The sequence below is a fragment of the Pseudomonas sp. B14-6 genome (assembly GCF_013260315.1).
Classification (GTDB): Bacteria; Pseudomonadota; Gammaproteobacteria; order Pseudomonadales; family Pseudomonadaceae; genus Aquipseudomonas; species Aquipseudomonas mandelii.
On sequence record NZ_CP053929.1, the window covers coordinates 4,663,585 to 4,721,255 of the forward strand.

The following is a 57,671-nucleotide window of genomic DNA, read 5'->3' on the forward strand; positions in this document are numbered from 1 at the left end:
CGTGTCGGCTCCGGCGGCGTGATGCTGCCCAACCACGCGCCGCTGGTGATCGCGGAGCAATTCGGCACACTCGAAAGCCTGTATCCAGGCCGGATAGATCTGGGTTTGGGGCGCGCCCCTGGTTCCGATCAAATGACTGCACGCGCCCTGCGTCGCGAACGTTCCGGCAGCGCCGACGAGTTTCCGGAAGATGTTACGGAGCTGATGCGATATCTCGGCCCACGCACGCCTGACCAGCGAATCATCGCCATGCCGGGCACCGGCACCAATGTCCCTGTCTGGTTGCTGGGCTCCAGCCTGTTCAGTGCACAACTGGCCGGTGAGCGCGGTTTGCCCTACGCCTTCGCCTCGCATTTCGCACCGCGTTTCATGCACGAGGCGATTCGCGTCTACCGTAATCACTTCAAGCCTTCGGCGGTGCTGGATAAGCCGTATGTGATGCTCGGTGTGCCGCTGGTCGCCGCTGACACTGACGAGCAGGCGGATTACCTGGCGACATCGGTCTATCAGCGCATCCTGGCGTTGATGCGTGGCCAAAGCCTGGTGCAGCGTCCGCCGGTGAAAACCATGGATGGCCTGTGGCTGCCACATGAGAAAGAAGCCGTCGGCGATTTCCTCGGGCTGGCGATGGTGGGCAGCCCGCAGAAGATCCGCGCCAAGCTTGAAGTGCTGATCGAGCAGACTCAGGCGGACGAGCTGATTTTCACCTGCGACCTTTACGAACATGCGGATCGGGTGCATTCCTATGAGCTGCTGGCGCAGGTCATGAAGGGCTGAGGCGCCGACGCCGCCACACAAAAAAGCCGACGCATTGCGTCGGCTTTTTGATTTGTAAGGGACATCAGTCTTTCTTGTAGACGATTGCCTTGGTGCCCTTTTCACAGGTACCGACGACTGTTCCGCCGGCCTCAGCGCCTTTATCGACGATTTCCAGTGAATAGCCGGCAACGCCCTTGACATCCAGTTTTGCTGCGATTTCGGCTTTCAGCTCTTCGCACGATTTGCCGTCAGCAAAGGCTGTTCCTGCAAGGCTCAACAAACCTACCGCTAAAATAAAATACTTCATCTGTCGCATTCCCTGGTCGGATCAAAGGGAGCATCCAGCCATCAGCCGGAGGCACTCATGTAGCGCTTTGCCATTTCCCTATGGCATTCGGCCAGCGCGCAAGTTCAGGAGACTAGCTCAAACTCAGCTGCTGGCAATCCGGAACCCGACTTTGAGCGTCACCTGAAAGTGAGCGGCCTTGCCATCCTTGATGTGCCCGCGGGTTTCGGTCACTTCAAACCATTCCAGGTGCTTGATGCTCTTATTGGCTTCGGCCAGCGCGTTATTGATGGCGTCCTCAATGCTGCTGGTGGACGAGCCAACCAATTCGACTTTCTTGTAGGTGTGATGGTCAGTCATGGCGTTCTCCTTGGGTGTGAAATACAGCCTAGCAGTGATTTTTCGTATTACTTCTGTCGGCTAATACCATGCAGAAGTTCAGATTTACTGCACTTTCTCGAACCCTTGAAGTCCCAACCAACACACGCTACTCATCATCAATGAAGGAGAGCCACCATGGCCAACACCTCTTTACGTAAAGCCTCATTGCAAAGCATGGAAGCCGAGATCGAGAGTCTGCTGAAATCTTTGGAAAATCTGAAAGACGACGCCTCGGACGAGTCGCGTAAAACCCTCAAAGCGCTGAAAGGCAACGCCGAGAACGCGCTGAAACATTCGCGCCATCTGCTCAGCGATGCGTATGAAGAAGTCAAAGTCAAAACCCGCGAAACCGGGATTGCCACTCGGGACTACGCCCAGGAACACCCTTGGACTACTGCGGGCGTCGCTGTCGGCGCACTGGGTCTGCTTGCGGCTTATCTGCTGTTCAAGCGCGGCGACTGATCGGTTTGGTGCAGCTCGGCCTTGAGCCACTGCGCCAACTGTCGAGCGCGCCCGTCCGCGGCGCGCTTGGGTAGCCACAAGGCCAGTTGCGCCGGGGTTTCACTGAATCCCCAGGGCGCAACCAGGCGACCGGCCTTCAAGTCCTCAGCCACCAGCGGCTCAGGCGCAATCGCCACCCCCAGCCCCGCTACGGCTGCTTCCAGCAAATAATACAAATGCTCGAAACTTTGACCGTACTTCAACGCCTTGGCGTCGAGGCCACTTTGCTGTGCCCAGCTCGGCCAAGCCTGTGGGCGCGAGGTGGTGTGCAGCAAGGGTTCGTTCAATAACGCTGTGGCCTGCGCAGCTTGCAGCCTTTCATAACCCGCGAAACGCGGACTCATTACCGGGCCAATTCGTTCGCTGGCCAACTCATAGACTTGCATGTCCGCCGGCCATGGCGGCTCGGCAAACACCAGCAGGGCATCGAGCCCCGGCCGTCGCGGATCGAGATCGCCTTCCCCGGCCGACAGGTGCAGGCGCAGGTCGGGCAAGTCCGCATTCAGTCGTCCCAGGCGTGGAATAAACCAGCGCGCCAACAAACTGCCCGAGCAACCCAAAACAAATGGAGCGTCAGCGGTGCTTTGGGTCAGCTCTGCGCAAACCGTGCGTAGACGTTCAAAGGCCTCACCGCTGGCATCGCGCAAACGCACGCCGGCATCTGTGAGTTTCAGGCCGCGTCCATCCTTGATGAACAGGCTCACACCGAGGTGTTCTTCGAGCACCTTGAGTTGTCGGCTGACCGCGCCATGAGTGACGTGCAGCTGTTCGGCAGCCTGACTGACGCTGTTCAGCCGTGCCGTGGCTTCAAAGGCGCGAAGGGCGTTGAGCGGGGGAAGGTCGTGGCTCATGGGATCTGTGAGTTTTCCTGACAGGTTGTGGCGATCTTATCGGTTTTCAGGCTGGGACGTCAGGGGTAGAGTGACCGTCATTGTCATCTCACGAATCCCACTGGAGCGACCCATGACCCAGACTAATCTGCGCAACGGCCCCGACGCCAACGGCCTGTTTGGCTCGTTCGGCGGCCGTTACGTCGCTGAAACCTTGATGCCGTTGGTGCTCGACCTGGCCCGTGAATACGAATTGGCCAAGGAAGATCCAGCATTCAAAGAAGAATTGGCCTACTTCCAACGGGACTACGTCGGACGTCCAAGCCCGCTGTACTACGCCGAACGCCTGACCGAATTCTGCGGCGGCGCAAAGATTTATCTGAAACGCGAAGAGCTGAACCACACCGGCGCGCACAAGATCAACAACTGCATCGGCCAGATCCTGCTGGCGCGGCGCATGGGCAAGAAACGCATCATTGCCGAGACCGGCGCCGGCATGCACGGCGTGGCGACGGCGACCGTGGCTGCACGTTTCGGCCTGGATTGCGTGATCTACATGGGCACCACCGACATCGAACGTCAGCAGGCCAACGTGTTCCGCATGAAGCTGCTGGGCGCCGAAGTGATCCCGGTGGTCGCCGGGACTGGCACCCTGAAAGACGCGATGAACGAAGCGTTGCGTGACTGGGTGACCAATGTCGACAGCACCTTCTACCTCATCGGCACCGTGGCCGGTCCGCACCCTTATCCAGCGATGGTTCGCGACTTCCAGTCTGTTATCGGCAAAGAAACCCGTACTCAACTGCAAGCCCAGGAAGGTCGTCTGCCGGACAGCCTGGTGGCGTGCATCGGTGGCGGTTCCAACGCCATGGGCCTGTTTCACCCGTTCCTCGATGACAAAAGCGTCGAAATCATTGGCGTGGAAGCCGCCGGTTACGGCATTGAAACCGGTAAGCATGCCGCCAGCCTGAACGGCGGTGTTCCGGGTGTGCTGCACGGCAACCGTACTTTCCTGTTGCAGGACGACGATGGCCAGATCATCGACGCCCACTCGATCTCGGCCGGCCTCGACTATCCAGGCATCGGCCCGGAACACGCTTGGTTGCATGACATCGGCCGCGTTCAGTACACCTCGGTGACCGACGACGAAGCCCTCGATGCGTTCCACAAATGCTGCCGCCTGGAAGGGATTATTCCTGCACTGGAAAGCGCCCACGCCTTGGCCGAAGTGTTCAAGCGCGCACCGACCCTGCCCAAAGATCACCTGATGGTGGTCAACCTGTCCGGTCGTGGCGACAAAGACATGCAAACCGTGATGCACCACATGGAACAATCGAAGCAGGAGAAACACTGATGAGCCGCCTGCAAACGCGCTTTGCCGAACTCAAGGAACAGAATCGCGCCGCCCTGGTGACCTTCGTCACCGCTGGCGACCCGAGCTATGACACGTCCCTGGCGATCCTCAAAGGCTTGCCCGGTGCGGGTGCCGATGTGATCGAGTTGGGCATGCCTTTCACCGATCCAATGGCCGATGGCCCGGCCATCCAGTTGGCCAACATCCGCGCCCTTGGCGCCAAGCAGAACCTGGCGAAAACCCTGCAAATGGTTCGCGAGTTCCGTGAAGGCAATACCGAGACGCCGCTGGTGCTGATGGGGTATTTCAACCCGATCCACATGTACGGCGTGCCGCGCTTCATCGCCGACGCCAAGGAGGCCGGTGTTGATGGTTTGATCGTGGTCGACCTGCCGCCGGAGCATAACGGTGAGCTGTGCGAGCCGGCGCAGGCCGCCGGACTGGATTTCATCCGCCTGACCACGCCGACAACCGACGATGTGCGCCTGCCGACCGTTCTGAACGGCAGCTCTGGCTTCGTCTACTACGTGTCGGTTGCCGGTGTGACCGGGGCGGGCGCGGCGACGCTGGAACACGTTGAAGAAGCGGTTGCTCGTCTGCGTCGCCACACCGACCTGCCGATCAGTATCGGTTTCGGCATTCGCACACCGGAGCAAGCGGCATCCATCGCGCGTCTGGCCGATGGTGTGGTGGTAGGGTCGGCATTGATCGACCACATCGCCAATGCCTCAACGCCGGCGCAGGCGGTTGATGGCGTGCTGAGCCTTTGCTCGGCGTTGGCTGAAGGCGTGCGTAAGGCCCGCGTCAGCTGAAGGTAAAGTTCCTGATACAGAGGAATTAGAGCCTCGCGGCACAGACTAAACAGCAAGACCGAGGGCTTCAGGACTACGTTCTGAAGCCCTTTTTGCTGTGTGTGCAGTGAGGAAAGACCTGATGAAAATGCCGAAACGTCTGATTGCCAGCCTGGGCGTGCTGATGCTCAGTGCCACGCCGCTGCTGCATGCGAGCGCCGATCAGCGCGACGATCACGACCGCGGCGGCCCGCCGCAGGGCCATTACGATAACCGTGGTGACAACCATGGCGATGACCACCGTGGCCCGCAGGACAATCATCGCGGCGGCCCTCCGCCACGGGACTTCGGCCCGGTGCGCCAGACTATTCACGATAACCACGGCTATTTTGTACGCGGGGCACCACCTCCTCCAGGTGTTCATCTGGTGCGTGGTCGACCATTGCCTCACGGCTATTACGGTGAGCGTCTGGATAATCGTGCCTTGGGGCGGCTGCCGCATTACCCGGGCTACGAATGGCGCCGTGCAGGGGGCGACATTGTGCTGATCGCCGTGGGCACCGGGATCGTCTATGAAATTCTGGAAGGGGTGCTTTGATTTAACGTGCAGGCAAAAAGAAGGCGTCATGGATCATCCACGACGCCTTCTTGCTTATGGCAACTCCAGCCCGCCTGCTGCTTTATGCAATTTGCGCAAATGTTCGCCAACCAGTTTCAGGTTGGCTTCATTGGCGGCCATCTCCGCTGCCCGGCCTGGTTCGAGCAGCGCTCTGACTTCCTTGTCCAGATCGCCGGTCAGCAGCTGAAGCTGCTTCTGCCGCAGGTTGCTTTCCGATTCCAGGCGCTGCCATTCATTCGGTTGAGGCAATCCGTAACCGCCGGTGCCGAGCAGCTCTGCGGGACGACTGAGGAAGCCGCTATTAGCGAGAATTTGCTGCAAGGTCTCGTTTGCCTTGTCCATACCGCCGTTCTTCAATTCCCGTGCGCCCAGATAACGCTGTTTAACTTCATCCTGGGCCAGCACCAGTTGTTGACGGAAGCTTGCCTGCTCCAGCAACAGCAATGCCGCGCTGGTGCGCAAGTCAGCCTGCTCAAACCATTGCCGGCGCTCGTCAGCTTTTAATGCCAGCCAGTCTTCGACTTTTTCCTGCTTGATCGGCAAGTGCTTTTTCAGCACTTCGAACATCGCTTGGTAACGATCACGGAAGGAGTCGAAGCGGTAACCCAGGCGCAACGCTTCGCGTGGGTCATCCAGCACGCTGGTATTCGCCAGTCCGCGGCCCTTCATCACTTCCAGCAAGCCGTTGGGCATGATGCTGTCGAGCCCGACCAGTTTCGCGTTGTTGCTGCCGCTGCGCAGCAACTTCAAGCCTTCCACCGCGCAGTTGTTGGAGAGGAAATAATAATTGCCGTCGTAACTCCAATGCATCTCGGCGGCGTGTTCCACCACGTCTTCAATTTCGTTGCGCGTCAGGTTCAGCGGTACCGAGGCCAGGCTGCGCAGTTCAGTCTTGGTGTATTCGTCGATCACTTGGGCCAACGGCAGTACAAACAGGCGCGAGGGGTATTTACCCACCAGCCCATCCCAGCTCGAGAGCTGCACGTCGCCGACGAAGGCGCGGTAGGACAAGACCAGGTGCTGGTCGAGATCCAGTCGGCAATCTGGCCCGCGAGGCCGACCCGGCGCGCAGATCACCAGGCGCAACATGCTGTGCCCCCAGCGACTGACCCAGTTCTGGTTGGCTTCGGCCAGCAGATAGTCGACGGCGTACACCCGTTCCGGATCGACTTGGCCCAGCGGTTGTTTAGCAAAGTCGTTGCCGGCATTGAGGAAGGCAAAGGATTTGCTGCACGGGTCCTTGGCGGCGGGAGCCCAGCCGAAATGTTCTTTGTAGTAGCGATACAGCGCGGGGCGACGGCAGGCATAGCTCGGGTCGATTAGGAAATACTCCATGTTGACCGCGACAAACTCTTTGGGACTGCTCGTTTCGTAGATGTCCGGGCTGCGGGCGATCTGCCGGTTGTGCTGCTCGCGCTCGCCACGGCGACCGACGTATTGCGGCCAGCCGGCCAGGTCGAGCAAGCGCGGATCATCGCTCAGGGTAAAGCGGCGGTCGGATTGACCACGGCATTCATCCGGGATGCCGATCAGGCCGGAACTGTTGTTGCGCCGGGTACAGCGCTGGATCAGCGTACGTCCCGCGTCCGGCCACAGGCGCGAACGGTCGTAAATATGGGTGAGTTCATGCAACACCGTTGCGAGCATTTCGCGGCGGACGGTGCCGTGGGGGCGATAGGTTTTTTTGGTGGCAGCGCTGCCGTCCGTGAGGCTGGCGAGCAGGTTGCGGTTCAGGTCGAGTTCGGACACCAGCGAAGCCTGGCCATAGGCATTGCTCGGCATGTCGTCGGTCCAGCCAACATCAATGCGCCGGTCCAGTTTTTCGATAAAACGTGGCGGCAAGGCCTGCATGGCTTCATCGAGCAACGCCTGACTGGCTTGCTGTTGTTCAGGGCTCAGACCCTCGGTCTTGAGTCGTAATTGCAAGCCAGCCTGGGCCGTGTTGCACAGCAGCAACATCAGCCCGGCCAGCAGCCAGGCGTTTGGCGACCTCACAGCGCGAGGATGGCTTCGGCGAGCACCTGATCACTGGCGTCCCGGGCTTCCGGCACACGGGTGCGCAATGTACTGAAGGCGGCCTCCAGATGCGCACCACGAATATCCCCATCGCTGGCGACGAAACTCGCGGCATCATCGTGGGCTTCGCGAATAATTTTCGAGTCGCGAATGGACGTCGTGGTATCGGAAGTGAAATCAAGTGTGCGTTGGGTGGCATTGATGAGGATGTTGCTGGTGGCAACCAAGGTGTGCGCCTGGGTCACATCGGCCAATAAAAGCAGGCCAAGGGCAACAGCAATCAGAGGGCTACGCATGGAACGACTCCGCAAGGACAAAGGATAACTATTGGACGAGAATTGCCTGCGCCAGTTCAAGGTCGCTTGCATGAAGTTTTGGCTGGCTGCGGCGCAAGTAAATCAACGCGGATTCCAGTTGCGCTCCGCGTAGTTGGCCGTCACTGGCAATGAACGCCGCAGCGTCATCGTGTGCGGCGATCAGCAGCTTACGGTCGAAGGGGGCGGCGGTCACCATGCTGGTGGCGTAACCCGTGACGACGATGCCTTGGGTCGACAAGTTGAACGCGTCGAAGGCATAGGTCGGGGCCGACCAGCAGGCCGCGAGAAATACTGAAATGAAAAGCTGCTTTGAAAGAAGACGCATGAGACTCGTTTGTCGAAAGCGAGTCCAAAGGCTAGCGCAATCCCCGGGCTAGAGCCAGTGCCGAAACATTGGGACACGACAGGCGTGTCCCATGTGACAGCGTTGCTTAGATCGTCAGGATGGCCTGTGCCAGCTGTGCATCAGTGGCGTTTAGCTGAGGAGCCTGGTGGCGGATGTGGTCAAGTGCGCTTTCCAGTTTCACGCCACGAATGGCGCCTTCGCTGGCGACGAAGCTGGCGGCGTCGTCACGGGCAGCGCGCACGATCTTGTCATCGCGAAAGGAGGAAGTGACATCGGAGGTTGCATCGGAACTGGACTTAAGTGCGCCTACGACGGCATCCGTGGTCACGATAAAGCTGGTCGCGTGGGAATTGGCAGCCACGGCAAGCAGGGCTGCAGCGCTGAGCAGACGAAGACGGGACATGGTGTAACTCCTTTGGATAACCGATTGAGAGGTGTTGAGGTAGCTGTTGAGTCAGACGCCTGTCGAACAGCGCTCGCCACGTTCTGGCTTGATATTAGGCCTGCTTTTATCGGTTCGAACAGTCCCTTCTGTTAAAGCAGCGGCCTAGCGCCAGAACGGTTTATCCAATTCATTAATCCGATCCGCGTGGCTGATGCCTAGGTCCGAGAGTTGCTGATCATTGAGCTGGCCCAGCAAACGCCGGGTTCTGGCTCTCTCAAGGGCGGCGGCGAGCGACTGCAGCAATCGTTTAAGTCTGTGGAGTCGAGGCTTCTTTAGAAGTGCGGGGGCAGAAACATTCAGTAAGTTATCCATGGCGCGAAGTCCTTTTGCCGGAGAGTCAGGACTTCATGTTGAGCGCAGCGACACTGGGCCTACAGATACACTGTCGTAAAATTGTACTGGTGCAATATGATAAATATTAAAACTGTACTCATTGTCGGCTAACCCTTTTGTACGGCCGCCGACTAGGGCCGAAAACGACAAAGCCCGTCGTGGTTTCCCACGACGGGCTTTGTTTTTTCAATTTGGAGTGCTGGCGGTGGACCCGGTGGGTCAGAGCCAGCGACGCTAACTTAGCGCCAGAACGGCTTGCTCAGCTCTTCGTAGCGTTGTGCTTCGCTAATCCCGGCATCAGCCAGCAGACGCGAATCCAGACGAGCCAGTTGATGGCGGCTGGAGATGCGGCGCTGCCACAGCATCAGGTTGGCAATAACGCGAAGAGGCATGGAAGCCTGGGTTTTTGCAGCGGTATCTTCGAAGAACAGTTCGGAACTGAGTGTACGTTCCATGGTTGACATCCTTCCGCTTGTGGCGGGATTAGGTAGTGGTTTAACTGATGCCAATGATCCTCTCGTTTGGCTAGTCTCTGTAGATACAGTTCACCTGTATTGTGAGGGACCAGTTAACTGTTAATAGGGGGTGTACTGGTCGAAATTGAGGCAACTGTACCTGTCGGCACTATATTGGTGCGATTTTGATGTTTTCGCTTGAATGGGTAGGCAAATACGGTAGGAAATGACCAGTACAGCAGTACAGTTTTAAACAGAATCTAGTGTGGCCAAAGCCAGCTGACGCAACTGTGTTTGCGTCAGCTGTTTTTTTGCTGAATCAGACCGCCAGCATTCGTCCGGTTTCTTCCAGGTTGATGTGCCAGCGCAGGGCATCGCGCAGGATATGCGGGGTGTGCCCGCCCAATGCGCAGGCCGACGTAAAGTAGTCATCCAGCGCCTGGCGATAGTCCGGGTGCACACAGTTGTCGATGATCACCCGTGCTCGCTCCCGTGGTGCCAGGCCACGCAGGTCGGCCAGGCCAATCTCCGTCACCAGGATGTCGACGTCATGCTCGGTATGGTCGACGTGGCTGACCATCGGCACCACGCTGGAGATCGCGCCACCCTTGGCGATGGATTTGGTCACGAAGATTGCCAGGTGCGCGTTGCGCGCAAAGTCCCCGGAGCCGCCGATGCCATTCATCATGCGTGTGCCGCAGACATGGGTAGAGTTGACGTTGCCGTACAGGTCGAACTCCAGAGCGGTGTTGATGCCGATGATGCCCAGGCGCCGCACGACTTCCGGGTGGTTCGAGATTTCCTGTGGCCGCAGGACCAGTTTGTCCTTATAGCGCTCGAGGTTGCCGAAGACGTCGGCGTTGCGCCGGCTCGACAGGGTGATCGAGCTACCTGACGCAAAACTCAGCTTGCCGGCGTCGATCAGGTCGAAGGTCGAGTCCTGCAGCACCTCGGAATACATGGTCAGGTCTTCGAATGGCGAGTCGATCAGGCCGCACATTACCGAGTTGGCGATGTTGCCGATACCGGCCTGCAATGGGCCGAGCTTGTTGGTCATGCGCCCGGCAGCCACTTCTTGCTTGAAGAAGTCGATCAGGTGATCGGCAATGGCTTGGGTGTCGACGTCCGGCGGCAGGACAGTGGAGGGCGAGTCGGACTGGTTGGTGATCACGATCGCGACAATCTTTTCCGGCGGGATGGGGATGGCGGTGCTGCCAATGCGATCGTCAACCTTTACCAGCGGAATCGGCGTGCGAGTCGGGCGATAGGTCGGGATATAGATGTCGTGTAGACCTTCGAGATTCGGGTTGTGCGCGAGGTTGATCTCGACGATCACCTGTTTGGCGAAAATCGCGAAGCTGGCCGAGTTGCCAACCGAGGTGGTCGGCACGATATGGCCCTGCTCGGTGATCGCCACGGCCTCAATCACGGCGATGTCCGGCAGCGTGAGTTGCTGGTTGCGCAATTGCTCCACGGTTTCCGAGAGATGCTGGTCAATGAACATCACTTCGCCGGCGTTAATCGCCTTGCGCAAAGTGCTATCAACCTGGAATGGCATGCGTCGCGACAGTACGCCGGCTTCGGTGAGCTGTTTATCGAGGTCATTGCCCAGACTGGCGCCGGTCATCAACGTGATTTTCAGCGGGGTGATTTTGGCGCGCTCGGCCAATGCGTGGGGGACGGCTTTGGCTTCGCCAGCGCGAGTGAAACCACTCATGCCGACGGTCATGCCGTCCTGAATCAGAGCGGCAGCGTCAGCGGCGCTCATCACCTTTTCCAACAACGAAGGCAAGCGAATACGATCACGGTACATGGATGGTTATCTCGGGCAACGGAAGCAAGGTGTGCAGTCTAGTGATTTGAAAAAAATCCGTCCCGCTACCATGGTCGAATGCAGAGGCCTGATTTAGAGCCTTTGGTCGGGTTTCACGGGGAATAAAAAAACCCCAGCCTACTAAAGGCTGAGGTTTTGGGTATTGCGTTGGAGCAGGTTTTACTCGACAGCTTTGACCATGTCTTCGATGACTTTCTTGGCGTCGCCGAAGACCATCATGGTTTTGTCGAGGTAGAACAGTTCGTTGTCCAGGCCGGCATAACCGCTGGCCATCGAGCGTTTGTTGACGATGATGGTCTTGGCCTTGAACGCCTCGAGAATCGGCATACCGGCAATCGGCGATTTCGGGTCGTTCTTCGCGGCCGGGTTGACCACGTCGTTGGCGCCGAGCACCAGCACTACGTCGGCCTGACCGAACTCGGAGTTGATGTCTTCCATCTCGAACACCTGGTCGTAAGGCACTTCGGCCTCGGCCAGCAGCACGTTCATGTGGCCAGGCATGCGACCGGCAACCGGGTGGATCGCGTACTTCACGGTCACACCGCGATGGGTCAGCTTCTCGGTCAACTCTTTAAGCGCATGTTGCGCCCGAGCGACCGCCAGGCCGTAACCCGGAACGATGATCACGGTGTCGGCGTTGGTCAGCAGGAAGGTCGCGTCGTCAGCCGAACCGGATTTAACCGGGCGGGCTTCTTTCGAACCGGCCGGGCCAGCCGCGTCTGCCGTATTGCCGAAACCACCGAGCAGTACATTAAAGAAGGAGCGGTTCATCGCCTTGCACATGATGTACGAGAGGATCGCACCGGACGAACCCACCAGCGAACCGGCGATGATCAGCATCGAGTTGTTCAGCGAGAAGCCGATCCCCGCGGCTGCCCAGCCGGAGTAGCTGTTAAGCATCGACACCACCACCGGCATGTCGGCCCCGCCGATCGGGATGATGATCAGCACACCCAGGACGAAGGCCAGGGCCAGCATCAACGCGAAGGCACTGAGGTTGCCGGTCAGCATGAAGGTGATGCCCAGCGCCAGAGTGGCCAGGCCCAGCAACAGGTTCAGCTTGTGCTGGCCACCAAACTGTACCGGTGCGCCCTGAAACAGGCGAAACTTGTACTTGCCCGACAGCTTGCCGAAAGCGATCACAGAGCCGGAGAAGGTGATTGCACCGATGGCCGCACCCAGGAACAGTTCCAGACGGTTGCCCGCCGGAATCGCATCACCGAGCTGTTTGACGATGCCCAACGATTGCGGCTCAACGACCGCCGCGATCGCAATAAACACCGCAGCCATACCGATCATGCTGTGCATGAAAGCGACCAGTTCCGGCATCTTGGTCATTTCAACGCGCTTGGCCATGATCGAGCCGGCAGTGCCGCCGACCAGCAATCCGACGATGACGTAACCGATACCGGCGGTGGCCAGCTCAGCGCCCAGCTTATAGATGAGGCCTACGGTAGTGAGAATCGCCAGGCCCATGCCGAGCATGCCGAACAGGTTGCCACGGCGCGACGTGGTCGGGTGCGACAGGCCTTTGAGCGCCTGGATGAAGCAGATGGACGCAATCAAGTACAGCGTCGTTACGAGGTTCATGCTCATTACTTGGGCGCCTCTTCTTTTACTTTCGGGGCTTTTTTCTTGAACATCTCAAGCATTCTGCGGGTGACCAGGAAACCACCGAACACGTTTACCGCGGCCAGCGCCACGGCGAGGGTGCCCATGGTTTTGCCCAGTGGCGTCACGGTCAACGCGGCGGCCAGCATGGCGCCGACGATGACAATCGCCGAGATGGCGTTGGTGACTGCCATCAGGGGGTGTGCAATGCGGGCGTTACGTTCCAGACCACGTGATAACCGACATAAATCGCCAGCACGAAGATGATCAGGTTGTAGATACCGGGGGAGATAAGCTCTTCCATCGTCTGAATCCCTGCTTAGGCGTTTTTGCGGATGACTTGGCCGTCGCGGCACATCAGGCACGCGGCGACGATGTCGTCTTCGAGGTTGATCTCGAACTGGCCTTCTTTGTTGAAGACCAGCTTCAGGAAGTCCAGCAGGTTGCGTGCGTACAGGGCCGAAGCGTCTGCCGCGACCGCGCCCGCCAGATTGGTCGGGCCGCAAATGGTCACGCCATTCTCGACCACGACCTGGTCGGCCACGGTGAGCGGGCAGTTGCCGCCCTGGGCTGCGGCGAGGTCGATGACCACCGAGCCTGGCTTCATCTGCGCCACGGTTTCCGCGCTCAACAGCGTCGGCGCCTTGCGGCCCGGGATCAGTGCGGTGGTGATGACGATGTCAGCCTGCTTGGCGCGTTCGTGCACGGCCAGGGCCTGACGCTGCATCCAGCTGGCGGGCATTGGCCGGGCGTAACCGCCGACACCGACAGCGCATTCGCGCTCTTCATCGGTTTCATACGGTACGTCGACGAACTTGGCGCCGAGGGATTCGATCTGCTCTTTAACTGCAGGGCGCACGTCGGACGCTTCGATCACTGCCCCCAGGCGTTTCGCCGTGGCGATCGCCTGCAAACCTGCAACGCCGGCGCCCAGAATCAGCACGCGCGCCGCTTTCACGGTGCCCGCAGCCGTCATCAGCATCGGCATGAAGCGCGGGTAGTGGTGAGCGGCCAGCAACACGGCTTTATAGCCGGCGATGTTCGCTTGGGAGGACAGCACATCCAGGCTTTGAGCGCGGGAGGTGCGCGGAGCCGCTTCCAGCGCGAACGCGGTAATGCCGCACTCGGCCAGCTTGGCAATGGTTTCATTGCTGAACGGGTTGAGCATGCCGACCACAACGGTGCCGCTTTTAATCAGCGTCAGCTCGCTGTCGCTGGGGGCGACCACCTTGAGAATCAGCTCGGCACCAAACGCGTCGTTGGCGCTGCCAATGGTTGCGCCTGCCGCTTCATAAGCACTGTCGACAACGCTGGCGTTAATGCCGGCGCCGCTTTGCACAGTGACCTTATGACCTTGGCCGATCAGCTTCTTGATGGTTTCCGGGGTTGCAGCAACCCGCGTTTCACCCGTCTGGGTTTCGAGAGGAACACCAATGTGCACGTCAAATCTCCTGCGTGATCTTATTGAGTAAACCCAGGCACTTCGGATGGTGCGGCTGGGGCGGCCGATCAGCACGATCCCGCCAAATCTGGGCGGGGCGCGGCATTTTGCAGGCGAACTTTGTGCCCTTCAAGGGATTATGACGGGTGACGGAAAATTAACTACAAGTCACCCCGTGACCGAATGTCGCAACCGACCTCCTCAATCCCTTGCAGGCCGTGCCTTGTAAGGATTTTGGCCGAATTTCAAGAATTTACACATCGGCACGGTGAATGAGGCGTCATTGCTGGTGAATGGAGGCTCAAAGCCACGTCGGCAGGCACTTGTGGGACGTTTGTACTGCTTGTCGGTACAGTCTGCGAATATGCGACAAAAACGTATATCTGTAGGGCTTTGGTTTTGTTGACTACGGGGTCAGCTAACGCCGGTAGGCCTTTACCCTTCTAGGCTGTAGCTTTGTGCTTGGGTGACCAGCCAATCGCGAAATGCCCGTAGAGACGCCGATTCGACCTTTCGCTCCGGAATCATCAGATAATAGGCCTTGATGCTCGACAGCGCCTGAGTGTTGGCTATCACCAGGCGCTTCTCCGTCAGTTCGCGTTGAATCAGGAATGGCGGAATCAGCGCGATCCCCATGTCGTGCATCGCCGCTTGGGCAAGCATGGAGAATAGCTCGTAGCGCGGTCCTGTCATGTCCCGTGGCACATTCAGGTGCTGAGAGTTGAACCACTGGCGCCAGGCATAAGGGCGCGTGGTCTGTTGCAGCAGGGGCATTTCGGCGATTTCATCGGGTGTCAGATTGGCTTTTTTGCCCAGTAGCGTAGGGCTGCACACAGGCATCGGATTTTCGCCCATTAGCCTGTGGGATTCGGTACCCGACCAATCCGCATCACCAAAGTAAATCGCGGCATCGAAGTCGGTATCGGCGAACAGGAAGGGGCGTGTGCGGTTGGTGAGGTTGACCGTCACTTCCGGGTGTTTGTGCTGGAAGTCTTTGAGCCGTGGCAGCAGCCATTGGGTGCCAAAAGTCGGTACGACGGCCAGCTCGATCACATTGGCGCCTTGTTGCCCCATCACGGACAAGGTGTCCCGCTCGACCGCGTCAAGCTGGGTTGCTACGCGGCGGCTGTAGGAAAGTCCGGCTTCCGTCAGCTTCACTCCGCGCCGCGAGCGTCGGAAAAGTTCTACGCTGAGGAACTCCTCGAGGCTGGCGATCTGTCGGCAAATGGCGCCTTGAGTGAGCGAAAGCTCCTGCGCCGCTTTGGTAAAGCTCTCGTGGCGCGCTGCCGCTTCAAAGCTGATCAGGGCGGTGGTGCTAGGGATTTTCCGGCGCATGTACTCCAACCTCACTAATACATCGCATAAAGGCTATTTCGCGAAGTTACGGAGTGAGAAATTAGCACAACAGTATGCAAAATCCTCGTTTGCCGTAATGCCGGACCAGGCCTAGGATCAGTCCACGTTATTTGACCCGATTCGAGAGGACACACTCATGGGCGGTAAAGCTAGCTTCAACTGGATCGATCCCCTGCTGCTGGATCAACAGCTCACCGAAGAAGAGCGCATGATCCGCGACACTGCTGAGCAATTCGCTCAGCAGAAGCTCGCACCGCGCGTGCTTGAAGCTTTCCGTCATGAAAAGACCGATCCGGCGATCTTCCGCGAGATGGGCGAAGTGGGCCTGTTGGGTGCGACCATTCCCGAGCAGTACGGCGGCAGCGGTCTGAACTACGTCAGCTACGGGCTGATTGCTCGTGAAGTTGAGCGTGTCGACTCCGGCTACCGCTCGATGATGAGTGTGCAGTCCTCGCTGGTCATGGTGCCGATCAATGAGTTCGGCACTGAAGCCCAAAAGCAGAAGTACCTGCCGAAACTGGCCTCGGGCGAGTGGATTGGCTGCTTCGGTCTGACAGAGCCTAACCATGGTTCCGACCCGGGTGCGATGATTACTCGTGCACGCAAAGTGGAAGGCGGCTACAGCCTGACCGGCAGCAAGATGTGGATCACCAACAGTCCGATTGCCGATGTGTTCGTGGTTTGGGGTAAGGATGATGCGGGCGACATCCGTGGCTTTGTTCTGGAAAAAGGCTGGAAAGGCCTGAGTGCTCCGGCGATCCATGGCAAGGTTGGCTTGCGTGCATCAATCACCGGCGAGATCGTCATGGACAACGTGTTTGTTCCTGAAGAGAACATTTTTCCTGACGTCCGCGGTTTGAAAGGCCCTTTTACTTGCCTCAACTCCGCGCGCTACGGCATTTCCTGGGGCGCTTTGGGCGCTGCCGAGTTCTGCTGGCACACCGCTCGCCAGTACACCCTGGATCGTCAGCAGTTCGGTCGCCCGTTGGCCGCCACTCAGCTGATCCAGAAGAAGCTTGCCGACATGCAGACCGAGATCACCCTGGCACTGCAAGGCTGCCTGCGTCTGGGTCGTATGAAGGATGAAGGCACGGCGGCAGTCGAGATCACCTCGATGATGAAGCGCAACTCCTGCGGCAAGTCCCTGGACATCGCGCGTATGGCGCGTGACATGTTGGGCGGTAACGGCATTTCCGATGAATTCGGTGTTGCTCGCCACCTGGTCAACCTGGAAGTGGTGAATACCTATGAAGGTACGCACGACGTCCACGCACTGATCCTCGGTCGCGCGCAAACCGGCATCCAGGCGTTCTATTAATAGGAGAACGTCCATGGGCGCGCTTTCGCATCTACGGGTACTGGATTTATCGCGGGTGCTGGCCGGGCCTTGGGCCGGGCAGATCCTTGCCGACCTTGGCGCCGAAGTGATTAAGGTTGAGCGTCCGGGCAATGGCGACGATACGCGTGCCTGGGGACCGCCCTTCCTGAAAGACGCCTATGGCGAGAACACCAGCGAGGCCGCCTATTACTTGTCGGCCAATCGCAACAAGCAATCGGTGACCATCGATTTCACGCGTCCAGAAGGGCAAAAGCTGGTGCGTGAGCTGGCAGCCAAGTCGGACATCCTGATCGAGAACTTCAAGGTCGGTGGCCTGGCGGCTTATGGGTTGGACTATGAGTCGCTTAAAGCCATCAATCCGAATCTGATTTATTGCTCGATTACCGGGTTTGGTCAAACCGGGCCTTACGCCAAGCGCGCGGGTTATGACTTCATGATCCAGGGTCTGGGCGGGCTGATGAGCCTGACCGGTCGACCTGAGGGAGATGAGGGCGCAGGGCCGGTGAAAGTCGGTGTGGCGCTGACAGACATCCTGACGGGGCTCTATTCGACGGTAGCGATCCTTGCCGCGTTGGCCCATAGGGAACATGACGGTGGTGGTCAGCATATCGATATGGCGTTGCTGGATGTTCAGGTTGCGTGCCTGGCCAACCAGGCGATGAACTATCTGACTACGGGTAATGCGCCCAAGCGCCTGGGTAATGCACATCCGAACATCGTGCCCTATCAGGATTTTCCTACGGCGGATGGAGACTTCATTCTCACTGTGGGTAATGACGGGCAGTTCCGCAAGTTTGCGGAGGTGGCTGGGCAGCCTCAGTGGGCGGATGACCCACGCTTCGCGACCAACAAGCTGCGGGTGGCGAATCGCGCGGTGTTGATCCCGCTGATCCGTCAGGCGACTGTCTTCAAGACCACCGCTGAGTGGGTGTTACAGCTGGAGCAGGCGGGTGTGCCATGCGGACCTATTAATGACTTGGCTCAGATGTTTGCTGATCCTCAGGTCAAGGCGCGTGGTTTGGCGATCGAGCTACCCCATGTGCTAGCAGGCATGGTGCCGCAGGTGGCGAGCCCCATTCGCCTGTCGGAAACGCCGGTGGAGTATCGTAATGCGCCTCCGTTATTGGGCGAGCACACGCTGGAGGTTCTGCAGCGGGTGTTGGGTCTGGATGCAGAAACGGTCGCCGCTTTCAAAGTGGCGGGGGTCCTCTGAAGATTCCTTCTATATAGAGGAGGTGGTTTTGCTCTCCTATATAGAAGGAAGCGGTCTGTTTTCCGGCTTTCTGCAAGTTATTGATAGAAAAGCCAAATCAGGGGTTGACGGCAGATTCTGGAAGTCTATAATTCGCCCCACTTCCGGCGCAGTCGAAACGGAAAACTCCTTGGTAAACAAAGAGTTACGCAGTTTTCGACAGCGAGTTGCTTCAGGTCATCGAAGCCCAGAAGGAGTTGATCAAGCGGGGTTGTTTGGCTTGATTGACGGTTCGATCTTCTCGGTCGAAAGCGGAGAAAAAGAGGTGTTGACAGCAGCGAGTAACGCTGTAGAATTCGCCTCCCGCTAACGAGAGATCGGAAGCGCAAGTGGTTGAAGTTGCAAAGGAAACTTTGAAAACTTCTGAAAATAACCGCTTGACAGCAACAGAGGCTGCTGTAGAATGCGCGCCTCGGTTGAGACGAAAGATCTTAACCAACCGCTCTTTAACAACTGAATCAAGCAATTCGTGTGGGTGCTTGTGGAGTCAGACTGATAGTCAACAAGATTATCAGCATCACAAGTTACTCCGCGAGAAATCAAAGATGTAACCAACGATTGCTGAGCCAAGTTTAGGGTTTCTTAAAAACCCAAAGATGTTTGAACTGAAGAGTTTGATCATGGCTCAGATTGAACGCTGGCGGCAGGCCTAACACATGCAAGTCGAGCGGCAGCACGGGTACTTGTACCTGGTGGCGAGCGGCGGACGGGTGAGTAATGCCTAGGAATCTGCCTGGTAGTGGGGGATAACGCTCGGAAACGGACGCTAATACCGCATACGTCCTACGGGAGAAAGCAGGGGACCTTCGGGCCTTGCGCTATCAGATGAGCCTAGGTCGGATTAGCTAGTTGGTGAGGTAATGGCTCACCAAGGCGACGATCCGTAACTGGTCTGAGAGGATGATCAGTCACACTGGAACTGAGACACGGTCCAGACTCCTACGGGAGGCAGCAGTGGGGAATATTGGACAATGGGCGAAAGCCTGATCCAGCCATGCCGCGTGTGTGAAGAAGGTCTTCGGATTGTAAAGCACTTTAAGTTGGGAGGAAGGGCAGTTACCTAATACGTATCTGTTTTGACGTTACCGACAGAATAAGCACCGGCTAACTCTGTGCCAGCAGCCGCGGTAATACAGAGGGTGCAAGCGTTAATCGGAATTACTGGGCGTAAAGCGCGCGTAGGTGGTTTGTTAAGTTGGATGTGAAATCCCCGGGCTCAACCTGGGAACTGCATTCAAAACTGACAAGCTAGAGTATGGTAGAGGGTGGTGGAATTTCCTGTGTAGCGGTGAAATGCGTAGATATAGGAAGGAACACCAGTGGCGAAGGCGACCACCTGGACTGATACTGACACTGAGGTGCGAAAGCGTGGGGAGCAAACAGGATTAGATACCCTGGTAGTCCACGCCGTAAACGATGTCAACTAGCCGTTGGGAGCCTTGAGCTCTTAGTGGCGCAGCTAACGCATTAAGTTGACCGCCTGGGGAGTACGGCCGCAAGGTTAAAACTCAAATGAATTGACGGGGGCCCGCACAAGCGGTGGAGCATGTGGTTTAATTCGAAGCAACGCGAAGAACCTTACCAGGCCTTGACATCCAATGAACTTTCCAGAGATGGATTGGTGCCTTCGGGAACATTGAGACAGGTGCTGCATGGCTGTCGTCAGCTCGTGTCGTGAGATGTTGGGTTAAGTCCCGTAACGAGCGCAACCCTTGTCCTTAGTTACCAGCACGTAATGGTGGGCACTCTAAGGAGACTGCCGGTGACAAACCGGAGGAAGGTGGGGATGACGTCAAGTCATCATGGCCCTTACGGCCTGGGCTACACACGTGCTACAATGGTCGGTACAGAGGGTTGCCAAGCCGCGAGGTGGAGCTAATCCCAGAAAACCGATCGTAGTCCGGATCGCAGTCTGCAACTCGACTGCGTGAAGTCGGAATCGCTAGTAATCGCGAATCAGAATGTCGCGGTGAATACGTTCCCGGGCCTTGTACACACCGCCCGTCACACCATGGGAGTGGGTTGCACCAGAAGTAGCTAGTCTAACCTTCGGGAGGACGGTTACCACGGTGTGATTCATGACTGGGGTGAAGTCGTAACAAGGTAGCCGTAGGGGAACCTGCGGCTGGATCACCTCCTTAATCGACGACATCAGCTGCTCCATAAGTTCCCACACGAATTGCTTGATTCATTGAAGAAGACGATAGAAGCAGCTTTAAGCTCCAAGCTGATAGCTCCAAGCTAACAGTTGCGCGCTCGAAATTGGGTCTGTAGCTCAGTTGGTTAGAGCGCACCCCTGATAAGGGTGAGGTCGGCAGTTCGAATCTGCCCAGACCCACCAATTTTGTTATGGGGCCATAGCTCAGCTGGGAGAGCGCCTGCCTTGCACGCAGGAGGTCAACGGTTCGATCCCGTTTGGCTCCACCATATAACTGCTTCTGCTGTTAGAGTTTAGAAATGAATATTCCGGTGTGAATATTGATTTCTAGTCTTTGATTAGATCGTTCTTTAAAAATTTGGGTATGTGATAGAAAGATAGACTGAACGTTACTTTCACTGGTAGCGGATCAGGCTAAGGTAAAATTTGTGAGTTACTCTTAATTGAGTATTATCGAATTTTCGGCGAATGTCGTCTTCACAGTATAACCAGATTGCTTGGGGTTATATGGTCAAGTGAAGAAGCGCATACGGTGGATGCCTTGGCAGTCAGAGGCGATGAAAGACGTGGTAGCCTGCGAAAAGCTTCGGGGAGTCGGCAAACAGACTTTGATCCGGAGATGTCTGAATGGGGGAACCCAGCCATCATAAGATGGTTATCTTAAGCTGAATACATAGGCTTAAGAGGCGAACCAGGGGAACTGAAACATCTAAGTACCCTGAGGAAAAGAAATCAACCGAGATTCCCTTAGTAGTGGCGAGCGAACGGGGACTAGCCCTTAAGTGGCTTTGAGATTAGCGGAACGCTCTGGAAAGTGCGGCCATAGTGGGTGATAGCCCTGTACGCGAAAATCTCTTAGTCATGAAATCGAGTAGGACGGAGCACGAGAAACTTTGTCTGAATATGGGGGACCATCCTCCAAGGCTAAATACTACTGACTGACCGATAGTGAACTAGTACCGTGAGGGAAAGGCGAAAAGAACCCCGGAGAGGGGAGTGAAATAGATCCTGAAACCGTATGCGTACAAGCAGTGGGAGCCCACTTTGTTGGGTGACTGCGTACCTTTTGTATAATGGGTCAGCGACTTATTTTCAGTGGCGAGCTTAACCGAATAGGGGAGGCGTAGCGAAAGCGAGTCTTAATAGGGCGTCTAGTCGCTGGGAATAGACCCGAAACCGGGCGATCTATCCATGGGCAGGTTGAAGGTTGGGTAACACTAACTGGAGGACCGAACCGACTACCGTTGAAAAGTTAGCGGATGACCTGTGGATCGGAGTGAAAGGCTAATCAAGCTCGGAGATAGCTGGTTCTCCTCGAAAGCTATTTAGGTAGCGCCTCATGTATCACTGTAGGGGGTAGAGCACTGTTTCGGCTAGGGGGTCATCCCGACTTACCAAACCGATGCAAACTCCGAATACCTACAAGTGCCGAGCATGGGAGACACACGGCGGGTGCTAACGTCCGTCGTGAAAAGGGAAACAACCCAGACCGTCAGCTAAGGTCCCAAAGTTATGGTTAAGTGGGAAACGATGTGGGAAGGCTTAGACAGCTAGGAGGTTGGCTTAGAAGCAGCCACCCTTTAAAGAAAGCGTAATAGCTCACTAGTCGAGTCGGCCTGCGCGGAAGATGTAACGGGGCTCAAACCATACACCGAAGCTACGGGTATCACTTAGGTGATGCGGTAGAGGAGCGTTCTGTAAGCCTGTGAAGGTGAGTTGAGAAGCTTGCTGGAGGTATCAGAAGTGCGAATGCTGACATGAGTAACGACAATGGGTGTGAAAAACACCCACGCCGAAAGACCAAGGTTTCCTGCGCAACGTTAATCGACGCAGGGTTAGTCGGTCCCTAAGGCGAGGCTGAAAAGCGTAGTCGATGGAAAACAGGTTAATATTCCTGTACTTCTGGTTATTGCGATGGAGGGACGGAGAAGGCTAGGCCAGCTTGGCGTTGGTTGTCCAAGTTTAAGGTGGTAGGCTGGAATCTTAGGTAAATCCGGGATTCTAAGGCCGAGAGCTGATGACGAGTGTTCTTTTAGAACACGAAGTGGTTGATGCCATGCTTCCAAGAAAAGCTTCTAAGCTTCAGGTAACCAGGAACCGTACCCCAAACCGACACAGGTGGTTGGGTAGAGAATACCAAGGCGCTTGAGAGAACTCGGGTGAAGGAACTAGGCAAAATGGCACCGTAACTTCGGGAGAAGGTGCGCCGGTGAGGGTGAAGCATTTACTGCGTAAGCCCATGCCGGTCGAAGATACCAGGCCGCTGCGACTGTTTATTAAAAACACAGCACTCTGCAAACACGAAAGTGGACGTATAGGGTGTGACGCCTGCCCGGTGCCGGAAGGTTAATTGATGGGGTTAGCTAACGCGAAGCTCTTGATCGAAGCCCCGGTAAACGGCGGCCGTAACTATAACGGTCCTAAGGTAGCGAAATTCCTTGTCGGGTAAGTTCCGACCTGCACGAATGGCGTAACGATGGCGGCGCTGTCTCCACCCGAGACTCAGTGAAATTGAAATCGCTGTGAAGATGCAGTGTATCCGCGGCTAGACGGAAAGACCCCGTGAACCTTTACTATAGCTTTGCACTGGACTTTGAATTTGCTTGTGTAGGATAGGTGGGAGGCTTTGAAGCGTGGACGCCAGTTCGCGTGGAGCCAACCTTGAAATACCACCCTGGCAACTTTGAGGTTCTAACTCAGGTCCGTTATCCGGATCGAGGACAGTGTATGGTGGGTAGTTTGACTGGGGCGGTCTCCTCCTAAAGAGTAACGGAGGAGTACGAAGGTGCGCTCAGACCGGTCGGAAATCGGTCGTAGAGTATAAAGGCAAAAGCGCGCTTGACTGCGAGACAGACACGTCGAGCAGGTACGAAAGTAGGTCTTAGTGATCCGGTGGTTCTGTATGGAAGGGCCATCGCTCAACGGATAAAAGGTACTCCGGGGATAACAGGCTGATACCGCCCAAGAGTTCATATCGACGGCGGTGTTTGGCACCTCGATGTCGGCTCATCACATCCTGGGGCTGAAGCCGGTCCCAAGGGTATGGCTGTTCGCCATTTAAAGTGGTACGCGAGCTGGGTTTAGAACGTCGTGAGACAGTTCGGTCCCTATCTGCCGTGGACGTTTGAGATTTGAGAGGGGCTGCTCCTAGTACGAGAGGACCGGAGTGGACGAACCTCTGGTGTTCCGGTTGTCACGCCAGTGGCATTGCCGGGTAGCTATGTTCGGAATAGATAACCGCTGAAAGCATCTAAGCGGGAAACTAGCCTCAAGATGAGATCTCACTGGGACCTTGAGTCCCCTGAAGGGCCGTCGAAGACTACGACGTTGATAGGTTGGGTGTGTAAGCGCTGTGAGGCGTTGAGCTAACCAATACTAATTGCCCGTGAGGCTTGACCATATAACACCCAAGCAATTTGCTGACCTGAAAGGGCACCAGATTGCGGTGTGTGAAGACGAAACGAACCGAAAGTTCGATTGTTCACAAACACCGAGATCTATCACATACCCATTCGCTGGAGCGTGTGCCGTAAGGCAAACGACCTGGCTACCGAATTTCTTGACGACCATAGAGCATTGGAACCACCTGATCCCATCCCGAACTCAGCAGTGAAACGATGCATCGCCGATGGTAGTGTGGGGTTTCCCCATGTGAGAGTAGGTCATCGTCAAGATTAAATTCCGAAACCCCTATCTGCGTATGCAGGTAGGGGTTTTGTTTTAGTAGAAGTCACCAATTTTGCTGGCACGTTACGACTGTAACGGGCTGGTCACAGAATTTCTTGACGACCATAGAGCATTGGAACCACCTGATCCCATCCCGAACTCAGCAGTGAAACGATGCATCGCCGATGGTAGTGTGGGGTTTCCCCATGTGAGAGTAGGTCATCGTCAAGATTGAATTCCGAAACCCCTGTCTGCTAACGCAGACAGGGGTTTTGTCGTTTTGGCTCCTAAAAACGTCAGGTCATTATCCCCCGCGAGTCATGCCACTTCTGCGCCACACACTTGGCCAGTGTTGATGTCCAATAAGCGCATCGAGCTCCAACGGCTCTAGAACGCCGTTCGGCGGGAATGTCAGTCATTTCATACAAACCCCTAAGATTTCTCCGACTAGTGCCGAAAGACTAGTGAGACATGCGTGCACCAAAGTAGCGCGACCGAAGAATGCCGCCTGCGCTGTTACATGGAATGTTGCACCTGGAACGCATCCCCACTTTTTGCATAAGAAGTCCCATGAAATGAATCTCAAATTCAGCCATAAAATCCTTCTGGCCGCCTCTGGCGTCGTGGTGCTGGCTTTTGCGTTGTTCACTTTGTACAACGACTATCTGCAGCGAAACACGATCCGGCAAAACCTCGAGTCCTCCGTCCAGCAAGCTGGCGATCTGACCGCCAGCAGCGTGCAGAACTGGATGAGCGGCCGTGTGCTGGTGCTGGAAAACCTCGCCCAGAATGTCGCTCATCAAGGCGCCAATGCGGACCTTCCCGGACTGGTTGATCAACCGGCCTTCACCTCGAACTTCCAGTTCACCTACGTCGGCCAGGCCAACGGCGTGTTCACCCAACGCCCTGACGCGAAGATGCCGGACGGTTACGATCCGCGTCAGCGTCCCTGGTACAAACAAGCCGTGGCTGCCGATAAGACCATGCTGACGCCGCCGTACATGGCCGCCGTCGGTGGGTTGGTGGTGACCATCGCCATGCCGGTGAAAAAGAACGGTGAATTGCTCGGCGTGGTCGGCGGTGATCTGAGCCTGGAGACCCTGGTAAAGATCATCAACTCGGTGGACTTCGGTGGCATCGGCCACGCGTTCCTGGTCAGTGCCGACGGTCAGGTGATCGTCAGCCCGGACAAAGACCAGGTGATGAAAAACCTGAAGGACATTTATCCAAACTCTGGCGTGCGCATCGACAAGGGCAATCAGGACGTCACCCTGAACAAGCAGGACCGCATCCTCTCGTTCACCCCGGTGAGCGGTTTGCCGAATGCCGAGTGGTACATCGGTCTGTCGATCGACAAGGACAAGGCCTACGCACCACTGAGTCAATTCCGCACTTCGGCGTTGATTGCAATGTTCATCGCCGTCAGTGTGATTGCCGTGCTGTTGAGCCTGCTGATCAACGTGCTGATGCGTCCGCTGACCACCATGGGCCGCGCGATGCAGGACATCGCCCAGGGCGAGGGCGACCTGACCCGTCGTCTGGCCGTGGAAAGCAAAGATGAGTTCGGCGAGTTGGGTGGTTCGTTCAACCAGTTCGTGGAGCGGATTCACGCATCGATTTCCGAAGTGTCCTCGGCGACCCGCCAGGTCCACGATTTGTCGCAGCGCGTAATGGCATCGTCCAACGCTTCGATCGTCGGCTCCGATGAGCAAAGCGCGCGCACCAACAGCGTGGCTGCCGCCATCAACCAATTGGGTGCCGCCACCCAGGAAATCGCCCGCAATGCTGCCGATGCTTCGCAGCATGCGAGCGGTGCAAGCGAGCAGGCGGATGATGGTCGTCAGGTAGTAGAGAAAACCATCCTGGCCATGACCGAGTTGTCGCAGAAAATCAGCCTGTCCTGCACCCAGATCGAAACCCTGAATGCGAGTACTGACAACATCGGGCACATTCTGGATGTGATCAAAGGCATCTCCCAGCAGACCAACTTGCTGGCGCTCAACGCCGCCATCGAAGCGGCGCGTGCCGGTGAAGCCGGTCGTGGTTTTGCGGTCGTGGCGGACGAAGTGCGCAACCTGGCGCATCGCACACAGGAGTCGGCGGAAGAGATCCACAAGATGATCACCTCGCTGCAGATCGGTTCTCGCGAAGCAGTGACGACCATGAATGCCAGTCAGGTCTCCAGTGAAGAGAGTGTCGAAGTGGCGAATCAGGCGGGCCTGCGATTGGTCAGCGTGACGCAGCGCATCGGCGAAATCGACGGCATGAACCAGTCGGTGGCCGCGGCGACCGAAGAGCAGACGGCGGTGGTGGAAACCCTCAACGTCGACGTCAACCAGATCAACTTGTTGAACCAGCAGAGCGTGGCAAACCTCAATGAAACATTGAAGGATTGTGATGCGTTGTCGTTGCAGGCGAACCGGTTGAAGCAACTGGTCGATAGCTTCAAGATCTGATTCGGGTCAGTTCTACTGCGTTATCGTTCTTCGCGGGCAAGCCTCGCTCCTACAGGGCATGGAAAACCCTGTAGTAGCGAGGCTTGCCCGCGAAAGCGGTAGAAAAGTCACCGCTGGACCAAAGCTCTACGCAAATAGCTTCAACACATTATTCATCGCGTCATCCGCAAAGCCCTGCACAAAATCCTTGAACCCCGGCAACGCCTCAGCACCTCCCTGCGCCGGTTCGGCAATAATCGTCCAGGTCGCCCGTGACGTGTCCGCACCCAGCGGTTCAACACTCATCGCCGCCCACAAATTGGCCACGCCCAGCGTGTTGTAAATGGTCGTCCACGTGATGTTCAACGCCTGGTCATCCCGGGAATTGAGTTGCTCGACCACCAGGTTGCCGTCCTTGAAAAATTTCTTGCGCAGCGACGACACGCCTTCGCCCGTCATCTCGATGTGCGACAGCGCCGGAATGAACTGATCGAAGCCGGCAAAGTTGCCGACCACCGCCCAGACCCGCGCGGCATCCGCCGGCACCTCCACCGAGGACACGACATGGCAGCCTTGCGGGTTTTTGATCAGGGTATCGGGTTGCAGATTGTTCATGGTCTTGCTCCATTGGGTTTGAATGAATCAGATGAAATTGATTTCTTTGAGGTAGTCGCAACCGCGACGCAGCAGTGCGGGTGATTTTTCCGGGTAGTGCGCGCCCATCTGCCGAACGCCGGCCTGGGCGTTGTCGTGGCCGATCATCGAGATGTCGCCGATGTCTTCCTCGAAGCCGTTGAGGTAGAAACCGAGTACGCCGAACAGCGCGTTGTCGCTGTCGACCCGACCCAGTTGCTGTTGCCAGTCGGCGACGCTGACCATGGAGAACTCCCGGCCCGCCTCACGGAATGACGCGACGTAATCGTCCCAACTCAGGGGCTCGGGGTTGTGCAGGTTGAACACCGCTTTTTCAGATGAATAACGGCTGGCATGGAAGCCAATGAAGCGAGCGAGAAAGTCCACCGGCATCAGGTCGAAATTCAGCGAAAACTCCGGCACCTGGCCGAGCTGGATCGAGCCCTTGAGCATCAGCATCAAGCGGTTTTTGTGCGGCTGACAGACGCCGGAGAGGCTGTTGAAGCTGATGTTGCCGGGGCGATAAAGATTGACCCGCACCCCACGTTCACGCGCTCGTTCGAGGATCCGTTCGCCGACCCACTTGGACAGGTTGTAGCCGTTCTTGATGTAGATCGGTGGCGTCTGCGCTGCGGGTAATTCCAGCACTCGGCCATCGTCGGCAATCGTGCTGGACGCCGACAGCGTGGAGACAAAATTGAAGATCTTCTTGCTGCGCCCCTCGCACAGCCGCAGGCATTCGAAAATCGGCTCGACGTTGTCCCGCGCCAGCGACTCGTAATCGAGCACGTGATTGACGTTGGCGGCGTTGTGCACCAGCGCGCCGAACTCTCGATCGAGGCGCTCGTAAACGTGCGCATCAAGCCCCAACGCCGGGCGAGTGATGTCTGCCGCGTAAACCTGCACCCGACTCAGGTCCAGGTGCTCCAGTCGGTTTTCCCGCAACGCATGAGCGAAGCGCTCAGCCGCCGATTGCCCACCGCCATCGCGCACCAGGCAGGCCACTTCAGTGACGCCCCACGCCAGCAACGCTTCGACGATATGCACACCGACAAAACTGTTTGCGCCGGTGACGATCACCTTGTGCACATCGCCCATGCGGCTGATGGGCAGTGGCTGAATATCCAGCTCGCGGAAGGCATCCGCCAGTGCTTGCGCGCTCAGGACTTCCTCGGTGCCGGAGCCGCGCACCAATGTCGCCAGCTTCGCAATAGTCGGCAATTCAATGAAGCGATTGATCGAGATGCTGCGGCCGAATTCTTCACGTAATTGCAGCAACATCCGTGACAACAGAATCGAGTGGCCGCCCAGATTGAAGAAACTTTCGTCGGTCGAAATATCGCTGGCCGGCAACTCCAGCAGCTCAGCCCAGATCTCCAGCAACAGCGCTTCATCGGCGCTCGCGGGCAAGCGCCGTGTCGTGTTTTCGGCAACATTCACCGGCATCGCCAGCAGCGCTTTACGGTCGACTTTGCCGTTACTGGCGAACGGCATGCTCGGCAATTCAGTCCAGGCGATGGGTTGCATGTAGTCCGGCAAAAACTGCATCGCATGAGCCTTCAAGGCTTCGCGCGCGGCGCCCGTTTGGTTCTCCTGAGGTTGTGCGAGGAAGGCCAGAATCCGCCGTTGGCTGTCGATGACCACCGCCACCTGGCGGTACAACTGACTGTCGCGCAGGCAGCGTTCGATCTCTTCCGGCTCGACGCGAAAGCCGCGGATTTTCACCTGATTGTCCCGCCGTCCACACAGCTCGATACCGTCGCCGGTCCATTTCGCCATATCGCCGGTACGGTAGGCGCGCAGGCGCTGGCCGTCTGGCAAGTTCATGTCCAGGTAACGTTCGGCAGTCTGCTGCGGGTTGTTCAGATAACCCAGGCACACCCCCGGCCCGACAATGTACAACTCACCGACGACCTGCTCGGCCACCGGCTGAAAAGCCTCATCGAGAATCAGCACCTGGCTGTTGGCAATCGGCGACCCGAGGGTGCGGTTGCTGTCGCCAGCGCGCAGTTGGCGCGCGGTAATCAGCACCGTGGCTTCGGTCGGGCCATAGAGGTTGTAGAGATTGCCCTGACGGGTGAGCTGCTCGATAACGTAGGGTTCGCAGACATCGCCGCCGGTCATTACATGATCCAGGACCTGCAGCTGATCCAGCGGCAGAATGCTCAACAGTGCTGGCGGTAAAAATGCATGGCTGAGGCGTTGATGGCGAATCAGCTCGACCAGTTGCAACGGATCGCGACGCTGGTCGTCGTTCGGCACGATCAGTTCGGCGCCCTGAAGCAGGGTCGGGAAAATATCGATCAGCGACGAGTCGAAACTCAACGACGAAAACTGCAAGGCCCGACTGTGTTCGGTCAGCTGCACATAGTCGGCATACCACGCGGTGAAGTGCGCGAGGTTAGCCTGGCTGAGCAGCACGCCTTTGGGATGCCCGGTGGTGCCCGAGGTATAGAGCGCCATGCAGGGCGCGTCGAGAGCGGGGCGCTGGCGCATCAAGGGTTGACCGAGAGCGACGTCAGCGAAGTCGATGCGACTGATGTCCAGCCCCGGCATTTCATCGGCGAGGGGATGCTGGCCGTCATGCAGCAACAACACCGCTCCTGCATTCGTAAGGATGTACTGCTGACGTTGCAGCGGATGGCTCGGCTCCAGCGGCAAGTACACCGCGCCGCTGCCCAGAATCGCCAGGATCCCTGCATACAACGCACTGCTTTTCGGCAGGCAGATCCCGACCACCAACGGGCCTTGATGCTGTGCGAGCAACGGCAGCAAGCGTTGCTGGATCGCACGGCTCTGGGCGTGTAATTGCCGATAACTCAGCGATGTGCCGTCGATGTTCAGCGCAGGTCGTTCGGCGGACTCGATGAAGCGTTGTTGCAGACGCTCGATCATCGGGATCCGGGCGAGTTCTTGCAGCCACGGTTGAGCGGTGTTGTTGAGTTGATGAACGAACGCCAGGCGTTCTAAAAACAGCAGATTGTCCACCTGTTCAAAATGGGCTGCCGCAGCCGGTTCAGCGCAGAGAAAATACTCGGCGTCCCGGGAGAATCGGCTGACCAGCAGCGAGACGTGATCCACCAGTTCCGCCACCGCTCGCAGGCGCAAGGCCTGGCCGTTTCCGCTAGGTTCACCGGCAATCGGCACGCGCGTGAACAGCGTTGATCCTTGCATGCACAGCAGGTCAATCGGCGGTAGACCGGTGACGTTCGGCACGCCAATTCCCAGTTGCAGTGTCAGATGCGGCGCATCACTCGGGACTGAAAACGCCTGGCTGGCGTCGTCAATCAGCAGATCAAACGACGGTGCCTCCTCAAACGCATCGAGCCGCACCAGCGAATGACCCTGTTGTTCAAGTTCCAGCGCCAGGTCGGTCAAGGCCTGGCTTTGCCCAATGAGCAGAATGTCGAGACGTCTCATGATGTTCTCCTCGTTAAACCAGGTAGTCGCTGAGGGTGTCTTGCACGCACGGCGAATCCAGCAGCGAACTGCTGCGGAAAAACCGCACGATGTTGGCGACCAGCGGGTGATGACGATTGATCGGGAAGGCCAGCCCCGAGATCTCGTTCTTGAGTGCCTGGCGTGCCGCGTCGCTGATCTGCAAGGCTTCGATCAAGCGGAAATCGAAGGACTTCTGGATGTCGTTGGTCAGGTAATGCCCGATGAACACTGGCAGGATTTGCGCGATGAGCTGGCGGTCGTCTTCGCTCGCGGTGTGCCAATAAATGCGCACCATCCGCGACCAGAACCCGGAATGGCGGCCCTCGTCGAGCAAGTGATCGGCCATCAGGCCCTTGATCGACTGCTTGACCGTTTCGTCCTTGGCGAACGCCGCGACATCGCCGGTTACGGTGTTCTCGGCGATGGCCACGCAGATCAGTTCTACCGCGCTGCGCAGATGCTCTGGTGCGAGGGCCACGGCCGCCGGGATCGCCCGGCTCAGCTCGATTTCATCCGGCAGCTGGATTGGCGTAATGCCGGTCATGGCGACGGTCTGCTGCATGAAGTCCATGGCCACCAGCGCGTGGTAATCCTCGTCCACCACCACAGTCATGGCGTCATAGCGACAGGCAAACGGGAACGCCACGGCGAAGCGATTTTTGGCGATGCTGCGGGCGGTCTTGTCGACGATCTCGGTTTCGAAAATCACCACGTCGTTGATGAATTTGTAGAGCGTCTGCACCAGCGCGAAGTCCCGTTGTTCCGGGCATTCGCGCAGGAAGGTCTCGCTCAGCACCAACGGTTGGCGGCTCAACGGATAGATCAGCTTGCCGTCATTCTCCAGCACGCGCCGCGGGCGGGTGCGGATGGTCGCGCGACTTTCCCAGGCGTCGGCGAAGGATTGGTAGTCGGCGGCGTTCATGCGTTCACCTCCGCAACCGGTTCGCTCATGCTCAGGCGCAGGCCGTCCCACAAGGCAATGCGACTTTCCACGGCGGCAATGGCGCTGGCGTAGACGTCCGCTTCGCGTTGCGGATCGCCGTCGACCAGCCGGGCGAGGAGTTTTTCAGCGGCGGGGCCGTGGTCCTCGGAGTCGACTTCGATGTGCCGCTCCAGGTAGTAACGGAAGGTGGGCGCCTGCTCGATGCCGATACCCCAGTCGTCGAGAATCCGTTGGAACATCTGCGGAATAACGCTCTCACGACCGTGCAAAAACGCTGCGGCAACGCTATGTCCCGGCGCATGCAGCGCGGTGTGCAAGGTGTGCCGTACAAACTGCGCAGCCGCCGGATCGACATCAACGCTTTGCAGCGCCACGTCGTAACTCACGCCTTCTTGTTGCAACGCCACAAAGCGTTCCACGGCCGCCGTGCTGGCACCGACTTCGCGCATCGCATCCAGGTACAACTCGAAATGACTGTAATGACCTTGGGCCGGGCGATCATCGGACTCTTCACCCAGCACAATCTCATTGATAAGACGCGCGGCCTGCGGATCTTGCGGCGGCAACCAGGGCAGTTGGACGCAGGTCAGTTCCTGTTGCAGGCGTTTGGTCAGCGACATGAAATCCCACACCGCAAAGACATGGGTTTCCATGAACCGTTGAAGTACCGACAGCGAATGTATTTCAGAAAAGATCGGGTGTGCACTAAGTTCTGCTTTCTTCTGGTTGAGTCGGTCTTTATTCGTTTTCATGAGCGAGCCTATAAGTGATCTGAAATGCCGTTAAGGGTGTTGTGATCAATAAGTGACGGTCGTCTAACGTTTTTGTTGGCGAGCGAATGCCTCAACTAAATTGATCTCATTAAGTGCGATACAGTCGTATGGGTGCCGTGTTTGCTGGTGGCGGAGAAAAACTAATACACGAATAAAGTGTCGGGCAAGTTATTTTTATATTATTTGAAAGTTCAACTTTCTTGGGTGCGAAAAGTTCTAATAAAACTATAAGTATCAGTTTTATTTGGGCGTGGTTGCTCCTTTCGGCGAAGTATCGTCAAAATTCAAATGAAGAGTGAATGCCTCACTCAAAGCAACTTTCAAAGTTGTTCCGTTGAATGCTTCAAGGGGTGGAAGTTGGCTGGGATTGACGCCGGTGCTTCCTTTCCCGTGACAAGACTCCTTCCGTAGGTTCTTGGTGCGAGGACTGTGCCGCCATGGCGGCGCGTCGCCCGTTCATTATTCGTTGGCAGCTCAAGAGTGAGCGTAAATCACGGCGGCTGCTATCGCCCGGCCGTCATCTTTGCTGGCGTATTGATGGAACCTGAGGGAGGCGAACCGAAGGCAGGCTTGGGGAGGGGGCGTGCGGTGGCTGAAGCGGGGATGTGTAAGTAGATTATTCACAGCAAGCGCGGCGCGCAGTTCGAACTGCGCGCCCAGGCTTGGCGCCGGGAGTTACCTGGGGGTTTTCTTGTTAAGCGCTTCGGGGCTGTTGAGGTAGCGCGTGATGACCTCGACACCGCGATTGAGGTGATGCTCGAGCAGCTTGACCGCACGCTCGACGTTGCGGTCTTCGACGGCCAGCAACAGCGCTCGGTGGTCTTCCTGGGACAACTTGCCCAAGCCCATGGCTTCCAGATTAAAACGCAGGAAGCGCTCTTCTTCGTTCAACCCGTCCTCGACCAGCCGCAATAGCCGCTGGTTAGGCGCCTTGCAATAAAGCGCCATGTGGAAGAGCCGATTGAGGCGGCCGATTTCGCTGTAATCGTGCTCCATTTCCAGGTCGTCGATATGCTTGGCTGCCCGCTCGACGTCTTCCTTTTCCAACAAGGGAATCGACAAACGCAGCGCCTCGGATTCCAACAGAATCCGTAATGCATACGTTTCGACGGCATCGCCCTGGACCAGCGGTGCAACCACCGCGCCTTTATGGGCGATAACATTCAGCAGCGCCTGGGCTTCAAGTTGGCGCAAGGCTTCACGCACCGGCATGCGGCTGACGCCGAACAGATCGGCCAAATCTTGTTGGCGCAACGCGGTGCCGCAGGGAATGCGCCCGTCTAGAATGGCCGATCGCAGGGTTTCTTCGATCACCGAGCGTGCCAAGTGAGCGGGAATCGGCCCGTTGACCTTGATACTGCTGAGGGGGTTGGGCTTCTGTGTCACAACTACGCACCCTGATTGGCTGAAATATTTGGATCCAAATGGACACTAGTGACTGCCATGCAGCTTGTCAAACGGACAAAAGACCGCAGCTCGCGACGTTTCATGTCACCTACCATTCAAAGTCTAGCGCGTTGCCAGTGATTGCACCGTGCCATTGTCTTTTAACGGGCTAACCTGCACCATCAACCGAATTTCACCTGCCTGACCTGGATGCCTCGCATTGGCGGTACGTTTCGCGATCCCTCGGACTTTGCGCTGGCTGTGCTGCGCGTTGCTGCTGGCTGGCGCCATGCTGGGCGGGCTGCATGCCGATTGGGATTTTTCGCTGATCAGCCGCAAGGCGCAGGCCTTGTATGGGCCATTGGGTGACGGGAAGCCGCGCATTGATGCCTGGCAGCATCTGCTGGCCACGCAGAAGCAGGCCAGCGAGCTGGAACAGCTCAATGTGGTCAACCAGTTTTTCAACAAGCAGGTGCGTTACGTTGAGGACATCGACCTTTGGCATGAGGTCGATTATTGGGAAACACCCATCGAAGCCCTGTGGAAGGGCGCCGGCGACTGCGAAGACTATGCGATCGCCAAGTACTTCAGCCTGCGCCATCTCGGCGTTTCCAGTGACAAGCTGCGCATTACCTACGTCAAGGCGTTGCGCCTGAACCGGGCGCACATGGTGCTGACTTACTATTCGAGCCCCGAGGCCATGCCGCTGGTGCTCGACAGCCTGATCGATGCAATAAAACCGGCCAGCCAACGAACCGACTTGCTGCCGGTCTACTCTTTCAATGCCGAAGGGTTGTGGTTGCCGGGCGCCAAGGGCAACAAAAAGGTCGGAGATACCAAACGCCTGTCTCGCTGGCAGGACGTGTTGAAGAAAATGCAGGCCGAAGGTTTTCCGGTCGAGACGACTAACTAGGAGCACGCGCTCAGATGTCTTTGTTCAAACAGCTGTTGATCGCTATCTGTCTGTTCCTGGTGGTCGCCTTCACCGGCAGCTTCATGGTCAGCCTGGAAAGCTCTCGGACCCAGTACGTCAACCAGTTGCGCTCCCACGCCCAGGACGCTGCGACGGCATTGGCGCTGTCCCTGACGCCGAACATCGACGACCCGGCGATGGTTGAGCTGCTGGTCAGTTCGATCTTCGACAGCGGCTATTACGCGAGCATCCGCGTGGTCGACCTCAAGACTGACCAGACCATCGTCGAGCGCAGCGGCATTCCAGCGGTGAACAACGTGCCGGACTGGTTCGTCAAAATGATCGGCCTGGAACCGGCCGGCGGCGATGCGCTGGTCAGCCGTGGCTGGGAACAGGCGGCGCGGGTCGAGGTGGTCAGCCATCCGATGTTCGCCTTGGCCAAGCTTTGGCAGAGCGCGTTGGGCAGCCTCGGCTGGTTGCTGATCTGCGGCGCGGTGAGCGCGGTATTGGGCGCGCTGTTGCTGCGTCGACAACTGAAGCCGCTGGATTACATGGTCAAGCAATCCCACGCCATTGCTCGCCGCGAATTCCTCAGCCTGCCGGAACTGCCGCGCACACCGGAACTGCGCCGAGTGGTGCAGGCCATGAATCAGATGGTCGAGAAGCTCAAGGCGCTGTTTCAGGAACAGGCCGAGCGCAGTGAAAAACTACGGGTCGAGTCCTACCAGGACAACCTCACGGGCCTGGCCAACCGTCGTTATTTCGAGATGCAGTTGAACGCCCGGGTGAGCAATCCGGAGCAGGCGAGTTCGGGTTATCTGCTGCTGTTGCGGGTCAAGGACCTGGCCGGTTTGAACCAGCGTCTGGGCGGTCAGCGCACCGACCAATTATTGCAGGCCGTGGGCGAGCAACTGTCCCGCGAGTGCGCCAAGTACCCGGAAACACAGAACCTCGTCACCCGGATCCGTGGCGGTGAGTTTGCCGTGCTGGCGCCGGGGCTGGTGCGCGAAGAAGCGCTGCAACTGGCGCAGAATCTGGACAGCGCCTTGGCCAGCCTGCATGCGACCGGTGCCACGGATGTGGCCTCGGTCGCGTCGATCGGTCTGGCGCCGTTTGTTCATGGCGACTCGCCCCAAGCGGTGTTGGGTTTGGGCGACCAGGCGCTGGCTCAGGCTGAAGGCCAGGGCGAACAGAGCTGGGCATGCCTCGATCACAGCGCCTCGACCAGCGTCGGGGATGACCATCACGCCTGGCATACATTGCTGGACCAGGCGCTGAATCAGCAGCGGTTTCAGTTGTATTTCCAACCGGTGGTGGCCAGCCAGGACATGCAAGTGGTGCTGCATTACAAGGTGCTGTCGCGGTTGATCGGCGACGAGGGCCAGACCATTCCCGCTGGACGCTTCCTGCCGTGGCTGGAGCGCTTTGGCTGGACCGCGCGCCTGGATCGGCTGATGTTGGAGTTGGTGCTTGAGCAGATGGCCGAGCATGAAGAATCGCTGGCGCTGAACCTGTCTTCGGCGACGTTGGCCGATCCGCAGGCGCTGAATAAAGTCTTCGAGATTTTGCGTGCCCACTCCGATCTCGGACCGCGGCTGACCCTGGAAATCGGCGAGGAACAACTGCCCGAGCAAGCGATGCTGGAAGAACTGACACGGCGCCTGCGTGAGCTTGGGTTCTCGTTGAGCCTGCAACGGTTTGGCGGACGCTTCAGCATGATCGGCAACTTGGCGCGGCTGGGGTTGGCGTACCTGAAAATCGATGGTAGTTACATCCGCGCGATTGATCAGGAAAGCGACAAGCGCCTGTTTATCGAGGCGATCCAGCGAGCGGCACATAGCATTGATTTGCCGTTGATCGCCGAGCGGGTGGAGACCGAAGGGGAGTTGTCGGTGATTCGGGAGATGGGGTTGTATGGGGTTCAGGGGCAGTTGTTTGGTGAGCCGAAGCCTTGGCAGTGAAGCTTTAGGATTTGGTCGTCTGGGAGTCCGTCTTCGCGGGCAAGCCTCGCTCCTACAGGTTTACGCCAACGCACGACCTTGTAGGAGCGAGGCTTGCCCGCGAAGGCATCAGCACAGCCAACATCGAAGGCTGAGGTTTAAATCAACCCTGTCTCATCATCATCAATCAAGTGACTCAACCCACCCAACGCCTCACGCGCCTGGGTCCGGTCCATCAGCTTGGCCTGGGCGGCGGCCGGCAGGTCGGTGACGCGGATAACGCCTTTGCTGGTCAGCACCTGGATCAAGTCGTCGAGTACCCGGATCATTTCCAGGTCGCTCTGCTTGAGCTGGGTCAGGCATTTTTCCACAGCTTCGTTGGCGTACCAAGCCTGGATTTCATGGTTGTCGGCCGGCAGCGTTTCCGTGGCTTCGGCGTAGGCCGCGGCTTCCACGCGCACTAACTGACCTTGCGCATCGCGTTGCACGTAGAACATTGAGCATCCCTCAGAAATGAACCAGCGTCATGCTGTCAGCAGCATAGGCCAACTGGACACGAGTATGCGGTGCGGCGACGAAATCGTCACCGGGGGGATGGTCACAAACGTGACGGCCGCCCCATAAGGGCGGCCGTTTTTCGTGGGATCAGCTGTTGTTGTGATCGACTTTGATGGTCGGGTCACTGCCGGCAATCAACGAGTTCAGGTTGGCGCTGGACCAGTTATTGCCTTCCAGTTTGATCGTCACATCCGGCGTTGCGGCCGCGGCATCGCCTGAGTTGAACTTGCCGCCGGAGCTGACTTGCAGCGACGACACGCCATCCACGGTGCTGATTTTCAGGAAGTTGTCGATGGTGCTGCCGGTTTCGCCTTGCAGCAGATCGCGCAGGTCGATGCGGTCACCTTCGCTGGCCTTGAAGTCCTTGATCACGTCGTTGCCGGTGTCGCCAGCCTTCCAGACGAAGGTGTCGGCACCCGAACCGCCAATCAGGATGTCGTTACCCTGACCGCCCATCAGCGAATCGTTACCCGAGCCGCCGAGCAGAATGTCATTGCCCTTGCCGCCGTCGAGCAGGTCGTTGCCGCCCTGGCCGAAGATAATGTCATTGCCCGAACCGCCCAACAGCGTGTCGTTGCCGTCATGGGCGCCGGACACGTCGAATGCGCTGTAGTGCTCGGTGATGAACTGGTGCACGTTGCTGGTGGTGACTTTGCTGACGTCCACACCGGTTTCTTTGGCGACGAACGCCTGCATCGCCTGGTAACCCTCGCCGGCGATGCCGTTGAAGCTCACCAGGTCGCCGAACAGGATGTCGTTACCATTGCCGCCATTGACCGTGTCGGCACCCGGCATGGTCGCTTCGGTGTGACCGATGATCGAGTTGGCCAGGTCTTTCGGATCAATGTTGGTTTGCGGCGTCTTGTCCGAGTCGTATGGCTTGAGGTCGCTAAGGGTGACGTCTTTGTTCAGGCCGATGGCTTCAACCGTCGACACCTTGTCCAGCAGCGCGAAACCGTTGGTCGAGTTGTCGATGGCGCTGGAGCCAGTGCTGCTGCCGTTGCCGTCGCGATAGGACAGCTCGTAAGTGCCGTTGCCCTCAGCGCGAATGGTGCCCAGTTCGGAACTGCTCCAGTAACCGCCCCACGAGTTCTTGTACGTCTGCAGTGTGACGGTGCCGGAGTTGTCGATGCTCAGGTAGTGAGTGCTGTCCAGATAACCGGAGTAGGTCTGCCCCAACTTGTAATTGGTGGTGGTGATCACATCATCGAGCTTCACGTTGCCGAACAGGGTCGGGTTGGTCTGCTCACCGCTCTGGTAATAGGTCGGCTTGCCATCGGTGATGAAATACGTGAGGTTTTTCGCCCCGGTGTTGGCCATGGCGTCGGCACTCTGGAACCAGTTCGCCGTGGTTTTGAATACGTCTTCGTAGTTGGTGCCGCCGCCCGACGACATGGAATCCAGCACCGCTTTGAGCAGGATCAGTGCATTCGGATCGTTCAGGTTCACCGAGACAGACTTATTGACCTGGTTATCGAAGTCCGCAAGGAAGATGTTCACCGTCCCGGAATTACCACCCATGCTCTGCTTGAGGGTGTTGAATACCGACGTCAGCGAGTCCTTGGCGGCGCTGATCGACGAGGCACTCATGCTGCCCGAACTGTCGACCATGAAGGCGATGTTGTAGTTGGTTCCCGGCACCACGGTCAGCCCGCCGATGTCGGCGACCATGATGTCGTTGCCGTCGGTGCCGGTGATGGTGTCATCGGCCGCCGTGGCTGTAACGGCGTTGTAGACCGCCGGGTAAACCGTGACCGGGATTGTCGCGGTGCTGGCCGCAGAGCCGCCGAGAACTTCGGTGGAGGTCGAGGTCACGGTCAGGTTGAACTGGCCGTTGTAGTACGGCGGCGGGGTCACGGTCAGGGAGCCGAGGTTCCAGCCAGTGACGTTGGCCTCACCCGACGAGGTGCTGGCGGTGAAGGTGTGGCCGGCGCCATCGGTGAGCACGGAGCCCGCCGGGATGCCGCTGATCTTCACGACCAGGCTTTCGGAGCCGTCGGTGTCCGTGAGCGCAGTTTTGATCGCAGACAGGTGAACGCTGGTGCCTTCGGCCGCTTCGTTGAGCTTGTAGCCGTCGTAGTAGCCTTCGCCGTTGGTGCCGTGCAGGTCGGAAACTGTCACGCCGGAAGCGGCCAGATCTGCCACGCCGGTGTACAGCGGCACACCAGCGCTGCTCAGGTCGACCGCCGCGCCGCCGTTGACCGACAGGTTGACGTCATAGCTGCCCGGGCCGCTCTGGTTGTGGTGGTAGATATCCAGGGTGTAGTAGCCGCTGGCGGTCGGGGTGAACGAACCGCTCAGGTTGCCGCCCGCGCCCCAGAGCGCGCTGGCCACGTTTTTGCCGCCGATGGTCACGAGCAGGCTGTCATCGCCGGTGCCGCTGAAGCTGTAAGTCTTGCCGGCTTCAAGGTAGATCAGGCCGGACGTTTTTGATGCGGTGCCAGCGGTCACGCTGCCGTCGGACTGCACGTTGGTCACGGTAGTGCTGCTGTTCGGTTTGCCGGCCGCATCGATCACCGACTTCAGCGTGTTCGACGCCGCGCCGCTGCCATCAGTGCCGAGGCCCGACAGGCCGGTCCAGACTTCCTTGATCAGCCCGGTGGATTTGACACTGTTGTCCGCCACGCTCAAGGACGGCGCGTCAGCCACCGGCGTGATGTCGATCTTGATCGTGCCGATGTTGCCCAACGTCGTGCCGTCAGTAGGCTGGAACTTGATCTGTGCGTAGTCCGCCAGATTGTTGCCGACGCCGGTGCCGCCGTAGCCATTGGCGCCGGACTCGTTGGCATCCGGCAGGAAGCGCACTTTACCCGCGTCGATGTCAGCCTTGGACAGGGTCTGGTTGGTCGTCACGTCAGTCCAGGTCGAACCGTTCAGGTACTGCAATTTGCCTTCGCCCGGCAGGCCGGTGATTTTTACGCCGAGGCTGGCGGCCGGACTGTCGACGTCGCTGACGCCGAAGGTCGACCAGCCGAGGATCAGCGGGGTGTCCTCAGTGCCGGTGAGGTTAACCGGCGCGGCGGTTGGCGCATCGTTCACTGCCACGACGTTGACGGTGGTGGTCGCAGTGTTGGAGTAGTTGCTGCCATCGGTCACCGTCACGGTGATGATCCGCGGCACGGTGCTCGGGTCTTCACTGCTGTTGGTGAAACTGATGTTCTTGATCTGCTGCATGTAATCGGCCAGCGTCGCATTGCCGGACAACGTCAGCGTGACGGTGCCGTCCTTGCTGTTGGCATTGATGGAGATGCCGTTGACGCTGTTGCCCAGGTTCAGCGCGTCGCCCGGTTGACGGTTGGTCAGCACGATGGTCGCGCCGGTCAGCAGGGTGCTGTCCGGGTCGGTGATTTTCAGGTCGGTGTCGCCGATCGATACACCTTGGCCCGTGGTGCCTTCGGTGAAGGTCACGTTGTAGTTGGCCCCAGTGGCGCCGCTGGAGTTGTTGGCGTCCAGGTCGAGCACGGGCGGCGCATCGTTGTCGATGATCGAAGTGCTGATGCTGCCGTTGGACGCGCTGATCGCCAGGTTCTCGAAGTTGCCGCCGGTGGCCGAGTCGATCTTGACCACGAAGTTCTCGGTGCCCTCGGTGATCCTGTTGTCCAAGGTCGCGACATTGAAATTCGCCGTGCTGGCGCCCGCCGGAATTTTCACGGTGTACACGCCGGTGAAGTCCGAACCGTCGGCGGCGGTGCCGCTGTAGGTGATCTTCAGGGTGACTTCGGTCTGCGCCGGGCTCGTCAGGCTGACGGTGTAACTGGCGGTCTGGCCCTCAGTCACCGAGGTGCTGCCGGTGATGCTGACTTCGGTCCGGTCGAGGGTATCGGTGACGTTGGTGACGGCCGCCACCGGGCTTTTGACCAGGCTCTCGAAATTACCACCGGTGGCGTTGCTGATGGTCGCCTGGACCGTGCCTGCGTCTTTGTAGACGTCGTCGGCCGGTGCCTTGACGGTCACGGAGCCGCTGGTGGCGTTGGCGGCGATGGTGATCACTGCGCCGTTGCTCAATGTCACGGTGACCGGAGTGCCGGCCGCGTTGGTCAGGTTCGCGGTGTAGACGATCGAACCGCCCTCAGCGACCGAATCGGTTGCTGTCAGGCTCAGCGTGGTGGTGTCGGCCGAGTCGGTGACCGAGGTGTCCGCCGACTTGCCATCGACGTCGAGCTTCTCGTAATTGCCGCCCTTGGCGTCGTCGATTTTGACGCTCAGGGAGCCGCCACCGGCCAAGGCATCGTTCGGTGCGATGAAGTTCACACTGGCGCTGCTCGCGCCGACCGGAATGGTGATGGTCTGGTTGTTGGAGAGGGTCACGACAACCGGGGAACCGGTCACTGGCGCAGTCACGGACGCGGTGTAAACCACGGTGCCGCCTTCGGCCACGGAAGGCGTGGCGGTCAGGCTGACGGTCGAGGTGTTGATCGTGTCGGTGACGTTGGTGACGGCCGCCGCCGGGCTTTTGACCAGGTTCTCGAAATTACCACCGGTGGCGTTGCTGATGGTCGCCTGGACCGTACCCGCGTCTTTGTAGACGTCGTCGGCCGGAGCCTTGACGGTCACGGCGCCGCTGGTGGCGCCGGCGGCGATGGTGATCACGGCGCCGTTCGACAGGTTTACGGTGACTGGTGTGCCGGCCGCATGGGTCAGGTTAGCGGTGTAGACGATCGAGCCGCCTTCAGCGACCGAATCGGTTGCTGTCAGGCTAAGCGTGGTGGTGTCGGCCGAATCGGTGACCGAGGTATCCGCTGACTTGCCGTCGACGTCCAGCTTCTCGTAGTTACCGCCCTTGGCGTCGTCGATCTTGACGCTCAGGGAGCCGCTGCCCGCGAGGGCATCGTTTGGTGCAACAAAATTCACGCTACCCGAACTTGCTCCGACCGGAATGGTGATGGTCTGGCCGTTGGACAAGCTCACGACAACCGGCGAACCGGTCACTGGCGCGGTGACGGACGCGGTGTAAACCACGGTACCGCCTTCGGCGACGGAAGAAGTCGCTGTGAGGCTGACGGTCGAGGTGTCGACGGTGTCGGTCACATCGGTGACCGCTGCCGCTGGGTCTTTCACCAGGTTTTCAAAGTTGCCGCCAGTGGCATCCTTGATGGTCGTTTCGACTTTGCCCGCGTCTTTGTAGACGTCATCGGCCGGCGCCTTGACGGTCACGGAGCCGCTGGTGGCGCCGGCGGCAATGGTGATCACCGCGCCGTTCGACAGGTTTACGGTGACTGGTGTGCCGGCCGCGTTGGTCAGGTTGGCGGTGTAGACGATGGAACCGCCTTCAGCGACCGAATCTGTTGCTGTCAGGCTCAGAGTGGTGGTGTCCGCCGAGTCGGTGACCGAGGTATCCGCCGACTTGCCGTCGACGTCCAGCTTCTCGTAGTTACCGCCCTTGGCGTCGTCGATCTTGACGCTCAGGGAGCCGCCACCGGCCAAGGCATCGTTCGGCGCAACGTAGTTCACGCTGGCGCTGCTCGAACCGACCGGGATGGTGATGGTCTGGTTGTTGGAGAGGGTCACCACTACTGGCGAACCGGTCACTGGTGCAGAGACGGATGCGGTGTAAACCACGGTACCGCCTTCGGCGACGGAAGAAGTCGCAGTCAGGCTGACGGTCGAGGTGTCGATGGTGTCGGTCACATCGGTGACCGCTGCCGCTGGGTCTTTAACCAGGTTCTCAAAGTTGCCGCCAGTGGCATCCTTGATGGTCGCTTCGACTTTCCCGGCGTCTTTGTAGACGTCATCGGCCGGCGCCTTGACGGTCACGGAGCCGCTGGTGGCGCCGGCGGCGATGGTGATCACCGCGCCGTTCGACAGGTTTATGGTGACTGGTGTGCCGGCCGCGTTGGTCAGGTTGGCGGTGTAGACGATCGAGCCGCCTTCAGCGACCGAATCGGTTGCTGTCAGGCTAAGCGTGGTGGTGTCCGCCGAGTCGGTGACCGAGGTGTCGGCCGACTTGCCATCGACGTCCAGCTTCTCGTAATTGCCGCCCTTCGCATCATCAATCTTGACGCTCAGCGAGCCGCCGCCCGCCAGGGCATCGTTTGGCGCAACGTAGTTCACGCTGGCGCTGCTCGAGCCAACCGGAATGGTGATGGTCTGGTTGTTGGAGAGGGTCACCACTACTGGCGAACCGGTCACTGGTGCAGAGACGGATGCGGTGTACACCACGGTGCCGCCTTCGACCACGGAAGGCGTGGCGGTCAGGCTGACGGTCGAGGTGTCGATCGTGTCGGTGACGCTGGTCACAGCGGCAGCCGGGTCTTTCACCAGGTTCTCAAAGTTGCCGCCAGTGGCATCCTTGATGGTCGCTTCGACTTTCCCGGCATCTTTGTAGACGTCATCGGCTGGCGCCTTGACGGTCACGGAGCCGCTGGTGGCTCCGGCGGCGATGGTGATCACGGCGCCGTTGCTCAGGTTCACGGTGACCGGCGTGCCGGCCGCGTTGGTCAGGTTGGCGGTGTAGACGATCGAACCGCCTTCAGCGACCGAATCAGTAGCGCTCAAGCTCAACGTCGTGGCGTCCGCGCTGTCGGTCACTTTGGTGACGACGGCGGAGCGGTCGGTGTCGAGTTTTTCGAAGTTGCCGCCCGTGCTCTCTGCAATCGCTGCCCGAACAGGCGAGGCGCCGGTGTAGACGTCATTTGGCACGGTGTACGGCGCCGAACCGCTGGACTCGCCGGCCTTGATGTTGATCACCAGACCGTTATTCAGGGTCACGGTCATGGCCGTGTCGGCAGGATGGCTCAACGTGGCGGTGTAGTTGATCTGACCACCTTCGCCGACGGTGCTCACATCGGCACTGAGCTTGAGCGTGGTGGTATCCACGGTGTCGTTGACGGTGGTGGTGTGCGTGGTTTTGCTGACGTCGAGTTTTTCGAAATTGCCGCCGTCGGTGCTGGCGATGCCAACGGTGATTTTGCTGCCGTCCTTGTAGACGTCATCGCTCGGCGCCGGAACGGTGATGAGGCCCGACTTGTCGCCGGCCTTGATCACGACGCTCTCGCCGTTGCTCAGTTTGACCGTCATGTCCGTGCCGGCGGCATTGCTGAGGTTGACGGTGTACGTGATGGTGCCGCCCTCGACCACGTAGTCGCTGGCGGTCATGGTCACTTTGGTGGTGTCCAGGGTGTCACTGATGGCGGTCGAGGTCGGGGTCTTGTCGGCGACCAGGCTCTCGTAATTGCCCCCCGTCACATCCTTGATGGCGTTGGTCAGCGGCTCGTGGCCGACCAAGGCATCGTTCGGCGCTTTGACGGTGATCGAGGCGTTACTTTCGCCGACCGCAATGGTGATTTTTTCGCCATTGGACAAGGTCACGACGACCGGCGAACCGGTGACCGGCGCGGTGACGGAAGCGGTGTAGACCACGTTGCCGCCTTCGGCGACAGAGGAAGTTGCGGTCAGGCTGACGGTCGACGTATTGATCGTGTCAGTGACTTCAGTAACCGCCGCTCCCGGGCTGGTGACCAGGTTTTCGAAGTTGCCGCCAGTCGCGTCTTTGATGGTCGCTTCGACTTTTCCGGCATCTTTGTAGACGTCATCGGCTGGTGCCTTGACCGTCACGGAGCCGACCGTCGCGCCGGCCGCGATGGTGATCACGGCACCGTTCGACAGGTTCACAGTGACCGGGGTGCCGGCAGCATTGGTCAACGTCGCGGTATAGACAATCGAACCGCCTTCCGCGACCGAGTCGGTAGCGCTCAGGCTGACGGTGGTGGTGTCTGCGGAATCAGTAATCGAGGTGTCTGCCGACTTGCCGTCGATGTCCAGCTTCTCGTAGTTGCCACCCTTCGCGTCGTCGATTTTCACGCTCAGAGAACCACCGCCCGCCAATGCGTCGTTTGGCGTTATGAAGTCCAAACTGGCGCTGCTCGAGCCGACCGGAATGGTGATGGTCTGGCCGTTGGACAAGGTCACGACAACCGGCGAGCCGGTCACCGGAGCGGTAACGGACGCGGTGTAAACCACGGTCCCGCCTTCCGCCACGCTGCTGTTGGCCGTCAAGCTGACGGTCGAGGTATCGAGGGTGTCGGTAACGTCAGTCACTGCCGGAACAGTGCTTGGCACCAGGTTCTCGAAGTTGCCACCAGTCGCGTCTTTGATGGTCGCTTCGACTTTCCCGGCATCTTTGTAGACGTCATCGGCAGGCGCCTTGACCGTCACGGAGCCGACCGTCGCGCCGGCCGCGATGGTGATCACCGCACCGTTGCTCAGGTTCACGGTGACCGGGGTGCCGGCAGCATTGGTCAACGTCGCGGTGTAGACAATCGAACCGCCTTCCGCGACCGAGTCCGAAGCGCTCAGGCTCAGGGTGGTGGTGTCTTTGACGTCGGTCACCGAAGTCACCGCCGGGGTTTGATTCGCCACCAGGTTTTCGTAGTTGCCGCCGGTGGTGCCATCGATTTTCACGCTCAGCGAACCGCCGCCAGCCAAGGCGTCGTTCGGTGCAACAAAATTCACGCTACCCGAACTCGCACCGACCGGAATGGTGATGAACTGGCCGTTGGACAACGCCACTACCACCGGCGAACCGGTCACTGGTGCATTGACCGACGCGGTGTAAACCACGGTGCCGCCTTCGACCGTGCTGGCCGTGGCGGTCAGGGAGACGGTGCTGTTGTTGATGGTGTCGGTTACGTCGGTGACTGCTGGCGTCTTGTCGGCCACCAGGTTTTCGAAGTTGCCACCGGTGGTCTTGGTGATGCTGGCGTCGACTTTGCCAGCGTCTTTGTAGACGTCATCCTTGGGGGCGGCGAAGTTCACCGAACCGCTGGTGGCGCCCTTGGCGATGTTGATGACTGCGCCGTTGCTCAACGTCACGGTCATTGCAGTGCCAGCGGCATTGGTCAGGGTCGCGGTGTAGACGATCGAACCACCCTCGGCGACCGAACCGGTGGCGCTCAGGCTCAGGCCGGTGGTGTCGGTCGAATCGGTGACGGTGGTGACCGCCGGCGAAGAGCTGGTGACGACTTTTTCGAAGTTGCCGCCGTTGTGGCTGGCAATCGTTGCCTGGACTTTTCCGCCGTCGATGTACGGCGTATTGGCCGGTGCAGCGAAGTTCACCGAACCGGTGGTGGCGCCGGCGGCGATGTTGATCACTGCGCCGTTGCTCAACTTCACGGTCATCGCCGTGTCCGTCGGGTTGCTCAGGGTGGCGGTGTAGGTGATCTGGCCACCTTCGCTCACGGTGTGGCTGGCCGACAGGGACAGGGACGTCGTGTCCACCGTGTCTTTGACGGTGGTGCTCACTGACGTCTTGCTGCCGTCGAGTTTTTCGAAGTTGCCACCGCTGGCGTCCGTCATCTTGACGGTGAGCTTGCCGGCATCCTTGTAGACGTCGTCGCTCGGCGCCGCGATGGTGACCGAACCGCTGGTCTTGCCGGCTTCGATGGTGATGGTCTCGCCGTTGCTCAGCTTGACGGTCACCGGGGTTTGCGCGGCGTTGGTCAGGGTCGCGGTGTAGGTGATGTGCGAACCTTCGAGCACAGACTTGTCAGCGCTGAGGGTCAGTTGTGTGGTGTTAGTGGTGTCGGCGACGTTGGTCACGGCCGGATTCGGGCTGGTGACCAGGTTCTCAAAGTTGCCGCCAGCGGCGTCCTTGATGGTGACTTCGAGTTTGCCAGCGTCTTTGTAGACGTCGTCTTTCGGCGCGTCGACGGTCACGGTGCCAGTGGTTTTACCAGCCGCAATGGTGATCACGGCACCGTTGCTCAGGGTCACGGTGACCGGAGTGCCGGCCGGATTAGTCAGGCTCGCGGTGTAAACGATCGACCCCCCTCGTTGACGTTGCCGGTGGCAGTCAGCGACAGGGTGGTGGTGTCGACGGTGTCGGTCACGCTGGTGCTGACCGGGGTTTTATCGGCGACCAGGTTTTCGTAGTTGCCGCCACTGACGTTGGTGATCGAATTACTCACCGGCGCGTGGCCGCTCAGCACATCATTCGAGACCACGGCGTTGACGGTGCCGCTGCTGGCGCCGACCGCTATGGTGATGGTCTGACCGTTGGCCAGCGTCACGATCACAGGCGAGCCGGTGACAGGTGCGCCGACCGAGGCGGTGTACACCACGGTGCCGCCTTCAGCCACTGTGCTCGTGGCGGTCAGCGTGACGGTCGACGTGTCGAGGGTGTCGGTGACGCTGGTCACCGCTGCGGCCGGGTCCTTGACCAGGTTTTCGAAGTTGCCGCCAGTGGCGTCCTTGATGGTTGCTTCGACTTTGCCGGCATCTTTGTAGACGTCATCGGCCGGTGCCTTGACGGTCACGGAGCCGCTGGTGGCGCCGGCTGCAATGGTGATCACGGCGCCGTTGCTCAGGGTGACGGTGACTGGTGTGCCAGCCGCGTTGGTCAGGTTGGCGGTGTAGACGATCGAACCGCCTTCAGCGACCGAATCGGTTGCTGTCAGGCTCAGCGTGGTGGTGTCCGCCGAGTCGGTGACCGAGGTGTCGGCCGACTTGCCGTCGACGTCCAGCTTCTCGTAGTTACCGCCCTTGGCGTCGTCGATTTTGACGCTCAGCGAGCCGCCGCCGGCGAGGGCATCGTTCGGCGCAACGTAGTTCACGCTGGCGCTGCTCGAACCGACCGGAATGGTGATGGTCTGGCCGTTGGACAAGCTCACGACAACTGGCGAGCCGGTCACTGGCGCGGTGACGGACGCGGTGTACACCACGGTGCCGCCTTCGGCGACGGAAGAAGTCGCAGTGAGGCTGACGGTCGAGGTGTCGACGGTGTCGGTGACGCTGGTCACCGCTGCGGCCGGGTCCTTGACCAGGTTTTCGAAGTTGCCGCCAGTGGCGTCCTTGATGGTTGCTTCGACTTTGCCGGCATCTTTGTAGACGTCATCGGCTGGCGCCTTGACGGTCACGGAGCCGCTGGTAGCGCCGGCTGCAATGGTGATGACGGCGCCGTTGCTCAGGGTGACGGTGACCGGCGTGCCGGCCGCGTTGGTCAGGTTCGCGGTGTAGACGATCGAGCCGCCTTCAGCGACCGAGTCGGTTGCTGTCAGGCTAAGCGTGGTGGTGTCCGCCGAGTCGGTGACCGAGGTGTCCGCCGACTTGCCATCGACGTCCAGCTTCTCGTAATTGCCGCCCTTCGCATCATCAATCTTGACGCTCAGCGAGCTGCCGCCCGCCAGGGCATCGTTTGGCGCAACGTAGTTCACGCTGGCGCTGCTCGAGCCGACCGGAATGGTGATGGTCTGGCCGTTGGACAAGCTCACGACAACCGGCGAACCGGTCACTGGCGCGGTGACGGACGCGGTGTAAACCACGGTGCCGCCTTCGGCCACGGACGAAGTCGCAGTGAGGCTGACGGTCGAGGTGTCGACAGTGTCGGTGACGCTGGTCACCGCTGCGGCCGGGTCCTTGACCAGGTTTTCGAAGTTGCCGCCAGTGGCGTCCTTGATGGTTGCTTCGACTTTGCCCGCGTCTTTGTAGACGTCATCGGCCGGCGCCTTGACGGTCACGGAGCCGCTGGTGGCACCGGCGGCGATGGTGATCACCGCGCCGTTCGACAGGTTTACGGTGACTGGTGTGCCAGCCGCGTTGGTCAGGTTGGCGGTGTAGACGATCGAACCGCCTTCAGCGACCGAATCTGTTGCTGTCAGGCTCAGAGTGGTGGTGTCCGCCGAGTCGGTGACCGAGGTGTCGGCCGACTTGCCATCGACGTCGAGCTTCTCGTAGTTACCGCCCTTGGCGTCGTCGATTTTGACGCTCAGCGAGTTGCCGCCCGCCAGGGCATCGTTTGGTGCAACAAAATTCACGCTACCCGAACTTGCGCCAACCGGGATGGTGATGGTCTGGCCGTTGGACAAGCTCACGACAACTGGCGAGCCGGTCACTGGCGCAGTCACGGACGCGGTGTACACCACGGTGCCGCCTTCGGCCACGGACGAAGTCGCAGTGAGGCTGACGGTCGAGGTATCGACGGTGTCGGTGACGCTGGTCACCGCTGCGGCCGGGTCCTTGACCAGGTTTTCGAAGTTGCCGCCAGTGGCGTCCTTGATGGTCGCTTCGACTTTGCCGGCGTCTTTGTAGACGTCATCGGCCGGTGCCTTGACGGTCACGGAGCCGCTGGTGGCGCCGGCGGCGATGGTGATCACGGCGCCGTTGCTCAGGGTGACGGTGACCGGCGTGCCAGCCGCGTTGGTCAGGTTGGCGGTGTAGACGATGGAACCGCCTTCGGCGACCGAATCGGTTGCTGTGAGGCTCAGAGTGGTGGTGTCCGCCGAATCGGTGACCGAGGTGTCCGCCGACTTGCCATCGACGTCCAGCTTCTCGTAGTTACCGCCCTTGGCGTCGTCGATCTTGACGCTCAGCGAGCTGCCGCCCGCCAGGGCATCGTTCGGTGCAACAAAATTCACGCTACCCGAACTTGCGCCAACCGGAATGGTGATGGTCTGGCCGTTGGACAAGCTCACGACGACCGGCGAACCGGTCACTGGCGCAGTCACGGACGCGGTGTACACCACGGTGCCGTCTTCAGCCACAGTGGACGTCGCGGTCAGGCTGACGGTCGAGGTATCGAGGGTATCGGTAATGTCAGTGACTGCCGGAACAGTGCTCGGCACCAGGTTTTCGAAGTTGCCGCCAGTGGCGTCCTTGATGGTCGCTTCGACTTTACCGGCGTCTTTGTAAACGTCATCTGCAGGCGCCGGGACGCTCACGCTGCCAGTGGTGGCACCCGCCGCGATGGTGATCACCGCGCCGTTCGAAAGGGTGACGGTGACTGGCGTGCCAGCCGCATTGGTCAGGGTCGCGGTGTACAGAATCTGACCACCCTCAGCCACTTCGGTGGACGCCGACAGGCTCAGGCCAGTGTCGTCCTTCGAGTCGGTAATGGCGGTCAGCGCCGGCTCGGTGCTCGGAGTCAGTTGCTCGAAATTGCCGCCGGTGGTCCCGGTGATGGTGGTGCTGACGGTGCTGCCGTTGTTGTAAACGTCATTGTCCGTGGTGTCGACGGTCACGCTGCCGGTGGTCTTGCCCGCTTCGATGGTGATGACCGAGCCATTGCTCAAGGTCACGGTCATCGGCGTGCCGGCCGGGTTGGTCAGGGTCGCGGTGTAAGTGATCTGGCCGCCTTCGACCACGGTGCCAGTGGCGGTGAGGCTCAGGCCGGTGTTGTCGACCGAGTCAGTAATGGTGGTGACCGCTGGCGTGGTGCTCGGAGTCAGTTGTTCGAAATTGCCGCCGGTGGTCCCGGTGATGGTGGTGCTGACGGTGCTGCCGTTGTTGTAAACGTCATTGTCCGCGGTATCGACGGTCACGCTGCCGGTGGTCTTGCCCGCTTCGATGGAGATGACCGAGCCATTGCTCAAGGTCACAGTCATCGGCGTGCCGGCCGGGTTGGTCAGGGTTGCGGTGTAAGTGATCTGGCCGCCTTCGACCACGGTGCCGGTGGCGGTGAGGCTCAGGCCGGTGTTGTCGACCGAGTCGGTAACGGTGGTGACCGCAGGTGTAGTACTAGGCACCAGGTTTTCGAAGTTGCCGCCGGTAGCGCCAGTGATCGTGGCGCTGACGGTGCTGCCGTTCTGATAAACGTCATTGGCCGCAGTGTCGACGTTCACGGTGCCGGTGGTTTTGCCGGCTTCGATGGTGATGGTCGAGCCGTTGGACAGGGTGACAGTGACCGGCGTTTGAGCCGGGTTGTTCAGTGTGGCGGTGTAGGTGATCTGGCCGCCTTCGGTGACCGTCGAACCCGCCGTCAGTGTGAGGGTGGTGGTGTCCGGCGAGTCGGTAATGGTGGTCACGGCCGGAGCCGGGTTTGGCACCAGGTTCTCAAAATTGCCGCCGGTGGCGCCGGTAATCGTGGTGGTGACCGTGCTGCCGTTGTTGTAGACGTCGTTGGCTGGAGTCGACACGTCGACGGTGCCAGTGGTTTTACCCGCATCGATGGTGATCGTCGACCCGTTGGACAGGGTGATGGTGACCGGTGTCTGCGCCGGGTTGGTCAATGTCGCGGTGTAAGTGATCTGGCCGCCTTCGGTGACGCTGGCGCCAGCGGTCAAGGTGACCGTTGTGGTGTCGACGGTGTCGGTGACCTGGGTCACGGCCGGTGTCGTCGGCGGGGTGACGGTGATGCCGTTGCCACCCGTGGTGCCGGTGACGGTCACGTTGATCTGGGTCGAGTCGTTATAAACAGTGTCGTTCGGCGCGAGCGGGACGTTGACGGTACCGGTCAACTGGCCGGCCTGGATCACGATCACCGAGCCATTGGACAGGGTGATGGTCAGGTCGGTCAGCGGCGCCTGGGTCAGGGTCGCAGTGTAAACCAGTACGCCACCGGCCTCGGTGATGCTCGGCGTGGCGCTCAGGCTCAAGGTCGATTCGCGCTGTACGTTGGCGCTAGTGTCAGCCGTCTGGCCACCGGTGGTGAGTTGTGCCGCCTGTGCCGCAGTGCTGAGGCCCGCGGTCGGGAAACCAATGGTCGGGTCTACCCGGCCAGCGGTTGCGTCCAGCATCACGAAGCTGTGACCGCCACCCGCCGCACCGCCCGTGCCCGCAGCGGTAGGGCCGGCTGCGGTGGCTTCGAGTTCAGTGGTCGGGTCGGCACCGGCAACGATGGCTTGTTGCAGTTCTTCAACCGATGGCGCGGCTTGTGCAGTGGCTTCTGACAGGTCAGTGCTGGAATCCGGGTCGCTGGCGCTCCACTGAGTGTCGCGGCCCAGGTCCAGGGTGCGGCCGTCAGCCAGTTCCAGCGTAACGGCGCCCGCCGCGCCCGTGTCTACCTGATCGCCGGCAAACAACCGGTCGCCTTCAACGAGTACTCGGCGAATGCCCTCTGGGGACACCGCGAAAACCTGACCGACAATGCTTTTGACGATGGCCACAACACTGCTCATTGAAGACTCTCCGGGTGTCACGTTCAGTTGACTTCCATGGACCTGATGGCGCTTTCGCCAACTCAGTCTGGACGTACTTTCAAGGTATTCGAGGCACAACTTTGACGCGGTTAATCGTCAACAAATTGGCTATACTTTTTCGCTATAAACTATATGCCAAACTATTGACCTTAGTGCTGTCATCCTAAACACTCGTCCCAGTAATGTCACATTGATATTTAGGTAACTACCCGCCCCGCAGAGTGCGATTCAGTTCCAAATTCAAACTTTCCGACACACGGTCATTCCGATGGTCATCATCCGATGCAGCGGTACGTTCTGCAGTGATTCAAGACAAGTAATTCCGGGAAATTCCAACATGCGTTTGCACCTGTTCAAGGCTCTACCCTTCGCTCTAGCCGCCAGTTTTGTTCAGGCGCAGTCACTTCCGGAGGCCATGCAACAGGCGTTGGATGTCCATCCGGAAATCCAGGCAGGTGTTAATAGTCGATTGGCCGCGGATTATCAGTTAAAGGCTGCAAAAGGTGGATACCTTCCCCGGGTCGATCTGCTGGGCGGTTATGGTCGCGAAGGCACTGACAGCGTCACCACCCGCGCGGCCGGCAGTGACAATCACTGGGAAACCCTAAACCGCAGCGAGTCAAGTTTGCGTCTATCGCAAATGGTTTTTGACGGTTTTGCGACGTCCAGTGAAGTGGGGCGTCAACAAGCCACCGTTAATTCCCGTGCTTATTCCTTGTTGGGCACGTCCGAACGTACCGCATTGACCGTGGCGCAGGTTTACCTCGATGTACTGACCCGCCGCGAGTTCGTGCGCCTGGCCACAGACAACCTGAAGAGCCACGAACGTATTTTTGACCAGATCAAGTTGCGCACCCAGCGCGGCGTCGGCAGCGGTGCCGACCTCGACCAGGCCGAAGCGCGTATGGCCCAGGCCCGCAACAACCTGATCACCGAACAGACCAACCTGGCGGACGCCGAGACCAACTTCCTCAGTGCCGTGGGCCAGATGCCCGATCAATTGGAGCGGCCTGCCGATTTCCTCGCGCTGTTGCCGGCCAACCTGAATGAAGCCCGGGCGCAGATGCTGGAAAACAGCCCGATCCTGCGTTCGGCCGAGTCCGACATCGCTGCGGCCGAAAAACAGTATGACGCCGCCAAATCGTCCTTCTACCCGCGCTTCGATGCCGAACTGGGTCGCTCCGCCGACAACGATCTCGACGGTCAGAACGGCCACAGCAACGAATGGCAGGCCATGTTGCGCATGCGCTTCAATCTGTATGCCGGCGGCAGCAACAAGGCGGATCTGGAATCCAAGTCCTACCTGTCCAACCAGGCGCTGGATATCCGCAATAACGCCCTGCGCGTATTGAACGAAGAGTTGGGCCTGGCCTGGAACGCGTTGAACAACGCCAACGCCCAGGTGCCGATCGCCCAGCAATATGTCGATCACAGCACAAGCGTGCGCACCGCGTACCAGAAGCAGTTCAGCCTGGGCGAGCGCACCCTGCTCGACCTGCTCGACAGTGAAAACGAACTGTTCACCGCTTCCCGTCGCCTGGCCGAGATCAAGAACATTCAGTTATTTACTCAATACCGAATCAAGGCGACCATGGGCGAGTTGCTCAAGAGCCAGGGAGTGGTCGCACCGTTGGCATCCGTTGTGCAGAACGACGTGAAGCCCAGGGTCCAGCTACCCGGGATGAATTGAGTCTTCCCTTTTTACTGTTAGCCAAGAGTGCCGAGCGTGGAATCAGAAGTCAGTCGAGTTCAACTCATTCATGATCCACGCGCGCTGCACGACGATCCGTTACTGGACGGTCTGCTAGCCCTTTGCACCCTGCATCAGAAACCGGCCAGCGCCGCGATGCTGACCACCGGCCTGCCGTTGCCCAAGCAGCGTCTGAGCGTTGAGTTGTTGCCCCGCGCCGCCGCTCGCGCCGGTCTGCAAGGGCGGGTGCTGGTGCGCAAGCTGGAGCAGATTCCGGCGATTGCGATGCCGGCGCTGCTGCTGCTCAAGGATGGCCGCAGCGCCGTCCTGCTCGGCTGGCACGGTGAAGACCAGGCCCGCCTGCTGATCAGCGAAAGCGACGGTGGCGAAAGCCTCGTCAGCCGCGAACTGCTGGCCGACGACTACATCGGCAAAGTGTTCTTCGCCCAACCCCAGCACAAATTCGACGTCAATCACGGCACGCTGATCCCGCGCGCGCGCTCGTGGTTCCGCGACACCCTCAAGCGTTCGCGCTGGCTGTACGCCGACGCCATCGCCGCCAGTTTCCTGATCAACATCATCGCCATGGCCGCGCCGCTGTTTGTGATGAATGTCTACGACCGCGTGGTGCCGAACCAGGCGGAATCGACGCTGTGGGTGCTGGCCATCGGCATCACCGGGGCGTATCTGTTCGACCTGATCCTCAAGAGCCTGCGCAGCCTGTGCCTGGACCTGGCCGGGAAGAAAACTGACCTGATCATTTCGGCGACGTTGTTCGAACGCATTGTCGGCATGGCCATGAAGTACCGCCCGGCCCGGGTCGGCAGCTTCGCGCAGAACATCCATGAATTTCAGAGCCTGCGCGACTTCCTCGCCTCGCTGACCCTGACCAGCCTCATCGATCTACCGTTTACGCTGCTGATCTTCATGGTCATCGCCATTCTCGGCGGGCACCTGGTGTGGATACCTGTGCTGGCATTCCCGATTGCCCTGCTGATCGGCTATGCGCTGCAAAAGCCGCTGGTGGCGACCATGGAACGAACCATGGCCTTGGGCGCCGAGCGCCAGTCGAGCCTGATCGAAACCCTCGCCGGCCTCGATGCGGTGAAGGTCAACAACGCCGAAAGCGAACGCCAGTATCAGTGGGAACAGACCATCGGCACGCTCAGCCGCCTCGAACTTCGGGTGAAAATGCTCTCCGGCCTGGCGATGAACATCACCTTGCTGATCCAGCAATTGGCCGGGGTGATCATGATTGTCTTCGGCGTGTACCAGATCATTGCCGGCAATTTGAGCATGGGCGGTCTGATTGCCTGCTACATGCTCAGTGGCCGCGCGCTCAGCCCGCTGGCTTCGTTGTCCGGCCTGCTGACCCGCTACCAGCAAGCGCGGGTGACCATGGTCTCGGTGGACCAGATGATGGAGCTGCCGCAAGAACGCAACTTCGAAGAGCGCCCGCTGAGCCGCAAGGTACTGCAAGGTGCCATCGAATGCCGGCAGATGAACTTCACCTACCCGAATCAACAGAACGCGGCGCTGAAAAACATCAACCTGATCATCAAGCCGGGCGAGAAGATTGGCATCATCGGTCGTAGCGGCTCGGGCAAAAGCTCCCTGGCCAAACTGCTGGTGGGGCTCTATCAGCCGGACGACGGCGCGCTGTTGGTGGACGGTGTCGACATCCGTCAGATCGACGTTAGCGAATTGCGCCACAACATCGGCTACGTCGCGCAGGACATCCAGCTGCTGGCCGGCACCCTGCGCGACAACCTGGTCTCGGGCGCGCGCTATGTAGAAGACGAAATGGTCCTGCAAGCCGCCGAGCTGGCCGGCGTGCATGAGTTTGCCCGCCTGCACCCGCAAGGCTATGAGCTGCAAGTCGGCGAACGCGGGCAGAACCTGTCCGGCGGTCAGCGCCAGAACGTGGCCCTGGCCCGTGCGCTGCTGCTCAACCCGCCGATCCTGCTGCTCGACGAACCGACCAGCGCTATGGACAACACTGGCGAAGAACGCCTCAAGCAACGCCTCGCGGCGGTGGTTGAAAACAAGACCGTGGTGCTGGTGACGCACCGGGCATCGCTGTTGTCGCTGGTGGATCGCCTGATCGTCATCGACCGTGGACAAATACTCGCCGATGGCCCGAAAGCCTCCGTGATGGAAGCGTTGAAGAAGGGGCAGATCAGTGTTGCTTAAGTCGGGTTTCAAGGATTCGATCCGCCGTTACTTCAAAGGCTCCGAGTCGCTGCATGGCCAGCCACTTCCCGAGGTCAATAAAGCCCTTATCGAAGACGCCCCGCGTGTGGTGCGGCTGACGATCTGGGCGATCATCGGCTTTTTCATATTCCTGATGCTCTGGGCCAATTACGCGGTGATCGACGAAGTCACCAAGGGCGACGGCAAGGCGATTCCGTCGTCGAAGATCCAGAAAATCCAGAACCTTGAGGGCGGTATCGTCTCCGAGTTGTTCGTCACCGAAGGGCAGATTGTCGATGCCGGGGCGCCGCTGATTCGCCTGGACGACACGCGGTTTGCCTCCAACGTGGGCGAGACCGAAGCCGATCGGCTGTCGATGCTGCTGCGCGTGGAGCGTTTGAGCGCCGAGGTCGATGACCGTCCGCTGAACTTCCCCGCTGATGTGCTCAAGGCTGTTCCCGGTCAGGCCGCCAGCGAAGAGTCGCTGTACATCAGTCGTCGTCAGCAACTGCACGATGAGATCGGTGGTTTGCAGGAGCAGTTGATCCAGCGTCAGCAAGAGCTGCGCGAATTCACCTCCAAACAGTCGCAGTACCGCAATGGACTGTCGTTGCAGCGTCAGGAAATCAACATGTCCGAGCCGCTGGTGGCTCAGGGCGCGGTGTCGCCGGTCGAGGTTTTACGGCTCAAGCGGGCTGAGGTCGAAACCCGTGGGCAACTGGACGCCACGACACTGGCAATCCCACGCGCCGAATCGGCAATCAAGGAAGTGCAGCGCAAGATCGACGAGACGCGCGGCAAGTTCCGCAGCGAAGCCCTGACCCAACTCAACGAGGCCCGCACCGACCTGAACAAGGCCCAGGCCACCGGCAAGGCACTGGAAGACCGGGTCAGCCGGACGCTGGTCACTTCACCGGTGCGCGGCATCGTCAACAAGTTGCTGGTAAACACCATTGGCGGCGTGATCCAGCCGGGCAGCGATCTGGTGGAAATCGTACCGCTGGACGACACCTTGCTGGTGGAAGCGAAGATTCGCCCGCAGGACATTGCGTTCCTGCACCCGGGCCAGGAAGCGACGGTGAAGTTCACGGCGTATGACTACACCATTTACGGTGGGCTGAAGGCCAGGCTTGAGCAGATCGGTGCCGACACCATCACCGATGAAGACAAGAAGACGACGTACTACATCATCAAACTGCGCACGGATCGCAGTCACCTGGGGACAGATGAAAAGCCGTTGCTGATCATTCCGGGGATGGTGGCTTCGGTGGATATCATTACTGGCAAGAAGACAGTTCTCAGCTATTTGCTCAAGCCGATTATCCGGGCCCGCGCCGAAGCGCTGCACGAGCGGTAGTTCTCGGTTGGGGCTGATGGCCTCTTCGCGGGCAAGCCTCGCTCCTACAGGGATTTGTGAACGCGCTATCCCATGTAGGAGCGAGGCTTGCCCGCGAAGGCGGCGTCAAAAACGCCGCAAGCCGAAAGCCACATCGTTATTCATTAACGGTATTCAAATTTCAATTCTTGGTGGAGAACCTGGTGTTTGACACGCTGGAGCGCGTGACTGTTAAACGCTGGGGGACGCAGCGCTGAGTTTTGCAGTGTCTGAGCTGGCCTCATCGCGAGCAGGCTCACACCCACAGGGTTTTGTGTTGAATACAAAATCTGCGTCCACTGAAGATCCCCTGCAGGAGTGAGCCTGCTCGCGATGAGGCCGGTCCAGCCAACACAATAATTGGGGATGTTTGCTAGCATTGCGTCTGAATCAATCCAGCCCAGACACGAGTGCTCAACATGCAACTCCCGGACATGAACCTTCTGGTCGCC

Annotated in this window: 36 protein-coding genes, 2 tRNA genes, 4 rRNA genes and 1 pseudogene (2 of these 43 only partly in view); 21 read left to right on the top strand and 22 right to left on the bottom strand. The window is 59.1% G+C overall.

Annotated features, from left to right (window positions below; genetic code table 11):
• Positions 1–777, top strand: partial view of an LLM class flavin-dependent oxidoreductase gene (locus HP062_RS21405; RefSeq protein ID WP_010465706.1) — the 3' portion only. It extends 225 nt beyond the left edge of the window; the window shows 777 of its 1,002 coding nt (coding positions 226–1,002); the start codon falls outside the window, past its left edge; its stop codon occupies positions 775–777.
• A gap of 64 nt (positions 778–841) precedes the next feature.
• On the opposite strand, the gene HP062_RS21410 is transcribed toward HP062_RS21405, so the two are convergent.
• A complete protein-coding gene (locus tag HP062_RS21410) occupies positions 842–1,066 on the bottom strand; it encodes a DUF1161 domain-containing protein (protein ID WP_010465708.1) in 225 nt (74 codons plus the stop codon).
• Positions 1,067–1,189: 123 nt separating this feature from the next.
• Complete coding sequence (locus HP062_RS21415) at positions 1,190–1,405, bottom strand: dodecin (protein ID WP_010465710.1); 216 nt, start codon at positions 1,403–1,405, stop codon at positions 1,190–1,192.
• Between the two features lie 156 nt (positions 1,406–1,561).
• On the opposite strand from HP062_RS21415, the gene HP062_RS21420 reads away from it, so the two are divergent.
• On the top strand, positions 1,562–1,888 hold the full coding sequence (locus tag HP062_RS21420) for a YqjD family protein (RefSeq protein ID WP_010465712.1): 327 nt from the start codon (positions 1,562–1,564) through the stop codon (positions 1,886–1,888).
• Here the strand turns inward: HP062_RS21420 and HP062_RS21425 are convergent.
• Positions 1,861–2,778 (bottom strand): LysR family transcriptional regulator, encoded by a 918-nt coding sequence (locus HP062_RS21425; protein WP_010465714.1) that lies wholly within the window; start codon positions 2,776–2,778, stop codon positions 1,861–1,863. The two genes, HP062_RS21420 and HP062_RS21425, sit on opposite strands and share 28 nt — an antisense overlap.
• A 112-nt stretch (positions 2,779–2,890) precedes the next feature.
• Between HP062_RS21425 and trpB the strand changes: the two genes are divergently transcribed.
• The 3 genes from trpB (at position 2,891) to HP062_RS21440 (ending at position 5,500) form a co-directional block, all read left to right on the top strand.
• The gene (trpB, locus tag HP062_RS21430; protein ID WP_010465716.1) at positions 2,891–4,111 is read left to right on the top strand and encodes a tryptophan synthase subunit beta; all 1,221 of its coding nucleotides are present in this window, start codon (positions 2,891–2,893) and stop codon (positions 4,109–4,111) included.
• The gene (gene trpA, locus HP062_RS21435; RefSeq protein WP_010465718.1) at positions 4,111–4,923 is read left to right on the top strand and encodes a tryptophan synthase subunit alpha; all 813 of its coding nucleotides are present in this window, start codon (positions 4,111–4,113) and stop codon (positions 4,921–4,923) included. The genes trpB and trpA overlap by 1 nt, the downstream gene beginning before the upstream one ends.
• Positions 4,924–5,044: 121 nt before the next feature.
• Positions 5,045–5,500 carry an anti-virulence regulator CigR family protein gene (locus HP062_RS21440; RefSeq protein ID WP_083375334.1) on the top strand — a complete coding sequence of 152 codons (456 nt, stop codon included), beginning with the start codon at positions 5,045–5,047 and terminating at the stop codon, positions 5,498–5,500.
• 54 nt (positions 5,501–5,554) lie between these two features.
• Here the strand turns inward: HP062_RS21440 and HP062_RS21445 are convergent, their stop codons facing one another.
• The 11 genes and pseudogenes from HP062_RS21445 to HP062_RS21495 all read right to left on the bottom strand — a co-directional run bounded on the left by HP062_RS21445 (position 5,555) and on the right by HP062_RS21495 (position 15,654).
• Positions 5,555–7,516 (bottom strand): DUF4105 domain-containing protein, encoded by a 1,962-nt coding sequence (locus tag HP062_RS21445; RefSeq protein ID WP_172791987.1) that lies wholly within the window; start codon positions 7,514–7,516, stop codon positions 5,555–5,557.
• Complete coding sequence (locus tag HP062_RS21450; RefSeq protein ID WP_010465724.1) at positions 7,513–7,833, bottom strand: DUF2388 domain-containing protein; 321 nt, start codon at positions 7,831–7,833, stop codon at positions 7,513–7,515. Before HP062_RS21450 ends, HP062_RS21445 begins: the two co-directional genes overlap by 4 nt.
• A gap of 28 nt (positions 7,834–7,861) precedes the next feature.
• Entirely contained in the window at positions 7,862–8,179 is a 318-nt protein-coding gene (locus HP062_RS21455; protein ID WP_010465727.1) for a DUF2388 domain-containing protein, read from the bottom strand.
• Positions 8,180–8,285: 106 nt separating this feature from the next.
• On the bottom strand, positions 8,286–8,603 hold the full coding sequence (locus HP062_RS21460; protein ID WP_010465729.1) for a DUF2388 domain-containing protein: 318 nt from the start codon (positions 8,601–8,603) through the stop codon (positions 8,286–8,288).
• A 144-nt stretch (positions 8,604–8,747) separates the two neighbouring features.
• Complete coding sequence (locus tag HP062_RS21465; RefSeq protein ID WP_010465731.1) at positions 8,748–8,957, bottom strand: DUF1127 domain-containing protein; 210 nt, start codon at positions 8,955–8,957, stop codon at positions 8,748–8,750.
• Positions 8,958–9,217: 260 nt separating this feature from the next.
• Positions 9,218–9,370, bottom strand: a complete 153-nt coding sequence (locus HP062_RS21470; protein WP_370694728.1) for a DUF1127 domain-containing protein — start codon at positions 9,368–9,370, stop codon at positions 9,218–9,220.
• Between the two features lie 382 nt (positions 9,371–9,752).
• Entirely contained in the window at positions 9,753–11,246 is a 1,494-nt protein-coding gene (locus HP062_RS21475) for an acetyl-CoA hydrolase/transferase family protein (protein WP_172791988.1), read from the bottom strand.
• A 180-nt stretch (positions 11,247–11,426) separates the two neighbouring features.
• Positions 11,427–12,863 carry an NAD(P)(+) transhydrogenase (Re/Si-specific) subunit beta gene (locus HP062_RS21480; RefSeq protein WP_010465736.1) on the bottom strand — a complete coding sequence of 479 codons (1,437 nt, stop codon included), beginning with the start codon at positions 12,861–12,863 and terminating at the stop codon, positions 11,427–11,429.
• A pseudogene (locus HP062_RS21485) lies at positions 12,863–13,182 on the bottom strand (NAD(P) transhydrogenase subunit alpha). Before HP062_RS21485 ends, HP062_RS21480 begins: the two are co-directional and overlap by 1 nt.
• Positions 13,183–13,197: 15 nt before the next feature.
• Complete coding sequence (locus tag HP062_RS21490) at positions 13,198–14,319, bottom strand: Re/Si-specific NAD(P)(+) transhydrogenase subunit alpha (protein WP_010465739.1); 1,122 nt, start codon at positions 14,317–14,319, stop codon at positions 13,198–13,200.
• A gap of 435 nt (positions 14,320–14,754) precedes the next feature.
• The gene (locus HP062_RS21495) at positions 14,755–15,654 is read right to left on the bottom strand and encodes a LysR family transcriptional regulator (protein WP_010465740.1); all 900 of its coding nucleotides are present in this window, start codon (positions 15,652–15,654) and stop codon (positions 14,755–14,757) included.
• 157 nt (positions 15,655–15,811) lie between these two features.
• Here HP062_RS21495 and HP062_RS21500 point away from each other — a divergent pair, with 157 nt between their 5' ends.
• The 10 genes from HP062_RS21500 to HP062_RS21545 all read left to right on the top strand — a co-directional run bounded on the left by HP062_RS21500 (position 15,812) and on the right by HP062_RS21545 (position 26,546).
• On the top strand, positions 15,812–16,993 hold the full coding sequence (locus tag HP062_RS21500; RefSeq protein WP_010465741.1) for an acyl-CoA dehydrogenase: 1,182 nt from the start codon (positions 15,812–15,814) through the stop codon (positions 16,991–16,993).
• Between the two features lie 13 nt (positions 16,994–17,006).
• Positions 17,007–18,227: a CaiB/BaiF CoA-transferase family protein gene (locus tag HP062_RS21505; RefSeq protein WP_010465742.1), complete on the top strand. Its 1,221-nt coding sequence runs from the start codon at positions 17,007–17,009 to the stop codon at positions 18,225–18,227.
• Positions 18,228–18,255: 28 nt separating this feature from the next.
• Positions 18,256–18,576: a hypothetical protein gene (locus HP062_RS21510; protein WP_172791989.1), complete on the top strand. Its 321-nt coding sequence runs from the start codon at positions 18,256–18,258 to the stop codon at positions 18,574–18,576.
• Positions 18,577–18,868: 292 nt separating this feature from the next.
• A 16S ribosomal RNA gene (locus HP062_RS21515) occupies positions 18,869–20,407 on the top strand.
• A gap of 123 nt (positions 20,408–20,530) precedes the next feature.
• Positions 20,531–20,607 (top strand) — tRNA-Ile (locus HP062_RS21520).
• A gap of 10 nt (positions 20,608–20,617) precedes the next feature.
• Positions 20,618–20,693 (top strand) — tRNA-Ala (locus tag HP062_RS21525).
• A 240-nt stretch (positions 20,694–20,933) separates the two neighbouring features.
• A 23S ribosomal RNA gene (locus HP062_RS21530) occupies positions 20,934–23,824 on the top strand.
• A gap of 158 nt (positions 23,825–23,982) precedes the next feature.
• Positions 23,983–24,098: ribosomal RNA gene (rrf, locus tag HP062_RS21535) — 5S ribosomal RNA — on the top strand.
• A gap of 107 nt (positions 24,099–24,205) precedes the next feature.
• A 5S ribosomal RNA gene (rrf, locus tag HP062_RS21540) occupies positions 24,206–24,321 on the top strand.
• Together the 16S, 23S and 5S rRNA genes with 2 tRNA genes alongside form the textbook arrangement of a ribosomal RNA operon.
• Before the next feature lie 344 nt (positions 24,322–24,665).
• Positions 24,666–26,546 (top strand): methyl-accepting chemotaxis protein, encoded by a 1,881-nt coding sequence (locus tag HP062_RS21545; protein WP_172791990.1) that lies wholly within the window; start codon positions 24,666–24,668, stop codon positions 26,544–26,546.
• 126 nt (positions 26,547–26,672) lie between these two features.
• Here the strand turns inward: HP062_RS21545 and HP062_RS21550 are convergent, their stop codons facing one another.
• From HP062_RS21550 to HP062_RS21570, 5 genes are all read right to left on the bottom strand, one after another.
• Entirely contained in the window at positions 26,673–27,140 is a 468-nt protein-coding gene (locus HP062_RS21550; protein WP_077750434.1) for an SRPBCC family protein, read from the bottom strand.
• 27 nt (positions 27,141–27,167) lie between these two features.
• Positions 27,168–30,578, bottom strand: coding sequence for a non-ribosomal peptide synthetase (locus tag HP062_RS21555; protein WP_172791991.1), 3,411 nt, complete (start codon positions 30,576–30,578; stop codon positions 27,168–27,170).
• Positions 30,579–30,591: 13 nt separating this feature from the next.
• On the bottom strand, positions 30,592–31,521 hold the full coding sequence (locus HP062_RS21560) for a diiron oxygenase (RefSeq protein WP_077750432.1): 930 nt from the start codon (positions 31,519–31,521) through the stop codon (positions 30,592–30,594).
• Positions 31,518–32,294, bottom strand: coding sequence for a DUF3050 domain-containing protein (locus tag HP062_RS21565; RefSeq protein WP_172791992.1), 777 nt, complete (start codon positions 32,292–32,294; stop codon positions 31,518–31,520). Before HP062_RS21565 ends, HP062_RS21560 begins: the two co-directional genes overlap by 4 nt.
• 696 nt (positions 32,295–32,990) lie before the next feature.
• Entirely contained in the window at positions 32,991–33,701 is a 711-nt protein-coding gene (locus HP062_RS21570) for a GntR family transcriptional regulator (RefSeq protein WP_077750430.1), read from the bottom strand.
• Positions 33,702–33,921: 220 nt separating this feature from the next.
• Here HP062_RS21570 and lapG point away from each other — a divergent pair, with 220 nt between their 5' ends.
• Together lapG and lapD are read left to right on the top strand one after the other, a co-directional pair.
• A complete protein-coding gene (gene lapG, locus HP062_RS21575; protein ID WP_010464935.1) occupies positions 33,922–34,614 on the top strand; it encodes a cysteine protease LapG in 693 nt (230 codons plus the stop codon).
• Between the two features lie 14 nt (positions 34,615–34,628).
• Complete coding sequence (gene lapD / locus HP062_RS21580) at positions 34,629–36,575, top strand: cyclic di-GMP receptor LapD (RefSeq protein ID WP_010464934.1); 1,947 nt, start codon at positions 34,629–34,631, stop codon at positions 36,573–36,575.
• A gap of 137 nt (positions 36,576–36,712) precedes the next feature.
• Here lapD and HP062_RS21585 read toward each other — a convergent pair whose 3' ends face one another.
• The 3 genes from HP062_RS21585 to HP062_RS31540 form a co-directional block, all read right to left on the bottom strand.
• A complete protein-coding gene (locus HP062_RS21585; protein WP_172791993.1) occupies positions 36,713–37,051 on the bottom strand; it encodes a tryptophan synthase subunit beta in 339 nt (112 codons plus the stop codon).
• A 148-nt stretch (positions 37,052–37,199) separates the two neighbouring features.
• Entirely contained in the window at positions 37,200–46,871 is a 9,672-nt protein-coding gene (locus tag HP062_RS21590) for an immunoglobulin-like domain-containing protein (RefSeq protein WP_372242824.1), read from the bottom strand.
• The gene (locus tag HP062_RS31540; RefSeq protein ID WP_372242679.1) at positions 46,850–51,940 is read right to left on the bottom strand and encodes a retention module-containing protein; all 5,091 of its coding nucleotides are present in this window, start codon (positions 51,938–51,940) and stop codon (positions 46,850–46,852) included. The genes HP062_RS21590 and HP062_RS31540 overlap by 22 nt, the downstream gene beginning before the upstream one ends.
• Positions 51,941–52,298: 358 nt before the next feature.
• Between HP062_RS31540 and HP062_RS21595 the strand changes: the two genes are divergently transcribed.
• The 4 genes from HP062_RS21595 to HP062_RS21610 all read left to right on the top strand — a co-directional run.
• The gene (locus tag HP062_RS21595) at positions 52,299–53,651 is read left to right on the top strand and encodes a TolC family outer membrane protein (RefSeq protein WP_010464927.1); all 1,353 of its coding nucleotides are present in this window, start codon (positions 52,299–52,301) and stop codon (positions 53,649–53,651) included.
• Between the two features lie 36 nt (positions 53,652–53,687).
• Positions 53,688–55,844, top strand: a complete 2,157-nt coding sequence (locus HP062_RS21600) for a type I secretion system permease/ATPase (protein WP_172791994.1) — start codon at positions 53,688–53,690, stop codon at positions 55,842–55,844.
• Positions 55,834–57,201 carry an HlyD family type I secretion periplasmic adaptor subunit gene (locus tag HP062_RS21605; RefSeq protein ID WP_145309058.1) on the top strand — a complete coding sequence of 456 codons (1,368 nt, stop codon included), beginning with the start codon at positions 55,834–55,836 and terminating at the stop codon, positions 57,199–57,201. The genes HP062_RS21600 and HP062_RS21605 overlap by 11 nt, the downstream gene beginning before the upstream one ends.
• Before the next feature lie 437 nt (positions 57,202–57,638).
• Positions 57,639–57,671: the start of a LysR family transcriptional regulator gene (locus HP062_RS21610; protein ID WP_077750398.1), read on the top strand. The gene runs 888 nt beyond the window's last position; only the first 33 of its 921 coding nucleotides appear in the window; the start codon lies at positions 57,639–57,641; the stop codon falls past the right edge of the window.

Coding starts and splice junctions, on each gene's coding strand:
- HP062_RS21495 (WP_010465740.1), bottom strand. CDS start 15,654: ATGCGCCGGAAAATCCCTAGCACCACCGCCCTGATCAGCTTTGAAGCG.
- HP062_RS21465 (WP_010465731.1), bottom strand. CDS start 8,957: ATGGATAACTTACTGAATGTTTCTGCCCCCGCACTTCTAAAGAAGCCT.
- HP062_RS21595 (WP_010464927.1), top strand. CDS start 52,299: ATGCGTTTGCACCTGTTCAAGGCTCTACCCTTCGCTCTAGCCGCCAGT.
- HP062_RS21460 (WP_010465729.1), bottom strand. CDS start 8,603: ATGTCCCGTCTTCGTCTGCTCAGCGCTGCAGCCCTGCTTGCCGTGGCT.
- HP062_RS21550 (WP_077750434.1), bottom strand. CDS start 27,140: ATGAACAATCTGCAACCCGATACCCTGATCAAAAACCCGCAAGGCTGC.
- HP062_RS21470 (WP_370694728.1), bottom strand. CDS start 9,370: ATGCCTCTTCGCGTTATTGCCAACCTGATGCTGTGGCAGCGCCGCATC.
- HP062_RS21420 (WP_010465712.1), top strand. CDS start 1,562: ATGGCCAACACCTCTTTACGTAAAGCCTCATTGCAAAGCATGGAAGCC.
- trpA (WP_010465718.1), top strand. CDS start 4,111: ATGAGCCGCCTGCAAACGCGCTTTGCCGAACTCAAGGAACAGAATCGC.
- trpB (WP_010465716.1), top strand. CDS start 2,891: ATGACCCAGACTAATCTGCGCAACGGCCCCGACGCCAACGGCCTGTTT.
- HP062_RS21500 (WP_010465741.1), top strand. CDS start 15,812: ATGGGCGGTAAAGCTAGCTTCAACTGGATCGATCCCCTGCTGCTGGAT.
- HP062_RS21555 (WP_172791991.1), bottom strand. CDS start 30,578: ATGAGACGTCTCGACATTCTGCTCATTGGGCAAAGCCAGGCCTTGACC.
- HP062_RS21560 (WP_077750432.1), bottom strand. CDS start 31,521: ATGAACGCCGCCGACTACCAATCCTTCGCCGACGCCTGGGAAAGTCGC.
- HP062_RS21450 (WP_010465724.1), bottom strand. CDS start 7,833: ATGCGTAGCCCTCTGATTGCTGTTGCCCTTGGCCTGCTTTTATTGGCC.
- HP062_RS21455 (WP_010465727.1), bottom strand. CDS start 8,179: ATGCGTCTTCTTTCAAAGCAGCTTTTCATTTCAGTATTTCTCGCGGCC.
- HP062_RS21475 (WP_172791988.1), bottom strand. CDS start 11,246: ATGTACCGTGATCGTATTCGCTTGCCTTCGTTGTTGGAAAAGGTGATG.
- HP062_RS21505 (WP_010465742.1), top strand. CDS start 17,007: ATGGGCGCGCTTTCGCATCTACGGGTACTGGATTTATCGCGGGTGCTG.
- lapD (WP_010464934.1), top strand. CDS start 34,629: ATGTCTTTGTTCAAACAGCTGTTGATCGCTATCTGTCTGTTCCTGGTG.
- HP062_RS21585 (WP_172791993.1), bottom strand. CDS start 37,051: ATGTTCTACGTGCAACGCGATGCGCAAGGTCAGTTAGTGCGCGTGGAA.
- HP062_RS31540 (WP_372242679.1), bottom strand. CDS start 51,940: ATGAGCAGTGTTGTGGCCATCGTCAAAAGCATTGTCGGTCAGGTTTTC.
- HP062_RS21480 (WP_010465736.1), bottom strand. CDS start 12,863: ATGAGCATGAACCTCGTAACGACGCTGTACTTGATTGCGTCCATCTGC.
- HP062_RS21415 (WP_010465710.1), bottom strand. CDS start 1,405: ATGACTGACCATCACACCTACAAGAAAGTCGAATTGGTTGGCTCGTCC.
- HP062_RS21545 (WP_172791990.1), top strand. CDS start 24,666: ATGAATCTCAAATTCAGCCATAAAATCCTTCTGGCCGCCTCTGGCGTC.
- HP062_RS21425 (WP_010465714.1), bottom strand. CDS start 2,778: ATGAGCCACGACCTTCCCCCGCTCAACGCCCTTCGCGCCTTTGAAGCC.
- HP062_RS21440 (WP_083375334.1), top strand. CDS start 5,045: ATGAAAATGCCGAAACGTCTGATTGCCAGCCTGGGCGTGCTGATGCTC.
- HP062_RS21565 (WP_172791992.1), bottom strand. CDS start 32,294: ATGAAAACGAATAAAGACCGACTCAACCAGAAGAAAGCAGAACTTAGT.
- HP062_RS21410 (WP_010465708.1), bottom strand. CDS start 1,066: ATGAAGTATTTTATTTTAGCGGTAGGTTTGTTGAGCCTTGCAGGAACA.